Annotated in this window: 49 protein-coding genes and 1 tRNA gene; 47 read left to right on the top strand and 3 right to left on the bottom strand. The window is 35.0% G+C overall.

Going from position 1 to position 47,203, the window contains the following annotated elements; genetic code table 11:
* Positions 1-234 precede the first annotated feature (234 nt).
* The 47 genes from HPY74_04310 to HPY74_04080 all read left to right on the top strand — a co-directional run bounded on the left by HPY74_04310 (position 235) and on the right by HPY74_04080 (position 43,957).
* Entirely contained in the window at positions 235-1,494 is a 1,260-nt protein-coding gene (locus tag HPY74_04310; GenBank protein NSW89902.1) for an ROK family transcriptional regulator, read from the top strand.
* Between the two features lie 20 nt (positions 1,495-1,514).
* Positions 1,515-2,834: a neutral/alkaline non-lysosomal ceramidase N-terminal domain-containing protein gene (locus HPY74_04305; protein ID NSW89901.1), complete on the top strand. Its 1,320-nt coding sequence runs from the start codon at positions 1,515-1,517 to the stop codon at positions 2,832-2,834.
* A 109-nt stretch (positions 2,835-2,943) separates the two neighbouring features.
* Positions 2,944-4,197 carry a DegT/DnrJ/EryC1/StrS family aminotransferase gene (locus tag HPY74_04300; GenBank protein ID NSW89900.1) on the top strand — a complete coding sequence of 418 codons (1,254 nt, stop codon included), beginning with the start codon at positions 2,944-2,946 and terminating at the stop codon, positions 4,195-4,197.
* A gap of 143 nt (positions 4,198-4,340) precedes the next feature.
* Positions 4,341-5,048, top strand: a complete 708-nt coding sequence (locus HPY74_04295) for a PIG-L family deacetylase (protein ID NSW89899.1) — start codon at positions 4,341-4,343, stop codon at positions 5,046-5,048.
* 96 nt (positions 5,049-5,144) lie between these two features.
* Positions 5,145-6,185, top strand: coding sequence for a Gfo/Idh/MocA family oxidoreductase (locus tag HPY74_04290; protein ID NSW89898.1), 1,041 nt, complete (start codon positions 5,145-5,147; stop codon positions 6,183-6,185).
* Positions 6,186-6,188: 3 nt separating this feature from the next.
* On the top strand, positions 6,189-7,157 hold the full coding sequence (locus HPY74_04285) for a Gfo/Idh/MocA family oxidoreductase (protein NSW89897.1): 969 nt from the start codon (positions 6,189-6,191) through the stop codon (positions 7,155-7,157).
* A gap of 10 nt (positions 7,158-7,167) precedes the next feature.
* Positions 7,168-7,995, top strand: coding sequence for an aldolase (locus HPY74_04280; GenBank protein NSW89896.1), 828 nt, complete (start codon positions 7,168-7,170; stop codon positions 7,993-7,995).
* Positions 7,996-8,020: 25 nt separating this feature from the next.
* Positions 8,021-8,806, top strand: coding sequence for an SDR family oxidoreductase (locus HPY74_04275; protein NSW89895.1), 786 nt, complete (start codon positions 8,021-8,023; stop codon positions 8,804-8,806).
* A 111-nt stretch (positions 8,807-8,917) separates the two neighbouring features.
* The gene (dprA, locus tag HPY74_04270) at positions 8,918-10,045 is read left to right on the top strand and encodes a DNA-protecting protein DprA (protein ID NSW89894.1); all 1,128 of its coding nucleotides are present in this window, start codon (positions 8,918-8,920) and stop codon (positions 10,043-10,045) included.
* Between the two features lie 125 nt (positions 10,046-10,170).
* Positions 10,171-12,291, top strand: a complete 2,121-nt coding sequence (topA, locus tag HPY74_04265) for a type I DNA topoisomerase (GenBank protein ID NSW89893.1) — start codon at positions 10,171-10,173, stop codon at positions 12,289-12,291.
* A 37-nt stretch (positions 12,292-12,328) separates the two neighbouring features.
* Complete coding sequence (gene trmFO / locus HPY74_04260; protein NSW89892.1) at positions 12,329-13,639, top strand: methylenetetrahydrofolate--tRNA-(uracil(54)-C(5))-methyltransferase (FADH(2)-oxidizing) TrmFO; 1,311 nt, start codon at positions 12,329-12,331, stop codon at positions 13,637-13,639.
* A gap of 158 nt (positions 13,640-13,797) precedes the next feature.
* Positions 13,798-14,217, top strand: a complete 420-nt coding sequence (gene flgB, locus HPY74_04255) for a flagellar basal body rod protein FlgB (protein NSW89891.1) — start codon at positions 13,798-13,800, stop codon at positions 14,215-14,217.
* Between the two features lie 3 nt (positions 14,218-14,220).
* Complete coding sequence (flgC, locus tag HPY74_04250; GenBank protein NSW89890.1) at positions 14,221-14,670, top strand: flagellar basal body rod protein FlgC; 450 nt, start codon at positions 14,221-14,223, stop codon at positions 14,668-14,670.
* Positions 14,671-14,758: 88 nt separating this feature from the next.
* Positions 14,759-15,061: a flagellar hook-basal body complex protein FliE gene (gene fliE / locus HPY74_04245; protein ID NSW89889.1), complete on the top strand. Its 303-nt coding sequence runs from the start codon at positions 14,759-14,761 to the stop codon at positions 15,059-15,061.
* A 17-nt stretch (positions 15,062-15,078) separates the two neighbouring features.
* A complete protein-coding gene (gene fliF, locus HPY74_04240; GenBank protein NSW89888.1) occupies positions 15,079-16,668 on the top strand; it encodes a flagellar M-ring protein FliF in 1,590 nt (529 codons plus the stop codon).
* A gap of 5 nt (positions 16,669-16,673) precedes the next feature.
* Positions 16,674-17,696, top strand: coding sequence for a flagellar motor switch protein FliG (gene fliG / locus HPY74_04235; protein ID NSW89887.1), 1,023 nt, complete (start codon positions 16,674-16,676; stop codon positions 17,694-17,696).
* A 67-nt stretch (positions 17,697-17,763) separates the two neighbouring features.
* On the top strand, positions 17,764-18,507 hold the full coding sequence (locus HPY74_04230) for a hypothetical protein (protein NSW89886.1): 744 nt from the start codon (positions 17,764-17,766) through the stop codon (positions 18,505-18,507).
* Positions 18,482-19,822, top strand: a complete 1,341-nt coding sequence (gene fliI, locus HPY74_04225) for a flagellar protein export ATPase FliI (GenBank protein NSW89885.1) — start codon at positions 18,482-18,484, stop codon at positions 19,820-19,822. Before HPY74_04230 ends, fliI begins: the two co-directional genes overlap by 26 nt.
* Complete coding sequence (gene fliJ, locus HPY74_04220) at positions 19,822-20,277, top strand: flagellar export protein FliJ (protein ID NSW89884.1); 456 nt, start codon at positions 19,822-19,824, stop codon at positions 20,275-20,277. Before fliI ends, fliJ begins: the two co-directional genes overlap by 1 nt.
* Entirely contained in the window at positions 20,277-21,098 is an 822-nt protein-coding gene (locus HPY74_04215) for a hypothetical protein (protein ID NSW89883.1), read from the top strand. The genes fliJ and HPY74_04215 overlap by 1 nt, the downstream gene beginning before the upstream one ends.
* Positions 21,099-21,139: 41 nt before the next feature.
* A complete protein-coding gene (locus HPY74_04210; GenBank protein ID NSW89882.1) occupies positions 21,140-22,582 on the top strand; it encodes a flagellar hook-length control protein FliK in 1,443 nt (480 codons plus the stop codon).
* Between the two features lie 13 nt (positions 22,583-22,595).
* Entirely contained in the window at positions 22,596-23,114 is a 519-nt protein-coding gene (locus HPY74_04205) for a flagellar hook capping protein (GenBank protein ID NSW89881.1), read from the top strand.
* Positions 23,115-23,134: 20 nt separating this feature from the next.
* Positions 23,135-23,521: a flagellar biosynthesis protein gene (locus tag HPY74_04200; protein ID NSW89880.1), complete on the top strand. Its 387-nt coding sequence runs from the start codon at positions 23,135-23,137 to the stop codon at positions 23,519-23,521.
* Between the two features lie 116 nt (positions 23,522-23,637).
* Positions 23,638-24,963, top strand: coding sequence for a flagellar hook protein FlgE (locus tag HPY74_04195; GenBank protein NSW89879.1), 1,326 nt, complete (start codon positions 23,638-23,640; stop codon positions 24,961-24,963).
* 141 nt (positions 24,964-25,104) lie between these two features.
* A complete protein-coding gene (locus HPY74_04190; protein NSW89878.1) occupies positions 25,105-25,302 on the top strand; it encodes a flagellar FlbD family protein in 198 nt (65 codons plus the stop codon).
* Positions 25,303-25,375: 73 nt separating this feature from the next.
* The gene (locus tag HPY74_04185) at positions 25,376-25,897 is read left to right on the top strand and encodes a flagellar basal body-associated FliL family protein (GenBank protein NSW89877.1); all 522 of its coding nucleotides are present in this window, start codon (positions 25,376-25,378) and stop codon (positions 25,895-25,897) included.
* 15 nt (positions 25,898-25,912) lie between these two features.
* Positions 25,913-26,899, top strand: a complete 987-nt coding sequence (fliM, locus tag HPY74_04180) for a flagellar motor switch protein FliM (protein NSW89876.1) — start codon at positions 25,913-25,915, stop codon at positions 26,897-26,899.
* Between the two features lie 2 nt (positions 26,900-26,901).
* Positions 26,902-28,035 (top strand): flagellar motor switch phosphatase FliY, encoded by a 1,134-nt coding sequence (gene fliY / locus HPY74_04175; GenBank protein NSW89875.1) that lies wholly within the window; start codon positions 26,902-26,904, stop codon positions 28,033-28,035.
* A gap of 44 nt (positions 28,036-28,079) precedes the next feature.
* The gene (locus tag HPY74_04170) at positions 28,080-28,442 is read left to right on the top strand and encodes a response regulator (GenBank protein ID NSW89874.1); all 363 of its coding nucleotides are present in this window, start codon (positions 28,080-28,082) and stop codon (positions 28,440-28,442) included.
* 34 nt (positions 28,443-28,476) lie between these two features.
* Positions 28,477-28,851, top strand: coding sequence for a flagellar biosynthetic protein FliO (locus HPY74_04165; protein NSW89873.1), 375 nt, complete (start codon positions 28,477-28,479; stop codon positions 28,849-28,851).
* 22 nt (positions 28,852-28,873) lie between these two features.
* Positions 28,874-29,662, top strand: coding sequence for a flagellar type III secretion system pore protein FliP (fliP, locus tag HPY74_04160; GenBank protein ID NSW89872.1), 789 nt, complete (start codon positions 28,874-28,876; stop codon positions 29,660-29,662).
* 76 nt (positions 29,663-29,738) lie between these two features.
* Positions 29,739-30,008 (top strand): flagellar biosynthesis protein FliQ, encoded by a 270-nt coding sequence (fliQ, locus tag HPY74_04155; GenBank protein ID NSW89871.1) that lies wholly within the window; start codon positions 29,739-29,741, stop codon positions 30,006-30,008.
* 41 nt (positions 30,009-30,049) lie between these two features.
* Entirely contained in the window at positions 30,050-30,844 is a 795-nt protein-coding gene (fliR, locus tag HPY74_04150; GenBank protein ID NSW89870.1) for a flagellar type III secretion system protein FliR, read from the top strand.
* Positions 30,841-31,974, top strand: coding sequence for a flagellar biosynthesis protein FlhB (gene flhB, locus HPY74_04145; GenBank protein NSW89869.1), 1,134 nt, complete (start codon positions 30,841-30,843; stop codon positions 31,972-31,974). Before fliR ends, flhB begins: the two co-directional genes overlap by 4 nt.
* Before the next feature lie 42 nt (positions 31,975-32,016).
* Positions 32,017-34,041, top strand: a complete 2,025-nt coding sequence (gene flhA, locus HPY74_04140) for a flagellar biosynthesis protein FlhA (GenBank protein ID NSW89868.1) — start codon at positions 32,017-32,019, stop codon at positions 34,039-34,041.
* 2 nt (positions 34,042-34,043) lie between these two features.
* A complete protein-coding gene (locus HPY74_04135) occupies positions 34,044-35,132 on the top strand; it encodes an AAA family ATPase (GenBank protein ID NSW89867.1) in 1,089 nt (362 codons plus the stop codon).
* The gene (locus HPY74_04130; GenBank protein NSW89866.1) at positions 35,133-36,047 is read left to right on the top strand and encodes a MinD/ParA family protein; all 915 of its coding nucleotides are present in this window, start codon (positions 35,133-35,135) and stop codon (positions 36,045-36,047) included.
* A 58-nt stretch (positions 36,048-36,105) separates the two neighbouring features.
* On the top strand, positions 36,106-36,798 hold the full coding sequence (locus HPY74_04125; protein ID NSW89865.1) for a flagellar brake protein: 693 nt from the start codon (positions 36,106-36,108) through the stop codon (positions 36,796-36,798).
* A gap of 64 nt (positions 36,799-36,862) precedes the next feature.
* Entirely contained in the window at positions 36,863-38,827 is a 1,965-nt protein-coding gene (locus HPY74_04120; protein NSW89864.1) for a chemotaxis protein CheA, read from the top strand.
* Positions 38,828-38,892: 65 nt separating this feature from the next.
* Positions 38,893-39,336, top strand: coding sequence for a purine-binding chemotaxis protein CheW (locus tag HPY74_04115; GenBank protein ID NSW89863.1), 444 nt, complete (start codon positions 38,893-38,895; stop codon positions 39,334-39,336).
* A gap of 28 nt (positions 39,337-39,364) precedes the next feature.
* On the top strand, positions 39,365-39,997 hold the full coding sequence (locus HPY74_04110) for a chemotaxis protein CheC (GenBank protein ID NSW89862.1): 633 nt from the start codon (positions 39,365-39,367) through the stop codon (positions 39,995-39,997).
* Complete coding sequence (locus tag HPY74_04105; protein ID NSW89861.1) at positions 39,997-40,488, top strand: chemotaxis protein CheD; 492 nt, start codon at positions 39,997-39,999, stop codon at positions 40,486-40,488. The genes HPY74_04110 and HPY74_04105 overlap by 1 nt, the downstream gene beginning before the upstream one ends.
* Before the next feature lie 49 nt (positions 40,489-40,537).
* On the top strand, positions 40,538-40,771 hold the full coding sequence (locus tag HPY74_04100; protein ID NSW89860.1) for a hypothetical protein: 234 nt from the start codon (positions 40,538-40,540) through the stop codon (positions 40,769-40,771).
* A gap of 47 nt (positions 40,772-40,818) precedes the next feature.
* Positions 40,819-41,580: a FliA/WhiG family RNA polymerase sigma factor gene (locus tag HPY74_04095; GenBank protein NSW89859.1), complete on the top strand. Its 762-nt coding sequence runs from the start codon at positions 40,819-40,821 to the stop codon at positions 41,578-41,580.
* A gap of 57 nt (positions 41,581-41,637) precedes the next feature.
* A complete protein-coding gene (locus HPY74_04090; protein ID NSW89858.1) occupies positions 41,638-43,020 on the top strand; it encodes a DUF342 domain-containing protein in 1,383 nt (460 codons plus the stop codon).
* A gap of 77 nt (positions 43,021-43,097) precedes the next feature.
* Complete coding sequence (locus tag HPY74_04085; protein NSW89857.1) at positions 43,098-43,397, top strand: hypothetical protein; 300 nt, start codon at positions 43,098-43,100, stop codon at positions 43,395-43,397.
* Positions 43,398-43,447: 50 nt separating this feature from the next.
* On the top strand, positions 43,448-43,957 hold the full coding sequence (locus HPY74_04080; GenBank protein ID NSW89856.1) for a hypothetical protein: 510 nt from the start codon (positions 43,448-43,450) through the stop codon (positions 43,955-43,957).
* A gap of 149 nt (positions 43,958-44,106) precedes the next feature.
* Here the strand turns inward: HPY74_04080 and HPY74_04075 are convergent.
* The 3 genes from HPY74_04075 to HPY74_04065 all read right to left on the bottom strand — a co-directional run.
* A tRNA-Leu gene (locus tag HPY74_04075) sits at positions 44,107-44,193 on the bottom strand.
* Positions 44,194-44,303: 110 nt separating this feature from the next.
* Complete coding sequence (cadA, locus tag HPY74_04070; protein ID NSW89855.1) at positions 44,304-46,316, bottom strand: cadmium-translocating P-type ATPase; 2,013 nt, start codon at positions 46,314-46,316, stop codon at positions 44,304-44,306.
* A 154-nt stretch (positions 46,317-46,470) separates the two neighbouring features.
* The coding region (locus tag HPY74_04065; GenBank protein NSW89854.1) for an HD-GYP domain-containing protein at positions 46,471-47,203 on the bottom strand (733 nt) is incomplete at its 5' end.

Genomic DNA, 47,203 nt, shown 5'->3' with positions numbered 1-47,203 from the left:
GGTTATAGTGTTATCCGATGACTTAAACGTATGGTTAAATTTATGTAATATTATTATATAATTGGATAAAATTACTAACGCAGCCACTATTAATGGATAAGAATAAAATTTTCATGCTTCAGCTCTGAAATTTACCATAAACTATTGCTTTGTTAAAATGAGTATGATATAATTAAAAAGACGAAGCGAGTATTTTGTGTATAAATAATTAATTCATTCACTGGAGAAATATATATGTTAAAGTTGAAGAAAACAAAAAAAGAAGAAAAGCAAGCGGCAAATCAACAACTTGTAAAAGAAACCAACCTTACACTGATATTTAACCTTATAAACAGGTATGGACCTGTTTCCAGGGCAGACCTTGCTAATATTACCGGGTTGAGTCCCACAACTGTTTCATCATTGGCTGAAGAACTAATTAAAAACGATATTATAGTTGAGACAGGAGAAGGGGCTACAACAACCAGCGGAAGAAAACCCATAATGCTGGAGGTAAACCCGGCAGGAGGTTATATAGCGTCTGTTGAAATGGTAACAGAAGGTTTCTTTTTTTATCTCTATGACTTAAAGTGCAATCAAGTACTGGGAAAAAAGGTAGAAGTGACGGATTATAGTACTATTGGTCAGGAGATTGTAGTAACTTTAGAAAAAAATTTGCAGGCAGCTAATATTGATGAAGTAAAATTATTTGGAATATGTCTGGGCGTTCCGGGTTTGATTGATACTGAAAATAATCGGGTAACAACGTCAACAGTCATACCTATAGATGAAAGCAATGATTTTTATTATTACATTAAAGACAGGTATAATGACATACCTATATTATTGGGAAATGAATCCTGGTTTTCGGCTTATGCAGAAAAGGAGTTTGGCTCAGACAGCAATGTCCGGAATCTGATATTTATTGATATAAATGTGGGAGTAGGCTCAGGAATAATTTTAAACGGGCAAATATTTACAGGGTCACTGGGGCTGGCAGGTGAAATCGGCCACATAACAATAGATATAAACGCTCCGGGATGCAAGTGTGGTAATAGAGGTTGCCTGGAAACCATGGTAAGCATTCCTTCAATATTTCATAACATAGTAGCGGGTATAAAGTCAGGAAGAGATACTATAGTAAAAGATGTAATAGGTAACAATTTTAACAAAATAAATATTGATATAGTGAGGGAAGCATTTTCTAAGAAGGATAAACTGGTATCGGAAGTTATTGATGATACTGCAAAAAAACTTGCCTTTGGAATAACCAATATAATTAATTTGCTTAATCCGGAAGAGATAGTAATTGGCGGAGAAATAACAAAACTTGGTAATGAGTTTCTCCAAAAAGTAAAGAAATATATAGATGATATACAATTAAAACCAAATAAAGGAAGAATTCAGATAAGATTTTCTTTATTAAAAGGTAACACTGTTACATTAGGCGGTGCAAAGTATGTACTGGACAACATATTTGAGCCTGGTGTACTACTTAATGGTATGCATTTATGAATATTCGAGGGGGTAATAATGTGAAAGCAGCAGTAAAAAGTATAGATATAACACCTCCCATAGGGTTACCTATGGGAGGAAATGTCAGGGATGATGATATATCGAGAGGTATTCATGATAACTTATATTGTAATGCAATTTTGTTGGAGGAAGAGGGAAAACGGTTCTGTTTCTTAAGTTTTGACTTGTTGGGTTTGAATTTTGAAACATGCAAAAGAATTAAAGATGAGATAAATAAAAAAGCAGGCATAGCGCCCGAAAATATTGTCATAAATGCTACCCATACGCATTCAGGGCCTGATGTATTGGGAATATTCCGTAAAGAACTTGATAAAGGATGCGGTCAATATATTAATGACATAACTAAAAAAATCTCAGATGAAATAGGACTATTGCCTGGAAGACTTGAGGAAGCTGAAATGTTCGTTACTAAGGATAACGTTTACCACTTAAGTTTTAACAGAAGGCTTATAATGAAAGACGGTTCTGTAAAAATGAATTGGGAGGATGTGGATATTGGACATGTAAAAAAGGAAGCAGGCCCGATTGACCCGGAATTAATTGTAATATCAATAAATAACCTCAAGGGAGAAATGATGGCCCTAATGGTTAATTTTACTCTACACCCGGCTGTACTTGTGGGAAAAGACTGGCTATGGTCCAGGGACTATATTAATTATCTGGATAACTACATAAAAGAGAAATATGGTAATCATGTAATAGTATTTTTTGCCAATGGGGCAGAGGGAAATGTCAACCATATAAACTTCCGGGATAAGAATCAGGGAAGAGGTTTTGAAGAAGCAAAACGTATAGGCGAGTTATTAGGAAGCCATGTTAGCCATTCTCTTGAAAAAAAGGAAAGATTGGAAACCAAACCATTAAAAATTCTATCCAAAAAAATAAGCCTTCCTTTACGCCCAATAACAAAAGAAGCTGTTGAATGGGCAAAGAAGTTGCTTGAGGAGAGAGGAGATTACATACCTTCACTTCTTGACGGTGTCCCTGATGAGGTTTATGCCCGGGAAATTTTAAAATTAGCCCAGGTAAAGGAAAAAGATATAATTACAGAAATACAGGCAGTCAGGCTTGGTGATACAATTATTACTACTTTACCGGGAGAGGTATTTGTAGAATTCGGCCTTAGAATAAAAAAAGAATCGGGTCATAAGAATATGTTAGTATTTGGCCTTGCTAACGATATGGTAGGCTATATACCTACAAAGGCTGCTTTTGATGAGGGAGGATATGAAATTAAAACGGCATGCTCAAGTAAGTTGAGAGAAGATGCAGGAGATATCCTCACAAGTGAAGTTTTAAATCTTGTGAAAACTCTTTAGTTACATAGATACAGAGTGGAATATCAACTGCTTTTATTTATGAAAAGCAGTAAAATATAAATATAATATGAGAGGTGGATTAAGTATGGCAAAAGAGAATAGTGTTGTTATGAATGCTCCCGGTTCAGCGGAATTGGGATTTCCGGTTTGGCCCCAATTTGCCGAGGAAACTTTTAGGGATGTATTGGAACCTTTAAAAAATGGGAAAGTAAACTATTGGACGGGACCAAAAGGCATGGAATTTGAAAATGAATGGGCTAAGTGGATTGGTTCCAAGTATGCAATCTCGTGTACCAATGGTACGGCAGCGTTACATATTGCAATTAGCAGTTTAGGGATTGGTCCCGGGGATGAAGTTATTGTACCGTCATACTCTTTTATAGCATCATCTTTTGCTATTGTTCAGGCAGGAGCAATACCGGTTTTTGCTGATGTAACAGAAGACCATACAATTGACCCGAAAGCCATTGAGCTATTAATTAACGAGAGAACAAAAGGTATTGTTGTTGTACACTTATACGGTGTTGTTTGTGATATGGGATCCATTATGGATTTAGCCAAAAAGCATAATCTTAAAGTTATTGAAGACTGTGCCCAGTGCTTTGGAGGTGAGTACAAAGGTAAAAAAGCAGGTACAGTGGGAGACATCGGCTGTTTTAGTTTCTGCCAGAGCAAACATTTTACAACAGGTGGAGAAGGTGGCATGGTTGTTACTGATGATGAAAATCTTGCTTGGGAGTGCCGTTCATTCAGGGACCACGGCTATGATGTAAGGACCCGTATGAACCTCCTTGCCCTGGAGGAAAAATTGCCGTACATTCACCACAGAGTAGGTTTTAATTACCGCATGACTGAAATCCAATCGATAATAGGCCTTAATGAGTTAAAGAGGTTCGATTCCTGGAACCTGGCAAGACGCAGAAAATATGCAAAATTGTATGATGAAGCTTTTAAAGGTTTGGAAGGCATAAAAGCATTACCATTGAATACCGAAGAAAGAAAAAATGCTTACTGGTGGTATCCAATACTTATTGATACCGAAAAACTTCATTGTAATGCAGAACAGTTTGTAAAAGAATTACAGTCTGAAGGAATTCCCTGTTATGGAATTCAATGGCCTGAAGCGTATGAAGAAAGAGCATATAAAGAATTGAATGGTTTTGGTGCTGCTAAGTTTCCGTTTAAGTCCAAGGAGTATACAAATCCTGAATCTGTAAAGTATGATAAGGTTGTATGTCCTGTGGCTAAGAGTTTAAGATCTCAAACAGTGAGCCTTTTCTTGCATCCTTCATGGGAGGAGTGTCACATACAAAGGTGCATTGATGCAGTTAAAAAGCTCTTGGATAAACATTTAAAGAAGTAATATTATTGATGTTATAAATAATAAAGGTGCTTATTAAAGGCACCTTTATATCTCTTATATAAGATATCTCTTATATAAGAATAGATAAAATATAATGAAATGAATTAGTGACAGAGTTTGTGGAAATTAGGAGGGAGAAATTTATGAATGTACTAGCAGTTGGATGCCACCCCGATGATCTGGAAGTAGCATGTGCAGGTACTCTCGCTAAATATGCAAAACAAGGCCATAATGTATTTATGTGCCATGTTGCAAACGGCAATATGGGTCATGCAGTAATTATGCCCGATGATTTAAGGGAGATAAGGACCAAGGAAGCTGAAGAATCGGGGAAGGTAGTTGGAGCAAAAGAGGTCATTAACCTTGATGTTCCCGATTTAAAAGTAAATTCTTACAATGAAGATACAGTTATGAAACTTATTGAGGTTATTAGATATACAAGGCCGGATATAATTATAACCCATGGCCCGGATGATTATATGAAGGACCATGTAGAAGTTGGAAAAATGGTTTTTGATGCCAGTTTTTCCTCCAGTATCCCCCATACATTTACTAAAAGCCCAAGTTATCCCAATGTAGTTCCGATCTATTATATGGATACTATTGCAGGTGTGAATTTTTTGCCTGAGGAGTATGTTGATGTTACAGAGACTATAGAAATAAAAATTAATGCTTTAAATTGCCATCAAAGCCAAATTAAATGGATGTTGGAGCACGATAAAATAGATTTTCTTGATTTTGTAAGAACAGTATCGAAATTTAGGGGATTGCAGTGTGGCGTAAAATATGCAGAAGGATTCCGCAGGTGTGTAACCTGGCCACGGCTGGCTACCAAAAGATTATTGCCATAATAAATAATACTATTATGATAATATAAGACATAAATTATAGGACGTAAGTTTAATACCAAGTAAAAAAAATAATAAAGTAAAAGGGGAGGGTTATTTATGAAAGTAAGATGGGGTGTAATAGGAGCAGGAGGTATTGCCGACAGGAGGACCATACCGGGTATGATGTTGGCTAAAAACGCTGAACTTGTTGCAGTAATGGAAGTAAATATGGAGTTGGCTGAGAAATTAAGAGCAAAATATAGTGCAAAAAGAGCTTATGATGATGTTGACAAACTATTGGCAGACCCTGAAATTGATGCTGTTTACATTGCTTCTCCGGTTGTATATCACAAAGAACAGGCCATAAAGGCAGCAAAGGCTAAAAAACATATATTGATAGAGAAACCTGTTGCTCTTACAGCTGATGAAGGAGAAGAAGTAGCGAAAGCTTGCAAGAAAGAAGGAGTTCTTATTGCTGTTGGATTTATGATGAGATACCATGCCTATCACCAGAAAATGAAGGAAATTATCAGTAACGGTAAATTGGGCAATGTAGTGTCTTGTAGGGCGCAACTGACTTGCTGGTACCCCGATATGCCCGGCAGCTGGAGGCAGAAAAAAAACACTTCCGGCGGTGGAGCCTTAATGGATATGGGAGTACATTGCATCGACCTTATTCAGTATGTAACCGGGGGAAAAGCAAAAAGAGTTGCTGCTCTTACAGGTACAAAAACATTCAAATATGAGGTTGAAGATTCTGCATCCGTTATTTTTGAAATGGACAATGGGGCTTATGCATATGTTGATTCTAATTTTAATATACCCGATGCAGCTGCAAAATGTAGATTTGAAATATACGGCACAAGGGGAAGCATGCTTGCAGAAGGAACTATAAGCCAGGTAGAAGGTGGGAAATTGGATGTGGTTCTTTCAGACGATACCTTAAGTTATGATGCTAAGCAAGATAGAGTAGATGTTACACCTGTTAATATCGATGTTGAATTTGGTAATATGTATACTAAAGAAATAGAATCTTTTTGCCAGTCAATACTGAATAATGAACCGGTTAAAGTTCCTTTGGAGGATGCTCTTCAGGTACAAAGAGTGGTTGAAGCAGCCTATGAGTCTTCTAAAAAAGGCATATTTGTCGAGGTGTAAAGTATGGATAATATTAAACCACTTGTTAATAAACCGGAAATTAATCTGGCCATGGTGGGAATGGTAGACGGAAATGGTCACCCGTATTCTTGGAGTGCCATATTTAATGGTTATAACCCTGAAGAAATGGCTAAATGCCCTTATCCGGTAATACCACAATATCTTGGAAGACAACCCAAAGAAACACTTCAAATACCCGGAGCGAAGGTTACGCATATTTGGACCGATGACCCAGAAGATGCGGTAAAAGTTGCTAAAGCCTCCTTAATCCCAAATGTAGTCAAAAAACCAGAAGATGTTATAGGTGAGGTAGATGCGGTTATAATTCCTACAGATAAGGGATATGAGCATGTGGAAAGGTGCAGACCTTTTGTAGAAGCCGGCCTCCCTATTTTTGTGGATAAGCCTATGGTGGACAATGAGGAAGATTTGAAGGTCTTTACTAAATGGGTAAAAGACGGAGCGCCTATAATGTCTTCAAGCAGTATGAGATATACCAAGGAATTTATGCCATATGGAATCTCTACATGGGACATAGGAGAAATAAGGTATGCAAGTATAACAACTCCAAAAACATGGGAAAGGTATGGGATACACGCGGTTGAGGGAATATATCCCATTATTGGACCTGGGTTTTTATCTGCAAGGAATATTGGAGATAAAGAGAGAAATATAGTTCATTTAAAACATAAAACCGGAGCTGACGTTATGGTTATAGCCATAAACGATATGTATGGTGCCTTTGGAGTTCTTCAAATATACGGTACGGCAGGGCGAATAGGGGCAGCTTCATCCGATACTTTTTATGCTTTTAAAACTCAGATGGAAGCATTTATTCAATATTTGCAAACAGGCATAAGGCCATATCCCTTTTCAGAGACCCAGGAACTTATGAAGATAATAATTGCGGGTATCAGGAGCCGTGAAGAGGGTGGCCGGGAAGTTAAGCTGGATGAAATTTTATTAGAGTGAAGGTGTCTTTATGGAGCAGAATAATTTTAATATGAGAAGAAGTAGAGTTTTACAGAAGCTTCGTACAGGAAAGATAGCAAGTTGTTTTAAAGTGAATATCGCAGACTCAAGAGTAGTTGAAATTGCATCTATGATGGGATTTGACTGTATATGGACTGATATGGAACATGTACCCAATGACTGGGGCATCATTGAAAAACAAATCCTGGCTGCAAAAGCATGGGATGTGGATTTAATGGTAAGGGTATCCAGGGGCAGCTATAGTGACCATGTTAAACCCCTTGAAATGGATGCTACGGGTATAATGGTACCCCATATAATGAGTTATGAGGATGCAAAAAAAGTTGTAATGATGACCCGTTTTCACCCAATAGGAAGGCGTCCTATTGATGGCGGGTGTTCCGATGGGGCTTATTGTAACCTGGATTTGGTAGAATATGCGAAACAGGCAAATGATCAAAGATTTGTAATGGTACAGATAGAAGACCCTGAGCCTCTTGATGAACTTGATGAAATTGCTTCTTTGGAAGGTATTGACGTCCTGTTTTTCGGGCCTGGTGATTTTAGTCATGGAATTGGCAAACTAGGCCAATGGGACCATCCGGAAATAAAACGGGCTAGAAAGAAAATTGCTGAAACTGCTCTTGCCCATGGGAAGTTTGCAGGTACTGTAGGCGGGATAGGAAACCTTGAGGAGCTGATTGATATAGGTTACACTTTCATTAATGTTGGGGCGGATGTTGTAGGATTAAGCCAATATTGCCGCGATATCGCCAATGCTTTTGCTAGAATAACCAGTACATCAATTATTACTAAAAAAGACAATAGCATATATTGAAACAAGAAATATGGGGGAAAATAAAATGAATGTACTTGAGAGTTTTTCTTTAAAGGGAAAAGTTGCTGTTGTAACCGGTGGTGCAGGACTTTATGGAAGACAAATTGTATCTGCTGTTGCTGAAGCGGGAGCAGATACCTACATTGCCTCTCGGAATGTGGAGGAACTTGAAAAGGTGGCAGGAACTCTCAGAAATGGAGGTTACAATGTGCAGGCTCTAAAAGTGGATTTAGGGGATGAAAAGTCCATACTTGCATTAAGGGATGAAGTACTTAAAAGAAGTAACCGTGTTGATATCCTGGTCAATAATGCAGTTGCCAGGCCAATGAAGAATGGATGGTATTCGGATGCTTCAACCTTTGCAGAAAGTATGAAGATAAACGCAACAGGACTGTTTATAATTACCAGGGCTTTTGGAGATGTTATGGCCCAACAGGGCGGTGGATCAATTATAAACATCGGTTCTATGCAGGGTATGGTAGGTCCTGACAGAACTTTGTATGAAGGGCTTGGTTGGGACGGTTTTGCACCCGATTACTTCTTCCACAAAGGAGGAATGATTAATTTTACCAGGTTTGTAGCCAGTTACTACGGCTCTAGGAATGTAAGATGTAATTGTGTAAGCCCTGGAGGATTCCAAACAAGCAAACATGAAGAAATATTTGTCAAGCGTTATAGCGACAGAACACTATTAGGCAGGATGGCCAATGAAACCGACCTTAAGGGTATTATTGTTTTTCTGGCCTCCGATGCTTCCTTGTATATTACAGGAGCAAATATACCTGTAGATGGGGGATATACTGCAAAGTAGCTGTTAAAAAATAATATATATTGTAAAATTATAAAAAAAATGGTATAAGTAGATTGTATAAAAAAGTTGGATATAAATCTGCTTATACCATTTTTTACGAGGTGAAGTTTTGTGAAAAAATATTGGGTATGGTTAAGTTCATTGGATAAGGTTTCTCCAATAAACCGTCTTAAGTTATTAGATTATTTTAAAGACCCCAAAAATATCTGGGAAGCATCGGAAGAAGAGCTGAGGAAATTACAGTTCCTTACAGAGGTTTCTATAGGACAGATTATTGATGAAAAACATAAAACTCAAATTTCAACATACATGAAGAGTATTGCTGAATTGGGAATTGAAGTAATTACGATAAAAGATGAAATATATCCCTTTTATTTAAAAAACATATATGATCCTCCTGTAGTTTTATATGTAAAAGGTGTGTTAATACAAAATGAAAAATCAATTGCTCTTGTAGGCTCAAGAAAAGCTACATCATATGGTTTTGAGGCTGGAGAAGAACTGGCATACCAGCTTGCAAGCCTGGGAATAACAATTGTAAGCGGTATGGCAAGAGGTATAGATTCAAGTGCCCATAAGGGTGCTTTAAGGGCAAAAGGAAGGACCATTGCAGTACTGGGATGCGGGCATGATATCGTATATCCTCCGCAGAATAAAACTCTAATGGAAGACATTATTGAAAATGGAGCAGTCATTTCGGAATATTTACCCGGAACTGCTCCTCTGCCTAAAAATTTTCCTGCTAGAAATCGCATAATTAGTGGACTATCCTTGGGAGTAGTAGTTGTGGAGGCTGCTGAAAACAGCGGTTCTTTAATAACTGCTAATTTTGCCCTTGAACAGGGACGAGAAGTTTTTGCATTGCCTGGCGATATTAACCGCATTAACAGTAGAGGTACCAATAAGTTAATAAAAGAAGGGGCAAAACTTACTACATGCATTGAAGATATTTTGGAAGAACTGGAAATATATAATATTGTAAATAATACAGCATCAAAAAGGACAAAAGGCAATGACAAAAGTTATGGATTGCATGACCAAATAAATTATAAAGGTCTTAATAATGAAGAAAGGCGCATAGTAGAATGCCTTATGTATGAACCTATGCATATTGATTTTTTAGTTAATATGACGGGATATAGCATAAAATACATAAATTCCGTATTAACAATGCTCGAATTAAAAGGAATTGTTGAGCAGATGCAGGGCAAAATATTTAAACTAAGAAATCAATATTAGGCAATTATTACAAATAAAATTTCAGAGCTGCTATCACAAATTCATGTTTGACTAATATATCTATATGTGGTTATAATGTTTTCGTAAGAAACACATAGAATAAATTTTCAATATGGAGGAATAAAATGCCTTATAAACTCATTATTGTTGAATCTCCTGGAAAGGTTAAAAGCATAAGCAAATTTTTAGGAAAGAACTACAAAGTTGAGGCTTCCTTAGGCCATATAAGGGATTTGCCTAAAAGCCAGATGGGTATAGATATAGAAAACAATTTTGAACCCAAGTATATACCTATCCGCGGTAAAGGAGAAGTGATTTCAAAACTTAAGAAAGAAGCCAAAGGAGCAGAGTCTGTCTTCCTTGCAACAGACCCGGACAGGGAAGGAGAGGCTATTTCCTGGCATCTAGCAAATTTATTGGATTTAGATGAAAAATCTAAATTAAGGATTACGTTTAACGAAATAACGAAAAATGCTGTCTTAAATGCAATAAAATCTCCAAGAGAGATAAATATGAACCTGGTTGATGCCCAACAGGCAAGACGGGTATTAGATAGGATAGTAGGATACAAGATTAGCCCAATTCTATGGGAAAAGGTACGAAAGGGTTTAAGCGCAGGAAGGGTACAATCTGTTGCTGTAAGGCTCATTACTGACAGAGAGGAAGAAATAGAAAATTTTATACCGGAAGAATACTGGACGATTACTGCAACTCTTGCCAAAAAGGACAGCAAAGCTACATTTAAGGCTAAATTCTATGGTACTGATAAAGAGAAGATTGACTTAAAAAGCAAGGAAAATGCGGACAATATCTTGAGAAATTTACAGGGGAAAGAGTTTTTTGTAAAAAAGATTAAAAAAGGGGAAAGAAAAAAGAATCCTTCACCCCCATTTATAACCAGTACATTACAGCAGGAAGCATCACGAAAACTAGGTTTTACTACAAAACGCACAATGATGGTGGCCCAACAACTATACGAAGGAGTTGAAATAAAAGGGGAAGGTTCCATCGGATTGATAACATATATGCGTACTGATTCTACGAGAATTTCCAATGAAGCATTAGGAGAAGTAAGAAGTTTTATTGAAAATAAATTTGGTAAGGAATACCTCCCTGATGCGCCAAGGATATTTAAGAGCAAATCATCAGCACAAGATGCTCATGAGGCTATCCGTCCTACAAATGTATGGATGGAACCAGATATGATAAAAGATTCCTTAAATAGGGACCAATACAGATTATATAAACTAATCTGGGAAAGGTTTATTGCAAGTCAAATGACACAGGCAATATATGATACTCTAAATGTTGATGTAGCAGTTTCAAGTTATATTTTTAAAGCTTCAGGTTCGCACCTTAAATTTGATGGATATAACAAAATATATCAGGAAGAACAAGAAGATAATAACGGCAAAGAGGACGAAGCAGAAGAAAATAATATTGATTTACCTGAGTTGATAGAAGGAGAGGTTTTGTCTTTAAAGAAGCTAATGCCACAGCAACATTTTACACAACCGCCTCAACGATATACCGAAGCCACATTGGTAAAAGCTCTTGAAGAAAAAGGAATAGGACGTCCAAGTACTTATGCTCCTATTATCACTACAATAATTTCGAGGGGTTATGTGGTAAGGGATGGGAAATTCCTGGTCCCCACAGAATTAGGGAAAATTGTTACGGATTTAATGAAAATACACTTTAAGGAAATCGTAGATGTTCAGTTTACCGCATTAATGGAAGCACAACTGGATAGTATTGAAGAGGGTAAAAAAAAGTGGGTAGAAATTGTAAGGGAATTTTATGAGGATTTCGAACATTTGTTAAAAGAGGCTGAAGTTAAAATAGGTCATATTGAAGTGCCTGATGAAGAGACAGACGTTATATGTGAAAAATGTGGAAAAAATATGGTTGTAAAATCGGGAAGGTATGGAAAATTCCTTGCTTGTCCCGGATTCCCGGAATGTAAGAATACGAAGCCCATAGTAGAAGAAGCAGGAGTATTATGCCCCGAATGTAAGGGCAGATTATTAGTGAAAAAGACTAAAAGGGGCAAGAAATATTATGGATGTGAGAATTATCCCGAGTGCAAGTTTATGATATGGAATAAACCATATGAAGAGAATTGCCCTAAGTGCGGAAGTTTTATGGTAGAAAAACGTGTGTCTTCAAAACTGCAAGCTGTATGTAGTAATAATAAGTGTAATTTTACAAAAGAAATTACCAAAGAAAAAAGAAAAAGTATGTAAGAAATGCTGATAATAATCTACTGTTGAGGTGGGTATTTTGGTAGATTATATAAATGTTATCGGTGCAGGTTTAGCCGGATGTGAAGCTGCATGGCAATTATCAAAACGAGGAATTAAAGTGCGACTTTTTGAAATGAAACCTAGCGCCTACACTCCTGCTCATCATCTTGAAACATTTAGCGAGCTGGTATGCAGTAATTCCTTAGGTTCTACCAAAATAGAAAATGCTCTGGGGTTATTGAAGCAGGAAATGAGGTTGTTGGATTCATTAATAATTAAGTGTGCAGATTCTACAAGGATACCTGCCGGTGGAGCATTGGCAGTAGATAGGATAAAATTTTCCCAATCAGTGACAGACATTATTAAACAGGATAAAAATATTACAGTTATAAACAAAGAGGTAACATCCATACCTGATAATGAAATTACTATAATAGCTACAGGGCCATTAACATCACAAGCCTTATCCCAATATTTGGCAAATATAATTGGGGAGAACTACCTGTATTTTTTTGATGCAGCTTCTCCAATTGTAACTTATGAATCCATAGATATTGAAAAAACTTTTAGAGCTTCACGTTATGATAAAAATTCAGAGGATTATATTAACTGCCCCATGGATAAGAAACAGTACACCTTATTCTGGAATGAACTGGTAAATTCAGAAGTGGCAGAGATAAAAGATTTTGAAAAGGGTGTTTTGTTCGAAGGGTGTATGCCTATTGAAAGTATGGCTAAAAGAGGAATTGATACTTTGCGTTTTGGACCATTAAAACCTGTAGGTCTTGTAAACCCTCTAAATAACGAAGAGCCATATGCAGTTGTTCAATTGAGGCAGGATAATGCAGAAGGTACATTATACAATTTAGTGGGATTCCAGACCAGGTTAAAGTGGCCTGAGCAAAAAAGAGTCTTTAGTTTAATTCCTGGTCTTGAAAAAGCTGAATTCGTAAGATACGGGGTAATGCATAAGAATACTTTTATAAACTCACCAAAGCTTTTAGATGCAACATATAGTTTAAGAAGTAAGCCTAATATATTTTTTGCCGGACAAATTACAGGTGTGGAAGGTTATGTAGAATCCGCATCTTCCGGCTTAATTGCAGGTATAAATGCAGCTTTGATGTTTAAAGGGAAGAATAAGATAATATTTCCTCCTACAACCGCAATTGGAGCATTAAGTAATTACATATCCGATAAAAACATTAAGAATTTTCAACCGATGAATATCAATTTCGGAATTATTCAGGGTTTGGACTATACAATCAAAAATAAAAGGGAAAGAAATCTCAAAATTGCCCATCGTGCATTAGAAACCATTCAACAAATTAAGAAAAATGTCGAATAAAAATGTAGAATCATAGGATTATGGATAAAATTCGGACAAAAATTTAAAAATAATGTTGTAATTTTTTCAATATTATGTTAATATTTATATATCAATATGTATTATTTTACATATTTGTAAAAAGCAACATAACGTTGCTGTCAAATTGTGAAGGGGTGATGAGATTGTTAAATAATATATTTAACAGTACAAAATTAGCTGAAAAAGCACTTGACGCAGTATGGCTAAGAAATAAAACGATATCTCAGAATATTGCAAATGTAGACACTCCCGGTTATAAAAGAAAAACAGTGAAATTTGAAGAAATGTTGAACAGATATTCAAAAGGTGGGTTCAAAGGTTTTAAGACTCATGAAATGCATATTGATATAGGCAGTTCAGGTAATATTGATAATATTAATATTGAAGTGTTGACAGACAACAAAAATTTAAGTTCAAGACTTGACGGAAATAATGTGGATATAGATAACGAAATGGCTTCCATGGCTAAAAACACAATAAAGTATAATGTTCTTGTCCAAAGTGTAAATGCAAGTTTAAGAAGAATAAAATCAATTATTAATGAAGGGAGAAGATGATAGGTGAGTTGTTTTGAAGCTTTAGATGCTGCGGCATCAGGATTATCTGCGCAAAGATTAAGAATGGATGTAATTGCACAAAATATTGCAAATATAAATACTACAAGAACTGAAAGAGGCATTCCATATAGGAGAAAGGTTGTTGTTTTTGAAGAAAGACAAAATAACAAGCCTTTTTCTCAATTCTTAACCGAAAGCAGCAAAAAAAAATATTTGGGAATTGCTAATGGTGTAAGAGTAGCTCGTATCATAGAGGATCCCTCGCCATTTAAGAGAGTATATGACCCGGGACATCCTGACGCGAATGAAGAAGGTTATGTTGAAATGCCCAATATTGATATAGTTACGGAAATGATAAATATGATATCTGCATCCCGCGCTTATGAAGCGAATGTTGCATCCATTAATACCACAAAGAGTATGGCTTTAAAAGCCTTAGAAATAGGGAAATAGGTTAGTTGAATGTATAGATAACTCAAAATATAAGGTTATATTATCAATAGTAAATCAATAATAAATCAAAAAAGAAGGGAATATTATTATGAATACTAACAGTATTAGTAATGCAATATCAAATACTGTATTTTTAAAAACGGTAAATGCCGATAGCAAAGGGGAAGATACTAAAACTTTTGCCGGGTTTTTAAGCGAGGCATTAGCAAAAACAAATAACATGATTCTAGAAGCTGAAAATATTAGTGATGAGTTTGCAGCAGGGCAAATAGAGGATATACATAAAGTGCTCATAGCAATTGAAAAGGCGGATATTGCTCTTCAATTTACATTGCAAGTAAGAAATAAAATTCTTGATGCTTATAATGAGATTATGAGAATGCAAATTTAGGATGGTGTAATGAGAATATGCCTGAAATATTGACTAAGTGGGTAAAACAGTTAAAAGAATTCTGGCAAAGCCTTGATAAGTCTCAAAAGACTCGTATTTACATAACTTCCGGTATAGTTATATTGACTGTTACAATTGGTACCATTGCTTTAACAAGGCCTTCATATACTACCCTGGTCAGTAATTTAAGCCAGAAAGAAATAGGGGAAATGAGTGCTGTGCTTACAGAGAATAATATATGGCATGATGTTAAAGACAATGGTACAAGCATAATAGTTAATCTGAAAGATAATAGCAAAGCTCAAATGGTATTGGCCCAGAAAGGTTACCCTAAAGGCGGCATGACTTTTGAGGACGCCATTAAAATGATAGGCATTACAACGACAGAGAGTGATAAAAGGCATATTTGGAAACAGCAGCAGGCAGACGACATAGCCAAAAAACTTATGGCACACGATAACATTGAATATGCTGAAGTAAGTTTAGCTTTGCCTGAACAGTCGGTGTTTTTAACTTCGGATAAGAAGGAATACTTGCCCACAGCATATGTTATGGTAAAACCTAAAACACAGCTCACCCAGGAACAAGTTGAAGGCATAGTTATGATGGTTTCAAAAAGTGTAGAAAAACTAGACCCAAAGAATGTTACTGTTGTTGATAACAATCTTAATGTACTTAACAATTATATACAGGATAGTATAATTTCCACAGCAAATAATCAGGAAGAGATGCGATCGAAAAAAGCTAGGGAATTGGAGGAAAAGGTTTATAACTACTTTAGTGTAGGACAGTTTGATAATTTTGATACATTGAGAGTGGTAGCAAATCCCTTCTTAGATTTTGATAAATTAAAAACCCAGTCAAAAATTATTACTAATCCTTCCGGCATGGATGGTGGTGCTGTTATCAGCAGTGAAGAAAAGACGGAAAAGTCTGAGAATATTGCAAATAGAGGAGTACCGGGGACCGATACTAATCCAGGAGAAACAACTTCTCCATCCTATTTATTGGGAAGTGGAGAAAATTCTACTTATGACTTAAGAGAAAAAAGGCAGAATTTTGCATATGATGAAACTTTGCAAGAACAAGAAAAGGCAATTGGATATATGGTGCCTGAAAAGTCTACTATGGCAATTTCCCTATGGTATGGAAAACGTGTCCAGGATGAAAGCAAGCTTTCAGAAGATTTGATAAATCAAATAAAAATTGCAGCAAGCGCAGCAACAGGTATTCCAGTAGAGAATATTTCTGTTAATAAATATAAACTTGCACCACCTGAGTCAGTACAAAAGAAGACTGCAGACATAATAAAAGAAATCATAAGCGATTATGGGTTGTTTATGATAATGCTGTTAATGACGCTGGGAATGTTGTTTTCTATTCTTGTTGCAAGAAAACGTACAGAAGATATGGAGGTAGCAACAATGGAAACGGCAGCTTCTTTATCGGGATTTATGGAACCTGAATATGATAAGAAACCTATAAAGGAGATTGAGCTTGAAGAAAAGTCGGAAATTATAAAACAAATCGATAAACTTATAAATGATAAACCGGAAGCAGTAGCACAACTATTACGAAGCTGGCTTTCTGAGGATTGGGATACTTAGGAGGTATGGATATGGTCCGAGGAACATCCAGAGAACGTTCCGGAAAGGAAAAGGCTGCTATGCTATTAATTTCTCTTGGTCCTGAAAGATCTTCCGAAATTTTTAAGCATTTAAAAGAAGACGAAATAGAACAGCTTACACTGGAAATTGCCAATATACGGTTCGTATCACCGGAGGAAAAAGAAAAAGTGCTGGAAGAGTTTTATCAAATATGTCTTGCCCAAGAATACATTGCAGAAGGCGGAATTGAATATGCTAAAGAAATATTGGAAAAGGCCATAGGTGACCAGAAGGCTTTAGAAATAATTAATAGGCTTACTGCATCTTTGCAGGTCAGGCCTTTTGACTTTGTGAGAAAAGCTGACCCTTCACAGTTGTTTAATTTTCTTCAAAAAGAACATCCCCAGGTTATTGCATTGGTATTAGCTTATCTTAGACCTCAGCAAGCAGCAGCTGTACTATCTGCTCTCCCACAGGAAATACAAGCTGATGTGGCACGTAGGATTGCTATTATGGATAGGACATCTCCGGAAGTGATAAAAGAAGTTGAAAGAATATTGGAGAAGAATTTATCCTCCCTTGTATTAGAAGACTATACTTTAGCAGGAGGTATTCAAGCAATAGTAGATATACTTAATAATGTAGACAGGGGAACTGAAAAATACATTATGGAAACTCTGGAAATGAAGGATGTAGAATTGGCAGAAGAAATAAAGAAGAGGATGTTTGTATTTGAAGATATACTTACTCTTGACAACCGTTCAATTCAAAGGTTCATTCGTGAGATTGACAATAATCAACTGGCAATTGCATTAAAAGGTGCTGGTGAAGATGTCCAGAAGGTCATATTTGCAAACATGTCTAAACGCATGGCTGAGATAATAAGAGAAGATATGGAGTTTATGGGTCCTGTAAGACTGAGGGATGTTGAAGAGGCCCAGCAAAATATTGTAAATGTAATACGAAAACTTGAAGATGCAGGGGAGATTGTAATATCGAGAGGTGGAGGGGATGAGATTGTTATCTAATAAAGTAATAAAAAATTATAAGGTATGCATGGGGACACCTTTTAGGGTTAAGATACCTGGAGATATAGTGGAAAATTATGATAAGAGTGCTGACGTTTATAGTGCTAATACTTTTGTAATGGAAGAAAGAAGTGTCCATTATGAAAATTCCCTTAATATTGAGGAGATAGTTCAGCAAGCACAAAGAGAAGCAAATATTATTATAAAAGAAGCTGAAGCTGAAGCTCGGAGGATTTTGGAAAAATCCAGAGAAGACGCAAAAAAAGGCAAAAAAGAAATTGAAGAAGCAAAGTCTAAAGGTTACGATGATGGATACAATGAAGCAAAAATGCAATATGAAAGTTTAATTGCAGAAGCAAAATCTATTAGGGAGGAAGCAATTAAGGAATATAAAAGGATACTTGAGAGTGCTGAAGCTGACATTGTTGAAATCATACTTAACATTGCAAGAAAGGTTTTACAAACAGAAATATCCCAAAACAGGGAAATTATTTTTAACCTTGTGAGGGAAGCAATTGATAACTGTTCTTATAAAAATGATATTGTGTTGAGGTTGTCGCCTTATGAATATGACTTTATTATGAAAGAAAAAGATGAGATTGATTCAATACTTGAAGATGTAGAAAACCTGGAAATAAAAAAAGACCCCTCTCTGAAGGAAGGAGACTGTATTGCTGAAACACCTTACGGATGTGTTGAAACCAGTATGCAAGTAAAGTTAAATAAAATTGAAAACGCTTTCAGAGAATTATACAATTTCCAGGATATGAGCAGTCAGAATTTACATGCGTATACTAGGGAGGAAAGTTAGATTGGCTTATATTGATCTACAGAAATATAAAAATATATTGGATGAAATGAAGCTAGTAGTATACAAGGGAAGGGTTACAAGAGTAATAGGACTGACTATCGAATCAAAAGGGCCTAAAGCAAATATAGGCGAACTTTGCCGTATATTTACCGGAAAAGATGGAAAGGAAATATATGCAGAGGTTGTTGGCTTTAAAGAAAACAAAGTGTTTTTAATGCCTTTCGGTGATATGCAAGGGGTGGGCCCTGGAAGTTTGGTCATCTCGGAAGGCAGAACTGTTCAAGTAAATGTGGGGAAACACCTTGTGGGAAGGGTTATTGATGGCCTCGGAAACTCTATAGACGGTAGAAAAATCATTGAGAAAGGTGAATACTATCCCGTAAGCAATTTTCCTCCTAATCCTTTGAGAAGGACAAGAATTACCGAACCAATGCCTTTAGGAGTGAAAGCCATAGATGGATTGTTAACAGTGGGAAAAGGGCAGAGGATAGGTATTTTTGCCGGCAGTGGAGTTGGTAAAAGTACGTTAATAGGTATGATTGCCAGGAACACTAAAGCAGATGTAAATGTAATAGCACTTATTGGAGAAAGAGGCAGAGAAATAAGGGAGTTTATCGAAAAGGACCTTGGTGAGGAGGGGTTGAAGAGGTCTGTTGTTGTAGTTGCCACATCGGATCAGCCTGCATTAATCAGGATTAAAGGTGCTTTTCTTGCTACTTCCATAGCTGAATATTTTAGGGATAAAGGATTGCATGTATTATTGATGATGGACTCTTTAACCCGTTTTGCAATGGCTCAAAGGGAAGTTGGCCTTGCGATTGGAGAACCACCGGTATCAAAAGGATATACTCCTTCTGTATTTAGTGTATTGCCTAAACTACTGGAAAGGGCAGGTACATCTGAAAAAGGTTCAATTACAGGTCTTTATGCTGTATTGGTGGATGGAGATGACCTTACAGAACCTGTGACAGACACAGTAAGAGGAATACTAGACGGCCATATAGTTTTATCAAGGGATTTGGCTAATAGAAATCATTATCCTGCTATTGACATACTGTCCAGTGTAAGTAGGGTAATGCCGGATATAATAACAGAAGAACATAAAAAAATGGCAGGAGAAATAAAGAAAATTATGGCAATTTACAAAAATGCAGAGGACCTTATAAATATTGGTGCTTATGTTAAGGGAAGCAATGAAAAAATAGACTATGCTGTTAATATAATAGACAAAATAAATGATTTTTTAAGACAAGAAACATATGAAAATTACGCTTTTGATGAAGTATTGAATTTAATGTGTAGGGTGTTGGATTGATGGCGAAGTTTAAATTTCGATTGGAACAGCTATTAAATATTAAAATTCAGAGAGAAGATTTGATTAAAATAAAACTTGCAACAGAACTTAAAAGACTTGATATTGAAAACAAAAAACTTAATTTGCTGGTTGAGGAAAACCAAAAACAAATAAGTAACTATAAAACACTGCTTAGTTGTGGGACTCCTATAAGTAAGATCAAGGAATATAATAGTTATATTTTCAAATTAGAGAGAAAGATAGAAGCACAAAAGTTAAACATAAATGTTATTGTGAAAAATGTCGATAAAATACGTAGTGAGTTAATTAAAATGTCACAAGAAAGAAAAATGCTTGAAAAATTAAAGATTAACAAATTAGTAGCTTTTGAAAAAGAAATGTTAAGAGAAGAACAAAAAATGGTTGATGAAATAGTAAGTTACAGACAGAATCTAAATTTGGTGGGAGAAGGGTAATGGATAGAAAGACAAGGCAACAAAAGCAGGAAGCAACCAATGTTAAAAGTTCAGAGGATGTAGTAATTGAAAAGAACGGCAAACTAAACAACTTTATGTTTGGGTTTCTTGCATTTATTGTAGCAATAGTAATAATGAGCGGTATTTTAGTGGGGGCATTTTACTTTGTGGTGCACAATAATATTTATGGTATCGGAGAAAAATACAGAAAAGAAATACAAAACATGCCGCTTTTGAAGTGGGCTTTGCCTAAACCTCCTGATCCGGACGATCCGGAATATTTGACTGATGCAGAAATAAGGAATAAGTATAAAAAAATCAAAGAAGAAAGAGATAAATTGCTGAAAGAATTGGAAGATGCCAACAGACTTATAAGTGAACTGGAGATTTACAAGGAGGGTTATGAAAAGGTTGTATTAGAAAGGGAAAAGGAAGAAAGCAAGTTGATGGAAGAAAAGAGAAAAATAGAGGAAGACAGGGCAGAACTGCAAAAATTGGCAGCTAAAGGGGACAAGGAAGGTTTTAAAAAGTATTTTGAAACAATAGACCGGGATACTGCGGAGGAAATTTATAAAGAAATATTACTTGAAGAAAAGTCGGATATGGATATGAAGGGTTTCATACAGATATATGAAAATATGGATGAATCTTCTGCAGCAAGGATATTAAATGAGATGGGGGAACAAAGGATAGAAATTATTGTAAAAATACTTCTTGGAATGAAAAAAGAAAATGCATCGGCTATACTTGGCGAAATGGAACCGGGTTTTGCATCAAAAATTACTGAAAAAATGGCAGAAAGTTTTATTAAAACAGAATAAAATTTTAAGGGAATAAATTTTACTTGAAAGGGGGTGATAAAATGTTTACTACAAGTTACATGCCTGTAGGCAACTTAAATGGTACACAAGTATTTCAACCCAATACTAAAATGGCCTGGGATGGTTCATTTGCAGAGGTGTTTGAAACCATTGCCGGCAAATCCGGGATTGAAAATAAAGAGAAGGAAATGAAGAACAAATTTATCGATAATACTGATACAAAAGAAAAGAAGTTTCTTTTTCCGGAACATAAGATTACTTCACAGAAAGAACTTGATGAAGAAAAACATGTTAAAGGAAATGTTAAAGAAACTCTTTTAAATTTTCTTGCGGCAGTAATGAATTTTGTCCAAAATGTGGATAAAATGGACACCTTGGATGAAAAGGCGGATATAAAGAAAATTGAGCTTCTGAAGGAGATGGTACAGGAATTTATTGATAATCCTGAGGGTTTGCTAAGGAGGAGAGAAGCCTGGGAGAGTTTATTGGAAAATATTGAAAGTCTTATTGGTATTAAGATGGATGATATTAATACTGCTCGAGTTTTCCTTGATGATAACATTAACGCATGGCTTCAGAGAGTCAAATTTAAAATGGATGAATATGCTCAAAAAATAGGGCTATCAGGCACTTCTGAAAAATCCGGATTGAATGATTTGAAAATCCGGGAAGAATGTTTAAATATCCAGGGAGAAACGTTGAGAGAAGAGTACATTGTAAAAGAGCCTACAGATTCAGAGGATAAATCAAAGAATAAAAATGACGAAATACCGGAAAACGAAAAGGACGCCTTGGGTCTAAAGACTGAAGGAAAGACTGAAAGATTCAGCAGCACGGAAGTTGCGCTCGGCAAATATGTAAATCGCCATGAAACTCAAAAGGTGAATTCCGGATTTAGATATGCTGAAAAAATGAAAAACGGCACACAGGAGACACAGGAAGATTTTAATTTGCTTTACGGCAATATTTTAAGAGAGGATGTCAATGACCCAACCGATACTTTTTCTGTCCGGAAAGATGTGACACAAGGCGAGATACTCAGGAAAGAAATAGTCTTTAGTATAGCAAATAAAGCAAAAGTTTTGATAACAGATAAACAATCTGAAATTGTTATAAATTTGAAGCCCGATAGCCTTGGAAAAGTTGTATTAAAAGTAGTAACAGAAAATAATTATGTAACGGCAAAAATTTTAACAGAAAATTATAAGGTAAAAGAGATAATTGAATCTAATTTTCAAATGCTGAAAGATTCATTGGAAAAACAGGGCTTGATTGTACATGACCTTAGTGTATCTGTAAAGGACAGTGAAAGTGAAAGCAGTCCCTATGATAAACAGGGTGAAGAGAGGTTTATTACGGGAGTAAAAAGAAGCAAGGCTTCAAAAAGTACGGAACCGGAAGTTTACCATACTGGGAAACTGGGGTATGTTGAAGAAATGTTTGCTTACAATTGGCCTTACAGTACCATTAACCTAACAGCATGAAAGGAGTGATGTTATGGAAGTATATTCTGTGCAAAATGTTAGTCAGTATACAAGTGATATTAATAGAAATACTAAACGTGAATTGGGTAAAGAGGATTTTCTTAATCTTCTTGTTACTCAGCTAAAATATCAAGACCCCTTGAACCCTGTAGAGGATAAAGAGTTTATTGCTCAAATGGCCCAGTTTAGTGCATTGGAACAAATGTATAACTTAAATAGTGGTATTTCTTCAATTAAGGCATTCAGCTTAATTGGTACTCAGGTTACTGCTGAAATAACTGATGATGAAACCGGAGAGTTAAATGTCGTGACAGGAGAAGTCGAAAGTGTTACAATAAGCGGCAGCGAAATAAGTGTTGTTGTTAACGGGAGAGATATCCCTATTGATAAAATTACTAATGTAGAGCATTCAGATAAAGTAAGCTTTGAAGAATACCTTTTAAACCAGATATTAGAAAAACTGGATGAGCTAGCAAGCAGCAATACTGAGGAAAAATTATCGTCAGAAGAAGAATCACTGTCGGAAAGCTGAGAGGTTGAGGAGGTGTAATTATGGTGATAGGAAATGAGCGTGTAAACAATAGCTATAAAGTAGCGACAAATAATAGGCCTCTTATTGACAAAAAAATACCTCGTAAGGCAAATACCGGATTTAATGAAATACTGAACGAAAGAATTAAAGAAGAAAAGCTTAAGTTTTCAAAACATGCTGAATTCAGGTTACAGTCAAGAAACATAAACTTATCTTCACTGCAGATGGACAGAATTATAGAAGGTGTAGATAAGGCAGGAGCGAAAGGAGTGAGAGATTCTCTTATACTTATGGATGACGTGGCATTTGTAGTCAATATCGAGAACAGAATGGTAATAACTGCAGCAAGTAAAAATGAATTAAAGGAGAATGTTTTTACAAATATCGATGGAGCAGTTATAGTTTAATTAAAAATTAAAAAGCAAAAGCAAAAGCATAAATATCAAACAGCCGGACCTTTTAAAGGGGGCTGTCTATTCTGGAATGACGGAAGGAATAGGATTCTAAAGGAGGTCAATAAATTATGATGAGGTCTATGTATGCAAGTGTATCCGGTTTAAGAGCCCATCAGGCAAAAATGGATGTAATAGGTAATAATATTGCTAATGTCAATACAATTGGTTTTAGAGCAAGTAGAGTTACATTTCAGGAAATATTCAATCAAACCCTGAAAGGTGCAAGTGCTCCGGATCCAGCTTTAGGAAGAGGTGGAACCAATCCAATGCAAATAGGATTGGGAATAAATGTGGGTGCAATAGATACAATTACGACAAGAGGAGGTTTACAAAGGACTGACAACCCCACTGACCTTTATATAGACGGGGAAGGATTCTTTATAGTAAAGGGTTCACATGCTGATACTTTCAAGTTTACAAGGGCTGGTAACTTTACATATGACGAACTTGGCAATTTAGTAACAGCGGGTGGCTTGAATGTGTATGGCTGGCTTGATTATGGAGGAAAAGCGGATGTGGACGGCAATTATGTGTTTGAGACAAATAAACCTGTTGAGCCGATAAATCTGTATGCAGATAATTATAATGGCAATAAGAGGATAGTTGCTGCAAAAGCTACGGAAAATGCAAAATTATCGGGGAATTTAGATGCAACTACTCCGATTTTTGACCCTAATGAAGATGAAGCTGCTCAACTAATTGTACCAATAATTGTATATGATTCCCTGGGTATCGAATATGAAATAAATGTTGAATTCAGAAAAACAGCAGCTACAGGAGGAATTACAACCTGGGAATGGAAAGTAACAAGCGGAGGACTATCATCCGAAGCTTCAGGAACAATACAGTTTAATGCAGATGGAAAAATTGTTAAAGCCGATAATCAAGCGAGGGTTACTTCTACTATAACCTTAATACCTAATGACAGTATTGGGTCAAAAAGTTTTGATGTAGTATTAGACTTTACAGATATTACAATGTATGCCGGTTCTGAGAATTCCGTCAAGCCTGTAATCGTTGATGGTTATCCTTCAGGAAGTCTTACTTCTTTCAGTATTGGGTCTGACGGCATAATTATGGGGATATACAGTAATGGGAAACAACAGCCTTTAGGCCTTATAGGACTGGCAAATTTTGATAATCCGGCAGGACTTCAACGGGTAGGAGACAATATGTATATCCCTACTCCAAATTCCGGGGATTTTAAAAGGGCAGTGAAACCAGGCACAGCAAGTGCAGGTATACTAAACCCTGGGGTTTTGGAAATGTCAAATGTTGATTTGGCAAAAGAGTTCACAGAGATGATTGTGACTCAAAGAGGTTTCCAGGCTAATACCCGAATACTGACAACTGTTGACGAAATGCTGCAGGAAATGGTAAACATGAAGAGATAGAATTAGTGTGAGGTTAGAAGTTGGAAGTGGGAAGTAAGAAACAAGAAATATATTCTGTATCTTACATCTCATGTTCCACTTCTAACTCATAGTTGCCAAAAGAAACTATTAATTTGGCGAAAAAGTAGTGAGGTATGTATTATGATTGAGTTGACAAAATTAGACAGTACACCATTTATATTGAATTGCGAACTTATTGAAACTATTGAAGAAAAGCCTGATACAACAATATCCACTACTAGTGGAAGAAAATATATTGTAAAGGAAACTATTGAAGAAGTTGTAGAAAAAGTGGTAAAATATAAAAGTAAAATTTTTAATATACAGAAGGAAATTTGACAAATTTTCTTATATTATGGTTAAATAGAAGATATTTGTTGAGTTTTGTTATGAGTATTGAGGGGGCATTAACTTGGCTAATAAGGGAGGTTTTATTGCACTTTTAATAATTATTGCAATGTTGACAATTTCTGTAGCAATGCTGGCAGGATATATACTTGTTTTTCGCGGTGCTGTGCAAAATAATACTGAAACTTTGAAGGATGCCGATTCCAATGAAATAAGAAGACCTTCTGATAATGAAATTGAACATAAAAAACTATTTGACGACAGTCAGTTTTTTGTTTTAAAAAACGGAAATAGTATGAGTACGAAAACATCAGTAATTCGTGTAGGCATAGACATGGTTTATTTTAAAAGGGTTAGGGGTATAAAAAACTGTGAAGAGAAAATATCTTTTTTTGATAGCGAAATAAAAGAATTAATAGGTACATATTTTCAGGATAAAACCTTAGAACAGGTAAAAGATATAGAGTTTAAGAAAAAAGCTAAAGAAGACTTGAAAAAAATGATAAATGATTTGCTAAATTCCAACGAGAAAATTTATAATGAGATAATCTACGAAGTTGTTTTCTATGATTGGTTTTATCAATAAGGGGGGAAAGGCAAGTTGGGTGATATCTTATCACAAAATGAAATTGATGAACTTTTAAAGGACTTAAATGGAGGGGAATTTAGTATACAGGAAATAAAGACGGCAGCTAATGAAAGAAAAATCAGAAGTCACGATTTTAGAAGGCCAAGCAAGTTTTCAAAAGAACATTTAAAGGCATTAAGAAGTATTCATGAAAACTATGCAAGGTTGGTAACGAATTTTCTAACAGCATACCTTAGGACTTTAACGCAAATTGATGTTATTGAAGTAGAATCCCTGGCCTATACTGATTTTATTAGTTCAATATCTAATCCTGTAATATTGGCCGTAGTTAATTTTTCACCTTTAGAAGGTAATGTAATATTTGAAATGTCTCCAAATATTGCTTTTGCTCTTATTGACCGTGTATTGGGCGGGAAAGGTATAATGAGCGAGAAGAAAAGAGATTTTACTGAAATTGAAATTGCAATAATGGAACGGATTGTTATTCAAATGTTAAGCATTATGAGAGAACCATGGAAAGATGTCATACCCGTTAAACCTGTGTTGGAAAGAGTTGAAACAAGCACTCAGTTTGCACAGCTGATAGCACCGAATGAAATTGTTGCGCTGATAACATTTAACGCAAAAATATCAGGTGTGGAAGGTATGATAAACATTTGCATCCCATATATAACAGTTGAACCTATTATATCCAAGTTAAGTACCAGATACTGGTTTTCAAGTGTAGAAAGACAAACTGACAGTAAATTTAAAGAGATCATTGTATCCGGCGTAGAAAGAACTAAAGTACCGATAACAGTTATCCTTGGAAGGACAAGCATAACTGTAGGAGATTTGGTGGAACTTCAGGTTGGTGATGTCCTGCCTCTTGATACAGAGGTCAGTTCCGACTTGGATATATTAGTTGGTGATCTGCATAAATTCCGCGGTAAACCTGGTATAAGAAAAAATAGAGTATCTGTAAAAATTACATCTGTAATTGGAAAGGAGGATGAATAGTTTTGGGAAATTCGTTATCACAGGCTGAAATAGATGCTTTACTAAAAGGCATAGCAATAAATACAGAAAATGATACAGAAAATGATTCAAACAATACAGAAGAGTCAGATAATAAATTAGAGCTTTCAGAAGAAGAAATCGATGCATTAGGTGAAATAGGAAATATATCTATAGGTACCTCCGCTACAACTTTATTTACTTTGCTAGGGCATAAGATATTGATAACTACTCCTAAAGTAACTGTAACAACATGGGAACAATTGGCTAAAGAACATCCCCTACCCTATATTGCTGTAAGGGTAGAGTATACGAAAGGACTTGAAGGTACAAACCTTCTTATATTAAAAGAAGAGGATGTGAAAATAATAACTGATTTAATGATGGGAGGCGATGGCACTATCAGCAAAGGGGAATTAACAGATTTGCACCTTAGTGCTATAAGTGAAGCTATGAACCAAATGATAGGTTCAGCTGCAACATCAATGTCGTCCATGTTTCAAAAAAGAATTGAAATTTCTACACCAAAGGTATTTATTATTAAATTTGATTCATCTAAAACTTATGAAGATTTTAATAGCTATGAAAAAGTTGTTAAGGTTTCGTTTAGAATGGTAGTGGAAAGTTTGATTGATAGTGAAATTATGCAATTATTACCAATAGAATTTGCAAAAAGGCTGGTTAATAATCTCCTTGACATTAACGTTAGAAGTGAAATAAGCACTAGTGATCAAAGTACTGCTCATGCCGGTAAAACTGAAAGCGAAAATAGGGATAACATTCACCAGGCGCAAGAGAAGAAGCATAGTTTGTCTCAAAAAGAAAGAGAGCAGGTAAATGTGCAGCCTGTACACTTTCTCCCTTTTGAAGAGGAGAGTAAACCGACTGAAAAACATAATATCAGTTTAGTTATGGATATACCACTGGAGGTAACAGTAGAGCTTGGAAAGACACAAAAGTTAATTAAAGAAATATTAGAGTTTAGTTATGGAACAATTATTGAGCTGGACAAGCTGGCAGGTGACCCTGTTGATATACTTGTGAATGGGAAAAGAATTGCGAAAGGTGAAGTGGTTGTTATAGACGATAGCTTTGGCGTTAGAATAACCGATATTGTACATCCTTCAAAAAGGTTTTAATAATTTAAGATCGCAATATAAACATAACAAGGGAGGATATTATAGTGGGTAAAAAGATTTTGATTGTCGACGATGCTGCATTTATGAGAATGATGATAAAGGATATCCTGGTAAAAAACGGATATGAAGTTGTGGGCGAGGCTGAAAATGGTGCACGTGCCGTGGAAAAATACAAAGAACTATTACCTGATTTAGTAATAATGGATATAACAATGCCTGAAGTTGACGGTATTCGAGCAGTAAAAGAAATAAAAAGCATTGATGGTAATGCAAAGATAATTATGTGTTCTGCTATGGGACAGCAGGCAATGGTTATTGAATCCATTCAAGCTGGGGCCAGGGATTTTATTGTAAAGCCCTTCCAGGCAGATAGAGTTGTGGATGCTGTTAAAAGAATCTTAGGTTAAAAATAAATCAAAGTATTATAGTGGAGATAGTAGCATGAAGGATTTTGATATTTTTTACGTGTTGGGGATTGTCTTAATATTTTCCTCAATACTTTTTCTTGCATATATTACAACCAGATATCTTGCAAGCAAAGCTGGGAAAATAGCAAAGGGTAAATACCTGAACATAATTGAAACTGTAGCCCTTGGGAAGGATAGATACCTTCATCTTATTAAAGTAGGGAATGATTTTATGCTTATATCCTCTTCAGGAAAGGGCATTGAACTTCTTAGCCGGGTAAACATTGATAACTATGTAGAAAACATGGACAATAGACAAAATACCTTTACTTTTAACAACATATTTAAATACAACCTTAACAAGATAAGAAACATAATTAAAGAAGTTGAAAAGGATAAAGAGGAATAGTGGGATAAGGATGGCAGGAATAATGAGAAGGAAAAAGAAAATAAAAATAATATATAAAAAGGTGATATTTGCTTCATTTATTATGATAATAGTGCTGTTCCAGGCATCAAACGCTTTTGCCGAGCCCATATTTCCCTTTAAATTTTGGTTTGGTATGGAACCGGCTGAAAATCCCAGTGAAGTATCATCTAGTATTCAACTATTAATACTTATTACAATACTTGCATTAGCTCCTTCAATTATTATAATGATGACAGCATTTACTAGAATAGTTATCATACTTTCCTTTATGAGGAATGCCCTTGGAACACAGCAAATGCCTCCAAATCAGGTATTAATAGGACTTGCTTTGTTTTTAACATTTTTTATAATGCGTCCGGTATTTACCGATATTAATGAAAACGCCATACAGCCCTTAGAGAGAGAAGAGATCAGCCAACAAGATGCTCTTGACAGGTCCTCATTAATAATTAAAAGATTTATGTTGACACAAATAAGAAATGAAGATGATTTGGAATTATTTGTACATTTAAGTAATATAGAAACACCTGTGGAACCCGAAAAACTGCCCATTACAATAATAGTCCCTGCATTTTTAGTAAATGAACTGACTATAGCATTTAAAATGGGGTTTTTAATATATATACCTTTTTTAATAATCGATATGGTGGTAGCTAGTACGTTGATGTCAATGGGAATGCTTATGCTTCCTCCGGTAATGATATCGTTACCTTTTAAAATACTGTTGTTTATTATGGTAGGCGGTTGGAATCTAATAGTACAATCAATTTTAGAAAGTTTTGCCAGATAGGAGTTAGAGGTGAGAGGTTAGAAGTTAGAGGTGGGAGATTGGAGGACAATAAGTTAGGGAGATAGGGGGGATGTAAATGGATATGAGTACTGTGTCAAGTATTGCACAACAGTCACTTTTAACTGTGCTGTATGTATCTGCACCTATATTGGGGGTAAGTTTAATAGTAGGCCTTGCTGTCAGCATATTTCAAGCAACCACACAAATACATGAGCAAACCCTTTCTTTTGTTCCTAAAATTCTTGCAGTAATAATATCTCTGGTATTGTTTGGACCATGGATGTTGGTTAAATTGATAGAATTTACAAAAAGCTTATATTTGAATATAGACGAGTACATTAAATAAGATGCGAAGTAAATTTATGTGTTAAGAAATGAGAGAAGGTAATGGCAGGGTTAGAGTTGGAAGTATTTAATTTCTTTTTAATATTTGTTAGGATGTTAGGCTTTTTTATAGTTGCTCCTTTGTTTGGCAGAAGAAATGTACCCGTAATTATTAAAGTTGGTTTTTCACTGTTACTGACAGCGGTGCTGTATAATATTATAGATAAAACTACTTTTGACGAACAGTTCCTGGATAAAAAAGGAGATATATATTACTATACCTTTCTCCTTTTTAAAGAATCGGTTGTTGGGTTGACATTGGGATTTGTTTCATATGCCATGTTTACAGCTATTTATGTTGCCGGGCAACTTATAGACATGCAAATTGGATTTGGGGTTGTTAATGTAATAGACCCTTTAAGCAGCATTCAGGTACCAATTACTTCGAATTTTTACTTTATACTTACCATGGTGGCGTTTTTAGCCTTTAGGGGGCACCACATTTTGATAAAAGCTCTGTTTGAAAGTTATAAACATATTCCTCTAGGCAGTGCAGGTTTTGAAGAAAATATGATTAACGATGTTTTGAGGATATTCGGCAGCATTTTTATATTAGGATTTAAGATTGCTGCTCCTGTGACAGCATCAATCCTAATTGCCGATATTGCTTTGGGCGTTATATCAAGAACAATTCCCCAGTTTAATGTTTTTATTGTGGGAATGCCTTTAAAAATAGCCCTTGGCATTGCAATTATGTTAATATCAATACCAATGTTTATAGAGTTATTAACAGGGTTGTTTTCAGAAATTAGTAATGAAATGGACATTCTTATAAAAGGAATGATGTCTGGGCAATGAGAAAAAATAGAGAAGATAATAAAAGATTTCTTGTAGTTAACCTTCAGTTATTTGCTGAAGACAAAGAAAGTAAAACTGAAAAAGCCACTCCGAAGAAAAGACAGGATGCCAAAAAAAAGGGGCAAGTGTTCCAGAGCAAAGAAATATCTTCTGCCTTTTTACTGCTATTAGTATTTTTATGTATGAAGGCTTTTGGAAAACAGGTTTATGAAGAGGTAACAGTGTTTATAAACAAGGCATTGGTCCAGTATATGGATAGTATAGAAGCTCTTTATACGATAGAGGGTTTCTCAGGTTTATTTATTGATATTATTACAATACTATTGAAAACAGCTGGTCCAATTATTGGTGTTGCTGTTATAGCAGGTTTAGCAGGAACATATGCCCAAGTTGGTTTTATATTTACAATAGAACCTATTACAATGAAGTTAAGCAGAATAAATCCTATGCAAGGCTTTAAGAGGATATTTTCTTCTCGTGGGGCGGCTGAACTTTTTAAAGCATTAATTAAAATAGTTGTAGTAGGTTATGTAGCATACCTTAGTTTAAAAGGAGAGGGTTTTAATATATTAAAGTTAATGTATATAGGGGTAGGGGAATCAGGAATATATATAATTAATACAGTCATAAACACAGCACTGAAAATATGCATGGTGTTAGTTGTATTTGGAATAGCGGATTATGGGTATCAATGGTGGGAGTATGAAAAAAATTTAAAGATGTCAAAACAAGAAATAAAAGAGGAGTACAAACAAGTTGAAGGTAATCCTGAAGTTAAGTCAAGAATTAAACAAAAACAGAGACAAATGTCTATGAAAAGAATGATGCATGAAGTCCAGAGCGCTGATGTAGTAATAACAAATCCTACTCATTATGCTGTTGCTATAAAATACGATTCAAATATTCATGATGCACCTATTGTAGTGGCTAAAGGGCAAAATTATATTGCCTTAAGAATAAAAGATATAGCAAGGGAAAACGAGGTAGAAATAGTTGAAAACAAAGAATTAGCAAGGATTATTTATAATACGGTTGAGGTTGGACAGGCAATACCTCCCGAGCTTTATCAGGCAGTTGCCGAAATACTTGCTTATATATATAATTTGAAAGGAATAGTAAAAACAGACTAAAAGACTAAAAAACAAACTACAGAAAAGGGGGCGAAAATATTAATGAAGTTTCGGGATATATCGGTTCCTATTATGCTGGTTGCTGTTACACTTGTGTTTATATTACCTATACCGGATTTTATACTTGATGTACTTCTTTCAATCAATATAATGTTATCAGCCATCATTCTTTTAAATACCATATATTTAAAAGATGCGTTGCAACTGTCTATTTTTCCTTCTTTTCTGGTTTTTGCAACAGTGTTCAGGCTTTCATTAAATGTATCTACAACAAAATTAATACTTGCCGAAGGTAAGGCGGGAAAAATTATTGATGGTTTCGGCAGGTTTGTAGCTAGAGATAATTCTGTAGTTGGTTTTATTATATTCCTTATAATAATGATTGTGAATTTCCTGGTAATAACAAAGGGGTCTGAAAGGATTGCTGAAGTTGCAGCTAGGTTTACATTAGATGCCATGCCCGGAAAACAGATGGCTATAGACGCCGACCTTAATACAGGCATTATAAGTGAAAATGAAGCAAAAGAAAGGAGAAAGAAAATTCAAAAGGAAGCTGACTTTTACGGGGCAATGGATGGAGCTAGTAAGTTTGTAAAAAATGATGCTATTGCCGGAATAATTATAACACTTTTAAACATTACAGGCGGACTTATCATAGGTATGGTTATGAGGGGAGAAGAGTTTAAAGAAGCCTTACAGAATTATACTATTTTAACAATAGGCGATGGCCTTGTAAGCCAGATTCCTGCGCTTATGATATCTACAGCTACCAGCTTTGTTGTAACCAGGGCTGCTTCAGAGTCGGATATAAGTGATGACATCCTTGAGCAAGTATTCAGCAATTCCAAAGTAATATACATTGCATCAGGAATGAGCTTTGTACTTTCATTCTTTTTAGCAAGGGTTCCTTTTCTTTTACTTTCTGCAATACTTGCCTTTATTGGCTATACCATTTCAAAACAGAAAAAGAAAGAGATAAAACAAGAAGCAGAAGAAGAGAAAGAAACTGAAGCAGCTGAAATAAGAAAACCTGAAAGTGTCATACCTCTATTACAGGTAGATCCCATCGAACTTGAATTTGGTTATGCTATAATTCCTATGGCAGATGTTAACCAGGGGGGAGACCTTTTGGACAGAGTGGTTATGATAAGAAGGCAGTTGGCCCTTGAGATGGGGGTGATTGTCCCAATTATCAGACTCAGGGATAATATCCAGTTAAACCCGAATGAATATGTTATAAAAATCAAGGGGGTAGAAGCTGCAAGGGGAGAATTGATGACTGACCATTTTCTTGCTGTAAACCCAGGTATAGTAGAAGAAGAAATAGACGGTATAAAAACTATTGAACCGGCTTTTGGGTTGCCTGCAGTGTGGATTAATGAAAATGAAACAGATAAGGCCGAAATGTTGGGTTACACTGTTGTGGACCCTCCGTCGGTTATTGCAACCCACCTGACGGAGGTTATAAAGCAATATGCACATTTGCTTTTAGGGAGGCAGGATGTCCAGTCTTTAATAGATAATGTGAAACAAAGCCATCCTGTTATTATAGAAGAATTGGTTCCAAAATTAATGACAGTAGGGGAAATACAGAAGGTGCTTGCCAATCTTTTGAAAGAAGGAGTTTGTATAAGAGATATGGTTACAATACTGGAAACATTGGCAGATTATGCTCCGGTTACGCGGGATACGGATATGTTAACGGAATATGTAAGGCAAGCCTTGGGTAGGTCTATATCAAAAAGGTATTTTAGTGAAGGAAAATCTAAAGTTATTACACTGGATCCTGAATTGGAAAAAATTATTATGAATTCGATACAAAAGACGGAAACCGGGTCGTATCTAGCTTTAGAACCCGGTATAGCGGATAACATTATAAAGAATGTTTCGAAGCAAATTCAAAAATTTGTTGAGCTTGGGCAACAACCTGTAATCCTGACATCTCCGGTTGTACGTTTATATTTTAAAAGATTGACGGAACATGTATTGCCTGATTTAATAGTATTGTCCTACAACGAATTAGATACGGCGATAGAAGTCCAATCTATTGGGATGGTGAGTGTCTGAAAATGAAAATCAAACGTTATATGGGAAGTAACTTGCAAGAAGCTATTTTAAAAGTAAAAATGGATCTGGGAAATGAAGCCTTAATTCTCAATACAAGAAATATTAGACAAAAAGGATTACTTAAGTTGTTTTCTAAACCCATGGTTGAAGTTATTGCCGCCTTGGATGAATCAAAGAAATTGGGTTCTGATCTTGAATCAAAAGTAAATAATATGGAGGAAATTCTCAATAGAATATATATGCAAATGCAAAATTCCTCATACTCTGCAAAATTAAATGAGCAGCCTTCTTACCTGCAATCTTATACAAATATAATGCAGTTATTTTACAATAATCTTGTAAAAAATGATGTTGACGAGGAAATTGCCAGAGCACTAATTGAAAAGGCCGGAGAAAAAACAGATGAGAACAACAGCGTCAATGATTTTATATCCGTCCTCTATAGCTGTATAGCGGAAATACTCAAAACTCCGGATACTATCCGTATCAAAGAAGAAGAAAAGCCTACAGTAATTATATTTACAGGCCCAACAGGAGTAGGTAAGACAACTACTCTTGCCAAAATTGCAGCTCATTATTCAATAAACCACAACAGGGATGTTGCTTTGATAACAGCCGATACATATAGAATTGCAGCAGTTGAGCAGTTAAAAACATATGCCGATATATTAGGCATACCCTTATCTATTGTATACTCCGGAAGTGAAGTAAAGGATGTGATAAACAGCTATAAAGACAAAGAATTAATATTAATTGATACTGCCGGTAGAAGCCATAAAAATAATAAACAGTTTGAAGAACTGAAAAATATTATTAACACGGTTAAGGCTGATGAAGTATATCTGGTATTGAGTATGACTGCCAGCAAAAAAAATTCCAGGGAAGTAATTGCAAGTTATAGTTTCTTAAATAATTATAAATTGATATTTACTAAAGCAGATGAGGCTCCTTCACAGGGAATTATACTTAATACGGTATATTATACCAAAAGGGCTCTTTCTTATATTACAACAGGACAGAGTGTCCCGGATGATATTGAAGTTGCGGATATAGATAAGATAACAAAAAATTTGTTAGGGAGTACAAGATAAATGAAAGATCAGGCAGATAGATTGAGAAAAATTATTGATAATTTAAGGATGAAGCAGCAATATTTACAGGCATCAGACATAAATGAACCGGTTAAGAAGACTGCACGGGTAATAACAGTTACCAGCGGCAAAGGTGGCGTAGGTAAAACAAATTTGGCTGTAAATATAGCTATTACTTTAAGTGAGCTCGGACTTAGAGTCATAATAATAGATGCTGATTTAGGTCTGGCTAATGTCGATGTGCTTTTGGGGCTGGTACCTCAATATACTCTGGCTGATGCTTTGAATAATAACAAAAACATAGTAGAGATAATGTGTGAAGGACCTAATGGTATAAAATTTATTTCGGGAGGGTCGGGGGTTGAAGAGCTTATAAAACTTAGTAAAGACAAATTGAATAGTTTTATTAATAATATTGGACAATTAGACAGGTTTTCCGATATTATAATAATTGATACGGGAGCAGGTTTGTCAGATAATGTAATAAAGTTTGTAATGGCTGCTGACGAAATTGTACTTGTTACAACACCTGAGCCTACATCAATCACGGATGCATATGCATTAATTAAACTAATCGTAAACAGGGATAAGGAAAAGAAGATTAAAATAATAGTAAATAGAGCGGAAAGTGTTAAAGAGGGCAATGATGCACTAAGAAAACTTATGCTGGTATCAGAAAAATTTCTTAACGCAAAACTTGACCCATTAGGTGTTATACTGTATGATGAAGCGGTTGTAAAGGCGGTAAAATTACAGCAGCCATTTTCCTTAAGCTTTCCGAACAGCCAGGCTTCAAAGTTTGTAAGACAGGTAACAGGCAAATTGGTTAATGAAGAAAGCTATTTCTTGGAATATAAACCTAAGGGAATAAAAAGTTTTGTAAGGCGTTTAGCAGGTTTTACAAGTATGCTATAGTAATTACAAACATGCTATGATAAATAAACTCGGGATCAGGTATTTTACAGGAGGTTATTTGAAAAGGATGTTGTTGACAGAGATTCAAACCGGTACCAGGTTAGAACTTGAAGTATATACTGAAGAAAATGATAAAATCGATATAGTTTTTGTAAGCAAGTTTGAACAGGCATTGAGTGATCAATTTGCAGTGATTAATGCTCCTTTGTATGAAGGAGTCGTGTATCCAATACGCATTGGCTGGATTTTGCATGTATATTTTTTTTCTGATGGAAAGCTGTATATGTTTGATTCAAAGGTTATTGACAGGATAACAAGGGACAATATGTCTTTTCTTAAGATAGAAAAGACAGGTAATATTATACGTATTCAAAGGCGTCATTATTACAGATTTGAATGTGCTTTGCCAGTAGAATACAGGAAATTTGATTGTGCCAATTTCCAAGATAAAAAAGAGGAAAAACCTTTTAGTGCAAGCATAACAAGAAATATAAGCGGTGGAGGAATATGCATTCTATTGAACGAAGACATGAGCATCAACCAATTAGTTGAATGTAAGTTAAAACTTCAAAGTAATACTATTATTAACTTTCTAGGAAGAATTGTAAGGACTGAAAAACTGGAACATAATATTAACTATAAGTTTGAAGCAGGGATAGCCTTTGAAATTATTGATAACAATGATAAAGAAACCATAATTAAATACATATTCAGACAGCAAAGAGAACTCCGTAAGAAGGGACTTATATAAACTATATAAAATAAACACAGAAATGACTTTATGTAAATTCGTGTTAAAGGGGTGAAGTTTATTAATGAGTACAAATCAATATCTTGACATTTTTATTGAAGAAGCGACAGAAAATTTACAAAACTTAAATCAAGCACTTTTGCAATTAGAAAGTAATCCGGAGGATAGTTCACTGCTAAACAGTATTTTCAGAATAGCGCATACTTTAAAAGGTATGGCAGGTACTATGGGATTTAATAAAATGTCCGGATTAACTCATATAATGGAAGATGTTTTACAAAAAGTAAAAAATGGCGTATTGGTGTTGAGTGAAGAACTAATTAACCTTTTATTCCGTTCTTTTGATGCTCTTGAAGATTATGTAAAGAGTATTATTAATTCGGGCAATGAAGGGGTAAATGAATACCATAATTTAATACACAAATTACGAAACATTGATAGACAAAGCGTTCATGAAGAAGATACACAAGAAAATGATAGGCTGAATATACCAAATAACATCATGCACCTGGACAAGTATGTAAAAAATATTATTGAAAAGGCCCATGAAATGGGTATGAATGTTTATAGAATAACTATTTACCTGGATAAAGGGTGTGTATTGAAGTCAGCTAGGGCTTTTGTCATTTTCCGAGTATTAGAAATGTATTCGGATATTATAAAATCCGAACCTGAAGTTATGGATATAGAAGATGAAAAATTTGATTTTATGTTTTCAGTTATTATTATATCAAGGGAAGATAAGGATATAATTATAAAAGAACTGTACAAGATAGCTGAAGTAGAAAAAGTGGAATTAGATGTTTTGAAAAAAGTAAATGAAATTCCCCAAAAAGATATTGCAGCTTCTAAAGATGTTACGACTACTATAATAAAAGACTCAAGACCAACTAAAACAATAAGAGTAGATATACAAAGATTGGATGTTTTACTTAATCTTGTAGGAGAATTAATAATTCAGAAAACCAGGTTAGAAGAGGTTTATGATGATAAAAGCCAGATATATGAAGAGTCTCTGAAACATCTTGAAAGAATTATTTCCAGCTTGCATGATGCAGTGATGAAGGTAAGAATGGTACCTGTTGAGATAGTATTTAACAGATTTCCGAGGATGATTAGAGATCTATCAAAGAAATTAGGTAAAGAAATTGTACTAGTAATGTCGGGAGAAGATACAGAATTGGACAGAACAGTAGTAGATGAAATAGGTGAGCCTTTGGTTCATCTTTTAAGGAATTCTGTCGACCATGGGATTGAAACACCTGGGAAACGGTTAGCATTAGGGAAGCCGGAACAGGGACATATTAACCTAAGAGCTTACCAGGATGGAGATAATGTTGTAATAGAGGTAGAAGATGACGGCCAGGGTATAAATATAGAAAAGGTTAAAGAAAAGGCTATTGAAAAAGGAATTACAACTTTGGAAGAAATAAAGACTGCAACAGAGAAGCAGATACTAGAGTTGTTGTTTTTGCCAAGCATGAGTACAGCAGATACTATAAGCAGTTTGTCGGGAAGAGGAGTAGGATTGGATGTTGTAAAGACAAAAATTGAGTCTTTAGGTGGTATAGTTGAGATTGAAACAAGGAAGGGTAAAGGGACCAAGTTTATAATACGGCTTCCCTTAACTCTTGCAATGATACAGGCTTTACTTGTTTATATAGGGGAGGAAAGGTATGCTATACCTTTAAGCAGTGTTAAGCAAATAGTGAAAATTAAGCCTCAAGAAATCAAGGAAGTACAAAAAAGAGAGATTTTGTTAATGGGTGAAACAATTATACCTATTGTAAAACTGAACCAGGTGTTGGATATACAGACCGAAAAAGATAAACAGAGCATGACTATAGTTATAGTCAGCAAGGGTGAGAAATTGTATGGACTCGCGGTAGACAACCTTATAGGTCAACAGGAAATTGTAATTAAAAATGTAGGTAAATATTTATCAGGGATAAAAACAATATCTGGAGCGACAATTCTAGGAGATGGTAAAGTTGCTTTGATATTGGATTTGAATTATATTGCACAGTAGGAAAAAATTGTAAAAAAGGTCATATAACAAAGAGACAGTGAGGCAAAAAGAAAGGGGAGGTTTACATGGAAGGATTAAAAACTCCAAATATTATTCAAGTTTTAAGTTTTAAATTAGGTGAAGATGAATACGGAATGGATATCCGGAATATAACTACAATTATTGAAAATAACTTGCCTATAACAAGAGTTCCGGGTGTACCTCCATATATAAAAGGCGTAATAAATTTAAGAGGGGACATAGTCCCGGTACTTGAACTTAGGCGCAAACTTAACCTTCAACCTGTTGAAGATACAGAAGATACAAAAATTATTGTGGTAGACATAGATGATATGACTGTAGGAATTAAAGTTGATCGCGTACTTGAAGTTGTCCAACTTGATAAAGAGTGTATAGAGGAAGTATCCGGTATAGGAGATGAAAATTCAAGAGACTATTTTTCAGGATTAGGAAGGATTAAAGACAGAGTAATTATATTGATGGATATTGAAAAAGTTATAAGAATTTAAAAGAAAAAGGTGAAGTTGGGGATTAAATATGAAAATTAATGATTTTAAACAATTGGATGGTTTTTACTTGGATGTTCTTAGAGAAGTAGGGAATATTGGAGCAGGTAATGCGGCAACTGCCCTGGCAAAGCTTATTAAAAAAAAAGTAATAATGGATGTACCCAATGTAAAAATTATGGAATTTAAGGAAGTTAGTGAGTTGATGGAAAGTGCAGAAAAACTGGTAATAGGGGTTTTAATAAAAATATTGGGTGATTTGCCAGGATATATACTGTTCATCATGGAATATAAAACAGCCAGGTTATTAGTGGATACACTTATAGAAATTGCCCAAAATCCTGAAGTTGCTTCCGGAGAATTTTCCGAGTTAGAAATATCTGCTATTAAAGAAGTAGGAAATATAGTGGCCGGATCGTATCTTTCAGCTTTGTCAACCCTGACCGGTTTAAAGGTACAAACATCCGTCCCAAGTATAGCTATTGATATGGCGGGAGCAATATTAAGCGTACCTGCGATAGAGTTCGGTAAGGTATGTGATACTGTATTATACATAGAAACAAAGTTTTCAGAAGGTACTACAAATATAAAGGGAGATTTTATACTAATCCCTGCTCTTGAATCTTATGAGATAATAATGAAGGCATTAGGGGTAGGTAATTGATGGATAATACTATTAAGGTAGGGATGGCAGAATTAAGTGCACTAAATCATCCGGGGGTGCTTGTTACAATTGGTCTTGGTTCATGTGTAGGAATAGCATTATATGATAGGGAAAAGAAGGTAATTGGGCTGGCACATGCAATGCTTCCATCAAGTTTGCAGATAAAAAATAATACAAATACAAATAAAGGCAAATTTGCCGATACTGCTATTTTAGAACTGCTGGATGAAATGATAAGGCTGGGTGCTTCGAGAAAAAATATCATAGCTAAGCTGGCTGGTGGTGCCCAAATGTTTACATTTAATGATTCTTCAGATATAATAAGAATAGGAGAAAGAAATGTCATTGCAGCAAAAGAGAAACTACGTGAATTAAACATAGAGATTATTTCGGAAGATACCGGCGGAAACTATGGACGTACTATAGAATTTTATTCTGATGATGGCCGATTGGTTGTTAAAACATTAGGGCTTGGGACTAAAGAAATATAATCAGATGTAAAGTTTTGATTTTTAGATATGAGGTGTATGGGAATTAATTATGCAGTATATAAAAAAACTTCCTTTGATATTGAGTATGTTTATGTCCATTATTATAGGTATTGCCGGCTATATGCAGGGGGTTGCACAAAAGGAAATTTATATTAGAATAGTAATAAGTCTAGTCTTATTTTTTGCATTAGGCTTATTTATAAAAAATAATATTGAAAAAATATATGGGAGTATATTAGAAAAGAAAAATACATATGATGCTGAAACCGGAGAGAAAAAATGAGAATAATGAAAAAAATATAAAGATTTAAGAAATAGGAGAAGAGAAATATGACTTCAAGTACCGTGCAGAATGAATTATGGAAACAATATTATGAAACAAAAGATCCTGAAATAAGGGAAAAATTAATAAAAGACTATTTATACCTTGTAAAATATATTGCCGGTAGAATGAATATATATTTCGGCTCCAATATTGAATATGACGATATTGTCAGCTTTGGAGTATTTGGCCTGATTGATGCTATAGATAAGTTTGATATTAACAAGGGGGTAAAGTTCGAAACTTATGCTACGTTACGTATACGGGGTTCAATAATTGATAGCATAAGAGAGTTGGATTGGGTACCAAGGTCTTTAAGGCAAAAAAGTAAAGAGCTGGAGAGGTTATACATGGAGTTGGAAACACAAAAAGGCCAACCACCCACAGATAAAGAGATAGCCGAAAAAATGGGGATATCTATTGATGAATATAATAAGCTTTTGAATAATATTAATTTTTCTACGCTTATTTCCCTTGATGAATATCTTGAGCAGAATTTCCAGGTGGATTCCGATATAATGCATATAAAAAGTGATGATAGGCCTGATAGTTATCTTGAGTTGATAGAACTTAAAAGCCTTTTAGGAGAAGCAATAGATAGCCTTCCTGAAAAAGAAAAGCTCGTTGTTTCCTTGTACTACTATGATGAATTAACGTTAAAAGAAATTGGTAGTGTACTTAATGTTTCAGAATCAAGGGTATCCCAGCTACATACAAAAGCTATATTAAGGTTAAGAGGTAAATTGTCCAAATATATGAATGATTTATAATACCTTTAATCTTAATAAAGAAAACCTAAATTTAGAATAATAAGGTAGGGAAGGAAAATGGAGAAAATACCCGAAAACATTTATGTTAATATTTCTCCTGACAAAATGAAAGCATTTATTACCATATCTCCTTCTTCTGATAATAAAATACCTTCTTTAAATGAGCTGTTGAATATCTTAAAGGAAAAAGGAGTAGTATATGGTATAAATGAAAGTCTTTTAAATGTTATATTAAATCAGAAGATTTTTAATCAGGAAATTATGATAGCAGAAGGTATATATCCCATCGATGGCACTGATGGCAGACTAGAGTTTTATTTTAATATAAAGAAAGATAGAAAACCTATAATTCTAGAAGATGGGAGAGTAGATTTTAGAAATCTGGGCCTAATAGAAAATGTGAAGAAAGGTCAAAAATTGTGTTCATTAATTCCTCCCTTGCCTGGTAAGGATGGAAAAACAGTTACCGGTGAGATTGTGAATTACCGGGAAGGAAAGCCGGCAAAGTTGCCCATAGGGAAAAATGTTGAAATTGCGAAAGAATCGGATTTATTAGTTGCTTCAATTGATGGCCAGGTTAGCTATACCAATGGAAAAATTAATGTATACCCCTATTATGAAGTTCAAGGCGATGTAGATAATTCAACGGGAAATATTAACTTTGTAGGGAATATAACTATCAGGGGTAGTGTATTATCGGGTTTTAAGGTTGAGGCCGGTGGGGACATAGAAATATGGGGTGTAGTGGAAGGAGCAACTGTAAAAGCCGGTGGGGATATTATAATAAAAAGAGGGGTACAGGGCAATAACAAGGCGCTGATAATAAGTGAGGGAGATATTGTTGCAAGATACATAGAACACGGTAATGTTGAAGCAAAGAATGATATAAAGGCTGAAGCAATAATGCATAGTAATATTAAATGCGGAGGAAAACTGGAACTTTCAGGGAGGAAAGGCCTTTTAGTAGGAGGTAGTATTAAAGTTGGAAAAGAAATAAATGCAAAAGTAATCGGCTCTCATTTGGCGATTGCTACTGAAGTTGAAGTTGGAGTAGCTCCTGCCCTGCGTGAAACGCATAAGGCATTAAAACAAGAAATAAACAAACTGGAAAATGATTTAAAGAAAACAGAGCAGATTATTAATATATTGTTAAAACTAGGCGAAAGCAATATGTTGACTCAGGACAAAAACGAATTATTGGAGAGAAGTTTAAAAACGAAACAATTATATTATAGCCGAATTTCTCAATTAACAAATGAATTGGAAGTGGTTGATGAGCAATTAAATAAAGAAGCAAGTGGAAAAGTAAAGTGCTATGGAGTAATATATCCGGGTACAAGAATAACTATTGGACCGGCCATTTTGCTTGTTAAAGAAGATTTACACTACTGTACTTTATATAGAGATGGAATGGATATTAAAGTAGTACCTTTAAAATAAAAAATTAATAAGCGTTAAATTATTGTGTTTAAGGGTTTTGGGTGAGGTTTGGATGTAAAAAGAGAGGGGTGAAATTTATGTTTATAAAACCGGTTGATTTTCAGATTATGATACCAAAAATGTCGGAAGTATCTAAAATAAGCAATGATATACAGCAAAAAGGCTTGATATTTCAGCAGCAAGGAAATGTAGAACTGCAGGGCGAAATTGATAGAAATTTAAAGCAGGTACATGATAAAGAGAATGTTAGACATGGAAGAATTATTGATAGGCAGAAAAAGGACTTATTTGATAAAAATAATAAAAAACAGAGAAAGAAGGGAGGGGGGGATAAAGATACTGAACAAGATAAAAGGGGAATAGATGTAAGAATATAAAATGTCAACAAATGTAATAAATATAATAATATAATAGTGGAGTGGTAGAAGTGAATCCGTATTATACAGCAATGCTATTAATTGGAATATTATTGGTAATATTTTGCACAGTGTTAATAATTTATGACAATAAAAAACTTTTATCATACATTAAATTAGCTGATGAAAGGGAGCAGCAATTAAGAGAAATTGTTTCGGATGCTGAGTTAATGATAGAAGAGCTAAATAGTTTTTCTGATTATATTGTTAACGAGGTAGAAAAAAAGAATGTTGAATTTAAAAATAATATACAACACTTAGAAGCAGAAATAAATAATTTAAATCACAAAACAGAGGAACTATTTGAAATTTTAAATAATATTAACAACAACCAATCTTTATTGAAAGATGAAGAAAAAGATAAAACTGAGATAGATTCAAGGCAAAGTTTTATATCATTAAACAGTAAATATTCTGAAGTAATACGACTTTCCAAAGAAGGTATGGAAGAGACTGAAATTGCCCGCAAACTTAATATGGGAAAAGGGGAAGTCCAATTAATATTGCAGTTTACGAAATGAGTTTCAAATGAAAAATTTGAAAATAAGCTTGGATTAGAGTGGTATTCCTTTCTATCAATGCCACAATCACCCTTTTATATTATAATTTTCTATGCAGTATTTGTGCGGTATATAAAGAAAAAGGCTTTCAGCAGAATCCATGAAAGCCTTGGTGCCGAAGGTGGGACTCGAACCCACATGGTATTGCTACCGCTGGATTTTGAGTCCAGTGCGTCTGCCAATTTCACCACTTCGGCATATTCTTTGGATATCATATTTCAACTACATTCTACATGGTTTAGATAACCATGTAGAATGTGTGAAGAACTTAACTGCTTTATTATAATAGCATATTCGGTTTTAGAAATCAAGGGTAAGTTTGGTTTTTTGTTTTGGTTTTTTTGTATTTTTTGTATTTACTTTTTTTGTATTTTTGTGACCCCGTTAATACTCTCATAGCGTTTAATACTGCGAGAAGAGCTACTCCTACATCCGCAAACACAGCTCCCCACATTGTTGCTATACCCGTCGATCCAAGGATAAGTACAAGGCCTTTAATGCCAAGTGCCAGTGCAATATTCTGGATTACAATTGCTTTTGTCTTTTTGGCAATATTAATAGCACTAACCAGTTTTGAGGGCTCGTCAGTCATTAAAACAATATCTGCTGCCTCCATAGCTGCATCAGAACCAAGTCCACCCATGGCCACACCTATATCGGCCTGCGCAAGCACAGGTGCATCATTGATACCATCACCGGCAAATAATAGTTTTCCCCTTGGAGATTTTTGCTTGTCAAGCATTTCAAGCTTTTCTACTTTTTCATGTGGGAGCAGTTCTGCATATACCTGGTCTATATCCAGCTGATTTCCAATTTGTAAAGCGATATTTTTATTATCACCTGTTAACATAACAATATTATCTATACCCATATCTTTTAGAGCTTTAATAGATTTTACCGAATCTTCCTTGATTTCATCTGAAATAGTTATAAAGCCGGCATATTTTCCGTCTATAGCTACATAAATTACTGAATTGGAGGCATTACTACCATTTATAGTTATGTTTTCCTCCAGCATAAATTTAAAATTACCGGCAGCTATTTTTTTGCCTTTTACATTTACTTTAACACCATAACCAGGTATTTCCTGAAAATTGTCAATTATACTTTGTTCAATCTTTTTCCCATATGCATTTATAATTGATAATGCAATAGGATGGTTGGAGAAATACTCGGCATAAGCTGCATATTCCAACAATTCTTCTTCCGTAAATCCCTCTTGAGGAGTTATGCCCGATACTTTGAAAACTCCCTTTGTTAAAGTGCCTGTCTTATCAAAAACCGCTATTTCTACATTATTTAAAGCTTCCAGATAATTGCTTCCTTTTATCAGTATTCCCTTTCCGGATGCTCCTCCGATACCGCCCAAATAACTAAGAGGTATAGAAATTACCAGGGCGCAGGGGCATGAAATAACAAGAAATAAAAGAGACCTGTATATCCAGGGTGATGCAGGGGATTTGGTTATTATTGGCGGTATTACGGCAATAATGACAGCAATCAATACAACTGCCGGTGTATAATATTTAGCAAATCTGGTTATAAATTTTTCTGTAGGTGCTTTTTTAGAGGCTGCGTTTTGTACCATATCCAATATTTTTGAAATGGTAGAGTCACTGTATTCTTTAGTGACCTTTACAGTTAGTAGGTTATTTTTGTTTATAGATCCTGACAAAACTTCACTTCCGGCTTCAACTGTAATTGGAATGGATTCACCCGTGAGTGTAGAAGTATCAACCGTTGAAACACCTTCAACGACAATGCCATCAAGGGGTACCTTTTCTCCAGGCTTTACAATTATCAATTCACCTGTTTTCACTTTTTCAGGCATAACTTTCACTATGTTTTCGCCTAACTTTAGATTAGCAAAGTCAGGCTTTATTTTTATGAGATTTTCAATAGATTTTCTGGAGCGGTCTACAGCAATATTTTGAAGAATTTCGCCTACCTGGTAAAACAGCATTACTGCTACTCCTTCAGGGTATTCCTTTATTATAAATGCACCTATTGTAGCAATGCCCATCAAAAAATTTTCATCAAAAAAATTTCCTCTTACTATATTTTTAAAGGCATTTATGAGCACTTCTACTCCTACAATAATATAGCTTGCAAAAAACAAGGCTAATTTCAGCCATTGATATTTATCATATTTATCAATAATAAGTGCTGTTACAAATAAAAGGATACTGATGATTACCCTGGCTATTGTTTCTTTATCTGCTACATCCCATAGGCCCGGCTTTCCTTTAATTTCAATTTTGGGTCTATCTGTTAAACATGTTCCTGCTCCAAAATTTGCACAGTTTGATTTTTCACACATTATATCTCCCTCACATTAATAAATCCTATGTTTTAAAACACATGCCGGACAATTTATGAACATATGAATATATATTCATAGGTTATATATTATATTATATGAGGGAATTTTGTGAAAGTCAACAGAATATTTTTGACATAGAATATTTCTGAAATTACATGTCTACTATGCCTGAAATTACAATACCCCTTGTGTTTGGATCATTTTTTAAATCGATATAATAGGGTGTTACTAGAGTATCACCATGTTTAACAACTTTTATTATTGGTCTCATGCAACAATCAGAATAATTCTTAACAACAATACCTGTTGTATTATTACTTAGTAATACACTGGTACCTACAGGATAAGGGACAACTATTTTTGTAAAAAACTTAACAATTTCAGAATCAAAAAGAGTGCCACCTCCACCCATAATATATTCTATGGCTTCGGATGGAAACATTGCTTTTCTGTATGGTCTGTCTGATGTAAGTGCGTCATACACATCTGCTACTGTTATTATCCGTCCTAAAAGAGATATTTCTGATCCTACCAATTCAAATGGGTATCCTGTCCCGTTGTATTTTTCATGGTGGTGAAGTACTCCAATACTGGAATAGTAGGAGAATGAATTATTTTCTTTTAAAATCTGATACCCTTTATATGGGTGAGTTTTAACTATTTCAAATTCACTTTCGTTAAGCCGTCCGTTTTTATTTAAAATTTCCTTTGGAATAAATACCTTGCCTATATCATGAAGTAAAGCAGCCATCCCAAGTTTAAAAAGTATGTTTTTGCTTAAACCTATAACAGCTCCTATGGAAAGAGATAGTATAGTGACATTGACTGAATGAGAATAAGTATAATCATCATAGCTTTTTAAATCAATAATATTTACAAGAAGC

It is taken from the genome of Bacillota bacterium, assembly GCA_013314855.1.
In the GTDB taxonomy this organism is placed as follows: domain Bacteria; phylum Bacillota; class Clostridia; order Acetivibrionales; family DUMC01; genus Ch48.
The sequence above is the reverse complement of the archived record's forward strand: the minus strand, read 5'-3'. Positions and strand labels throughout refer to the sequence as shown.

Excerpts from the sequence above, each read along its gene's own strand:
- HPY74_04275 (NSW89895.1), top strand. The coding sequence starts at position 8,021 with ATGAATGTACTTGAGAGTTTTTCTTTAAAGGGAAAAGTTGCTGTTGTA.
- HPY74_04110 (NSW89862.1), top strand. The coding sequence starts at position 39,365 with ATGAAAATTAATGATTTTAAACAATTGGATGGTTTTTACTTGGATGTT.
- HPY74_04210 (NSW89882.1), top strand. The coding sequence starts at position 21,140 with ATGTTTACTACAAGTTACATGCCTGTAGGCAACTTAAATGGTACACAA.
- HPY74_04215 (NSW89883.1), top strand. The coding sequence starts at position 20,277 with ATGGATAGAAAGACAAGGCAACAAAAGCAGGAAGCAACCAATGTTAAA.
- fliI (NSW89885.1), top strand. The coding sequence starts at position 18,482 with ATGCGTATACTAGGGAGGAAAGTTAGATTGGCTTATATTGATCTACAG.
- fliQ (NSW89871.1), top strand. The coding sequence starts at position 29,739 with ATGGATATGAGTACTGTGTCAAGTATTGCACAACAGTCACTTTTAACT.
- HPY74_04115 (NSW89863.1), top strand. The coding sequence starts at position 38,893 with ATGGAAGGATTAAAAACTCCAAATATTATTCAAGTTTTAAGTTTTAAA.
- HPY74_04120 (NSW89864.1), top strand. The coding sequence starts at position 36,863 with ATGAGTACAAATCAATATCTTGACATTTTTATTGAAGAAGCGACAGAA.
- HPY74_04095 (NSW89859.1), top strand. The coding sequence starts at position 40,819 with ATGACTTCAAGTACCGTGCAGAATGAATTATGGAAACAATATTATGAA.
- fliR (NSW89870.1), top strand. The coding sequence starts at position 30,050 with ATGGCAGGGTTAGAGTTGGAAGTATTTAATTTCTTTTTAATATTTGTT.
- HPY74_04105 (NSW89861.1), top strand. The coding sequence starts at position 39,997 with ATGGATAATACTATTAAGGTAGGGATGGCAGAATTAAGTGCACTAAAT.
- HPY74_04135 (NSW89867.1), top strand. The coding sequence starts at position 34,044 with ATGAAAATCAAACGTTATATGGGAAGTAACTTGCAAGAAGCTATTTTA.
- topA (NSW89893.1), top strand. The coding sequence starts at position 10,171 with ATGCCTTATAAACTCATTATTGTTGAATCTCCTGGAAAGGTTAAAAGC.
- cadA (NSW89855.1), bottom strand. The coding sequence starts at position 46,316 with ATGTGTGAAAAATCAAACTGTGCAAATTTTGGAGCAGGAACATGTTTA.
- flhA (NSW89868.1), top strand. The coding sequence starts at position 32,017 with ATGAAGTTTCGGGATATATCGGTTCCTATTATGCTGGTTGCTGTTACA.
- HPY74_04310 (NSW89902.1), top strand. The coding sequence starts at position 235 with ATGTTAAAGTTGAAGAAAACAAAAAAAGAAGAAAAGCAAGCGGCAAAT.
- HPY74_04280 (NSW89896.1), top strand. The coding sequence starts at position 7,168 with ATGGAGCAGAATAATTTTAATATGAGAAGAAGTAGAGTTTTACAGAAG.
- HPY74_04300 (NSW89900.1), top strand. The coding sequence starts at position 2,944 with ATGAATGCTCCCGGTTCAGCGGAATTGGGATTTCCGGTTTGGCCCCAA.
- fliG (NSW89887.1), top strand. The coding sequence starts at position 16,674 with ATGGATATGGTCCGAGGAACATCCAGAGAACGTTCCGGAAAGGAAAAG.
- HPY74_04205 (NSW89881.1), top strand. The coding sequence starts at position 22,596 with ATGGAAGTATATTCTGTGCAAAATGTTAGTCAGTATACAAGTGATATT.
- HPY74_04195 (NSW89879.1), top strand. The coding sequence starts at position 23,638 with ATGATGAGGTCTATGTATGCAAGTGTATCCGGTTTAAGAGCCCATCAG.
- HPY74_04100 (NSW89860.1), top strand. The coding sequence starts at position 40,538 with ATGCAGTATATAAAAAAACTTCCTTTGATATTGAGTATGTTTATGTCC.
- HPY74_04130 (NSW89866.1), top strand. The coding sequence starts at position 35,133 with ATGAAAGATCAGGCAGATAGATTGAGAAAAATTATTGATAATTTAAGG.
- fliE (NSW89889.1), top strand. The coding sequence starts at position 14,759 with ATGAATACTAACAGTATTAGTAATGCAATATCAAATACTGTATTTTTA.
- HPY74_04085 (NSW89857.1), top strand. The coding sequence starts at position 43,098 with ATGTTTATAAAACCGGTTGATTTTCAGATTATGATACCAAAAATGTCG.
- fliP (NSW89872.1), top strand. The coding sequence starts at position 28,874 with ATGAGAAGGAAAAAGAAAATAAAAATAATATATAAAAAGGTGATATTT.
- flgB (NSW89891.1), top strand. The coding sequence starts at position 13,798 with ATGAGATTGTTAAATAATATATTTAACAGTACAAAATTAGCTGAAAAA.
- fliF (NSW89888.1), top strand. The coding sequence starts at position 15,079 with ATGCCTGAAATATTGACTAAGTGGGTAAAACAGTTAAAAGAATTCTGG.
- HPY74_04190 (NSW89878.1), top strand. The coding sequence starts at position 25,105 with ATGATTGAGTTGACAAAATTAGACAGTACACCATTTATATTGAATTGC.
- fliJ (NSW89884.1), top strand. The coding sequence starts at position 19,822 with ATGGCGAAGTTTAAATTTCGATTGGAACAGCTATTAAATATTAAAATT.
- HPY74_04285 (NSW89897.1), top strand. The coding sequence starts at position 6,189 with ATGGATAATATTAAACCACTTGTTAATAAACCGGAAATTAATCTGGCC.
- HPY74_04295 (NSW89899.1), top strand. The coding sequence starts at position 4,341 with ATGAATGTACTAGCAGTTGGATGCCACCCCGATGATCTGGAAGTAGCA.
- flhB (NSW89869.1), top strand. The coding sequence starts at position 30,841 with ATGAGAAAAAATAGAGAAGATAATAAAAGATTTCTTGTAGTTAACCTT.
- HPY74_04165 (NSW89873.1), top strand. The coding sequence starts at position 28,477 with ATGAAGGATTTTGATATTTTTTACGTGTTGGGGATTGTCTTAATATTT.
- HPY74_04090 (NSW89858.1), top strand. The coding sequence starts at position 41,638 with ATGGAGAAAATACCCGAAAACATTTATGTTAATATTTCTCCTGACAAA.
- HPY74_04200 (NSW89880.1), top strand. The coding sequence starts at position 23,135 with ATGGTGATAGGAAATGAGCGTGTAAACAATAGCTATAAAGTAGCGACA.
- HPY74_04290 (NSW89898.1), top strand. The coding sequence starts at position 5,145 with ATGAAAGTAAGATGGGGTGTAATAGGAGCAGGAGGTATTGCCGACAGG.